At 68.4% G+C, this 57671-nt stretch carries 52 protein-coding genes and 3 pseudogenes (2 of these 55 running past the window's edge); 34 read left to right on the forward strand and 21 right to left on the reverse strand.

Features of this window, described 5'->3' with window-relative positions:
• The 3 genes from IEY95_RS31950 to IEY95_RS31960 all read right to left on the reverse strand — a co-directional run.
• A protein-coding gene (locus IEY95_RS31950) for a glycoside hydrolase family 32 protein (protein ID WP_189189648.1) crosses the window boundary here: on the reverse strand, positions 1-307 show its beginning. It extends 1142 nt beyond the left edge of the window; the window shows 307 of its 1449 coding nt (coding positions 1-307); the start codon lies at positions 305-307; the stop codon falls past the left edge of the window.
• Entirely contained in the window at positions 300-1676 is a 1377-nt protein-coding gene (locus IEY95_RS31955; protein ID WP_189189649.1) for a glycoside hydrolase family 172 protein, read from the reverse strand. The genes IEY95_RS31950 and IEY95_RS31955 overlap by 8 nt, the downstream gene beginning before the upstream one ends.
• Positions 1677-1777: 101 nt before the next feature.
• Positions 1778-2785: a LacI family DNA-binding transcriptional regulator gene (locus tag IEY95_RS31960; protein ID WP_189189650.1), complete on the reverse strand. Its 1008-nt coding sequence runs from the start codon at positions 2783-2785 to the stop codon at positions 1778-1780.
• Positions 2786-3242: 457 nt separating this feature from the next.
• Between IEY95_RS31960 and IEY95_RS31965 the strand changes: the two genes are divergently transcribed.
• From IEY95_RS31965 to IEY95_RS31985, 5 genes are read left to right on the forward strand one after another with little or no spacing between them, the layout of a single operon-like run.
• Entirely contained in the window at positions 3243-4583 is a 1341-nt protein-coding gene (locus IEY95_RS31965) for an ABC transporter substrate-binding protein (protein WP_189189651.1), read from the forward strand.
• A 57-nt stretch (positions 4584-4640) separates the two neighbouring features.
• Positions 4641-5516 (forward strand): carbohydrate ABC transporter permease, encoded by an 876-nt coding sequence (locus IEY95_RS31970; protein WP_189189652.1) that lies wholly within the window; start codon positions 4641-4643, stop codon positions 5514-5516.
• Positions 5513-6433, forward strand: coding sequence for a carbohydrate ABC transporter permease (locus tag IEY95_RS31975; RefSeq protein WP_229703500.1), 921 nt, complete (start codon positions 5513-5515; stop codon positions 6431-6433). Before IEY95_RS31970 ends, IEY95_RS31975 begins: the two co-directional genes overlap by 4 nt.
• A 59-nt stretch (positions 6434-6492) precedes the next feature.
• Positions 6493-6681: a hypothetical protein gene (locus tag IEY95_RS31980; protein WP_189189653.1), complete on the forward strand. Its 189-nt coding sequence runs from the start codon at positions 6493-6495 to the stop codon at positions 6679-6681.
• 28 nt (positions 6682-6709) lie between these two features.
• A complete protein-coding gene (locus IEY95_RS31985; RefSeq protein ID WP_189189654.1) occupies positions 6710-7891 on the forward strand; it encodes a NosD domain-containing protein in 1182 nt (393 codons plus the stop codon).
• Positions 7892-8093: 202 nt separating this feature from the next.
• On the opposite strand, the gene IEY95_RS31995 is transcribed toward IEY95_RS31985, so the two are convergent.
• Entirely contained in the window at positions 8094-8957 is an 864-nt protein-coding gene (locus tag IEY95_RS31995; RefSeq protein WP_189189655.1) for a LysR family transcriptional regulator, read from the reverse strand.
• A 69-nt stretch (positions 8958-9026) separates the two neighbouring features.
• Here IEY95_RS31995 and IEY95_RS32000 point away from each other — a divergent pair, with 69 nt between their 5' ends.
• The gene (locus IEY95_RS32000; protein ID WP_189189656.1) at positions 9027-9971 is read left to right on the forward strand and encodes an EamA family transporter; all 945 of its coding nucleotides are present in this window, start codon (positions 9027-9029) and stop codon (positions 9969-9971) included.
• Positions 9961-10173 (forward strand): hypothetical protein, encoded by a 213-nt coding sequence (locus tag IEY95_RS32005; RefSeq protein ID WP_189189657.1) that lies wholly within the window; start codon positions 9961-9963, stop codon positions 10171-10173. Before IEY95_RS32000 ends, IEY95_RS32005 begins: the two co-directional genes overlap by 11 nt.
• Positions 10174-10225: 52 nt before the next feature.
• Here the strand turns inward: IEY95_RS32005 and IEY95_RS32010 are convergent, their stop codons facing one another.
• Positions 10226-10846: a LysE family translocator gene (locus IEY95_RS32010; RefSeq protein ID WP_189189658.1), complete on the reverse strand. Its 621-nt coding sequence runs from the start codon at positions 10844-10846 to the stop codon at positions 10226-10228.
• An 89-nt stretch (positions 10847-10935) separates the two neighbouring features.
• Positions 10936-12057: a diaminopropionate ammonia-lyase gene (locus IEY95_RS32015; RefSeq protein ID WP_189189659.1), complete on the reverse strand. Its 1122-nt coding sequence runs from the start codon at positions 12055-12057 to the stop codon at positions 10936-10938.
• A gap of 116 nt (positions 12058-12173) precedes the next feature.
• Here IEY95_RS32015 and IEY95_RS32020 point away from each other — a divergent pair, with 116 nt between their 5' ends.
• The 5 genes from IEY95_RS32020 (at position 12174) to IEY95_RS32040 (ending at position 16448) form a co-directional block, all read left to right on the forward strand.
• Positions 12174-13100, forward strand: coding sequence for a LysR family transcriptional regulator (locus IEY95_RS32020; protein ID WP_189189660.1), 927 nt, complete (start codon positions 12174-12176; stop codon positions 13098-13100).
• Positions 13101-13429: 329 nt separating this feature from the next.
• Positions 13430-13624 carry a hypothetical protein gene (locus IEY95_RS32025; protein WP_229703501.1) on the forward strand — a complete coding sequence of 65 codons (195 nt, stop codon included), beginning with the start codon at positions 13430-13432 and terminating at the stop codon, positions 13622-13624.
• Positions 13621-14304 (forward strand): restriction endonuclease, encoded by a 684-nt coding sequence (locus tag IEY95_RS32030; RefSeq protein WP_373294579.1) that lies wholly within the window; start codon positions 13621-13623, stop codon positions 14302-14304. Before IEY95_RS32025 ends, IEY95_RS32030 begins: the two co-directional genes overlap by 4 nt.
• Positions 14305-14760: 456 nt before the next feature.
• Entirely contained in the window at positions 14761-15387 is a 627-nt protein-coding gene (locus IEY95_RS32035) for a VOC family protein (RefSeq protein WP_189189662.1), read from the forward strand.
• A gap of 422 nt (positions 15388-15809) precedes the next feature.
• The gene (locus IEY95_RS32040; RefSeq protein WP_189189663.1) at positions 15810-16448 is read left to right on the forward strand and encodes a cysteine hydrolase family protein; all 639 of its coding nucleotides are present in this window, start codon (positions 15810-15812) and stop codon (positions 16446-16448) included.
• 203 nt (positions 16449-16651) lie between these two features.
• Here the strand turns inward: IEY95_RS32040 and IEY95_RS32045 are convergent, their stop codons facing one another.
• The 3 genes from IEY95_RS32045 to IEY95_RS32055 form a co-directional block, all read right to left on the reverse strand.
• The gene (locus tag IEY95_RS32045; RefSeq protein WP_308429361.1) at positions 16652-19696 is read right to left on the reverse strand and encodes a SpoIIE family protein phosphatase; all 3045 of its coding nucleotides are present in this window, start codon (positions 19694-19696) and stop codon (positions 16652-16654) included.
• Positions 19693-20163 carry a cupin domain-containing protein gene (locus tag IEY95_RS50810; protein ID WP_373294581.1) on the reverse strand — a complete coding sequence of 157 codons (471 nt, stop codon included), beginning with the start codon at positions 20161-20163 and terminating at the stop codon, positions 19693-19695. Before IEY95_RS50810 ends, IEY95_RS32045 begins: the two co-directional genes overlap by 4 nt.
• A 187-nt stretch (positions 20164-20350) precedes the next feature.
• Positions 20351-21016 (reverse strand): nitroreductase, encoded by a 666-nt coding sequence (locus IEY95_RS32055; RefSeq protein WP_189189664.1) that lies wholly within the window; start codon positions 21014-21016, stop codon positions 20351-20353.
• Positions 21017-21190: 174 nt separating this feature from the next.
• Between IEY95_RS32055 and IEY95_RS32060 the strand changes: the two genes are divergently transcribed.
• The 5 genes from IEY95_RS32060 to IEY95_RS32080 all read left to right on the forward strand — a co-directional run bounded on the left by IEY95_RS32060 (position 21191) and on the right by IEY95_RS32080 (position 26506).
• Positions 21191-21337: a hypothetical protein gene (locus IEY95_RS32060; protein ID WP_189189665.1), complete on the forward strand. Its 147-nt coding sequence runs from the start codon at positions 21191-21193 to the stop codon at positions 21335-21337.
• Positions 21338-21591: 254 nt separating this feature from the next.
• On the forward strand, positions 21592-22323 hold the full coding sequence (locus IEY95_RS32065) for an SDR family oxidoreductase (RefSeq protein WP_189189738.1): 732 nt from the start codon (positions 21592-21594) through the stop codon (positions 22321-22323).
• A 107-nt stretch (positions 22324-22430) separates the two neighbouring features.
• Positions 22431-23327 carry an RNA polymerase sigma-70 factor gene (locus IEY95_RS32070; protein ID WP_189189666.1) on the forward strand — a complete coding sequence of 299 codons (897 nt, stop codon included), beginning with the start codon at positions 22431-22433 and terminating at the stop codon, positions 23325-23327.
• A gap of 833 nt (positions 23328-24160) precedes the next feature.
• On the forward strand, positions 24161-25348 hold the full coding sequence (locus tag IEY95_RS32075; RefSeq protein WP_189189739.1) for an NAD(P)/FAD-dependent oxidoreductase: 1188 nt from the start codon (positions 24161-24163) through the stop codon (positions 25346-25348).
• Positions 25349-25609: 261 nt separating this feature from the next.
• Positions 25610-26506: an RNA polymerase sigma-70 factor gene (locus IEY95_RS32080; RefSeq protein WP_189189667.1), complete on the forward strand. Its 897-nt coding sequence runs from the start codon at positions 25610-25612 to the stop codon at positions 26504-26506.
• A gap of 237 nt (positions 26507-26743) precedes the next feature.
• Here the strand turns inward: IEY95_RS32080 and IEY95_RS50815 are convergent.
• Positions 26744-26911: pseudogene (locus IEY95_RS50815) on the reverse strand (transposase); the annotation flags it as partial.
• Between the two features lie 89 nt (positions 26912-27000).
• On the opposite strand from IEY95_RS50815, the gene IEY95_RS32090 reads away from it, so the two are divergent.
• From IEY95_RS32090 to IEY95_RS32110, 5 genes are all read left to right on the forward strand, one after another.
• Positions 27001-27183, forward strand: a complete 183-nt coding sequence (locus IEY95_RS32090; RefSeq protein ID WP_189189668.1) for a hypothetical protein — start codon at positions 27001-27003, stop codon at positions 27181-27183.
• A 613-nt stretch (positions 27184-27796) separates the two neighbouring features.
• Positions 27797-28711 carry a patatin-like phospholipase family protein gene (locus tag IEY95_RS32095; protein ID WP_189189669.1) on the forward strand — a complete coding sequence of 305 codons (915 nt, stop codon included), beginning with the start codon at positions 27797-27799 and terminating at the stop codon, positions 28709-28711.
• A gap of 9 nt (positions 28712-28720) precedes the next feature.
• Positions 28721-29608, forward strand: coding sequence for a phosphatase PAP2 family protein (locus IEY95_RS32100; protein ID WP_189189670.1), 888 nt, complete (start codon positions 28721-28723; stop codon positions 29606-29608).
• Positions 29605-30204 (forward strand): hypothetical protein, encoded by a 600-nt coding sequence (locus IEY95_RS32105; RefSeq protein ID WP_189189671.1) that lies wholly within the window; start codon positions 29605-29607, stop codon positions 30202-30204. The genes IEY95_RS32100 and IEY95_RS32105 overlap by 4 nt, the downstream gene beginning before the upstream one ends.
• Positions 30205-30344: 140 nt before the next feature.
• On the forward strand, positions 30345-31385 hold the full coding sequence (locus IEY95_RS32110) for a lysylphosphatidylglycerol synthase transmembrane domain-containing protein (RefSeq protein ID WP_189189672.1): 1041 nt from the start codon (positions 30345-30347) through the stop codon (positions 31383-31385).
• Here the strand turns inward: IEY95_RS32110 and IEY95_RS32115 are convergent.
• Positions 31284-31886 (reverse strand): TetR/AcrR family transcriptional regulator, encoded by a 603-nt coding sequence (locus IEY95_RS32115; protein ID WP_189189673.1) that lies wholly within the window; start codon positions 31884-31886, stop codon positions 31284-31286. The genes IEY95_RS32110 and IEY95_RS32115 overlap by 102 nt on opposite strands.
• A gap of 111 nt (positions 31887-31997) precedes the next feature.
• Between IEY95_RS32115 and IEY95_RS32120 the strand changes: the two genes are divergently transcribed.
• The 3 genes from IEY95_RS32120 (at position 31998) to IEY95_RS49410 (ending at position 33834) form a co-directional block, all read left to right on the forward strand.
• The gene (locus IEY95_RS32120; RefSeq protein WP_189189674.1) at positions 31998-33221 is read left to right on the forward strand and encodes an ABC transporter permease; all 1224 of its coding nucleotides are present in this window, start codon (positions 31998-32000) and stop codon (positions 33219-33221) included.
• Between the two features lie 225 nt (positions 33222-33446).
• Positions 33447-33644, forward strand: coding sequence for a sensor histidine kinase (locus IEY95_RS49405; protein ID WP_229703502.1), 198 nt, complete (start codon positions 33447-33449; stop codon positions 33642-33644).
• The gene (locus IEY95_RS49410; protein ID WP_229703503.1) at positions 33622-33834 is read left to right on the forward strand and encodes a sensor histidine kinase; all 213 of its coding nucleotides are present in this window, start codon (positions 33622-33624) and stop codon (positions 33832-33834) included. Before IEY95_RS49405 ends, IEY95_RS49410 begins: the two co-directional genes overlap by 23 nt.
• A gap of 36 nt (positions 33835-33870) precedes the next feature.
• Here the strand turns inward: IEY95_RS49410 and IEY95_RS32130 are convergent, their stop codons facing one another.
• The 3 genes from IEY95_RS32130 to IEY95_RS32140 form a co-directional block, all read right to left on the reverse strand.
• On the reverse strand, positions 33871-34842 hold the full coding sequence (locus IEY95_RS32130; protein ID WP_189189675.1) for an Acg family FMN-binding oxidoreductase: 972 nt from the start codon (positions 34840-34842) through the stop codon (positions 33871-33873).
• A 267-nt stretch (positions 34843-35109) separates the two neighbouring features.
• On the reverse strand, positions 35110-35814 hold the full coding sequence (locus IEY95_RS32135) for a CBS domain-containing protein (RefSeq protein ID WP_189189676.1): 705 nt from the start codon (positions 35812-35814) through the stop codon (positions 35110-35112).
• A 40-nt stretch (positions 35815-35854) separates the two neighbouring features.
• The gene (locus IEY95_RS32140) at positions 35855-36319 is read right to left on the reverse strand and encodes a Crp/Fnr family transcriptional regulator (protein ID WP_189189677.1); all 465 of its coding nucleotides are present in this window, start codon (positions 36317-36319) and stop codon (positions 35855-35857) included.
• A gap of 383 nt (positions 36320-36702) precedes the next feature.
• On the opposite strand from IEY95_RS32140, the gene IEY95_RS32145 reads away from it, so the two are divergent.
• Together IEY95_RS32145 and IEY95_RS32150 are read left to right on the forward strand one after the other, a co-directional pair.
• Positions 36703-37611: a universal stress protein gene (locus IEY95_RS32145; RefSeq protein ID WP_189189678.1), complete on the forward strand. Its 909-nt coding sequence runs from the start codon at positions 36703-36705 to the stop codon at positions 37609-37611.
• A gap of 104 nt (positions 37612-37715) precedes the next feature.
• A pseudogene (locus IEY95_RS32150) lies at positions 37716-38375 on the forward strand (amino acid kinase family protein); the annotation flags it as partial.
• Positions 38376-38491: 116 nt separating this feature from the next.
• Here IEY95_RS32150 and IEY95_RS32155 read toward each other — a convergent pair.
• Positions 38492-40210 (reverse strand): SulP family inorganic anion transporter, encoded by a 1719-nt coding sequence (locus tag IEY95_RS32155; protein ID WP_189189679.1) that lies wholly within the window; start codon positions 40208-40210, stop codon positions 38492-38494.
• Between the two features lie 56 nt (positions 40211-40266).
• On the opposite strand from IEY95_RS32155, the pseudogene IEY95_RS32160 reads away from it, so the two are divergent.
• Positions 40267-40554, forward strand: a pseudogene (locus IEY95_RS32160) (universal stress protein); the annotation flags it as partial.
• 69 nt (positions 40555-40623) lie between these two features.
• Here IEY95_RS32160 and ppk2 read toward each other — a convergent pair.
• Together ppk2 and IEY95_RS32170 are read right to left on the reverse strand one after the other, a co-directional pair.
• Positions 40624-41427 carry a polyphosphate kinase 2 gene (ppk2, locus tag IEY95_RS32165; RefSeq protein ID WP_189189680.1) on the reverse strand — a complete coding sequence of 268 codons (804 nt, stop codon included), beginning with the start codon at positions 41425-41427 and terminating at the stop codon, positions 40624-40626.
• Positions 41428-41914: 487 nt separating this feature from the next.
• On the reverse strand, positions 41915-42454 hold the full coding sequence (locus IEY95_RS32170) for a GNAT family N-acetyltransferase (protein WP_189189681.1): 540 nt from the start codon (positions 42452-42454) through the stop codon (positions 41915-41917).
• A 924-nt stretch (positions 42455-43378) separates the two neighbouring features.
• On the opposite strand from IEY95_RS32170, the gene IEY95_RS32175 reads away from it, so the two are divergent.
• From IEY95_RS32175 to IEY95_RS32190, 4 genes are all read left to right on the forward strand, one after another.
• A complete protein-coding gene (locus IEY95_RS32175) occupies positions 43379-46600 on the forward strand; it encodes an alpha-L-rhamnosidase (protein ID WP_189189682.1) in 3222 nt (1073 codons plus the stop codon).
• 443 nt (positions 46601-47043) lie between these two features.
• Positions 47044-49242, forward strand: a complete 2199-nt coding sequence (locus tag IEY95_RS32180; protein WP_189189683.1) for an MMPL family transporter — start codon at positions 47044-47046, stop codon at positions 49240-49242.
• 5 nt (positions 49243-49247) lie between these two features.
• On the forward strand, positions 49248-50459 hold the full coding sequence (locus IEY95_RS32185; protein ID WP_189189684.1) for a sensor histidine kinase: 1212 nt from the start codon (positions 49248-49250) through the stop codon (positions 50457-50459).
• Complete coding sequence (locus tag IEY95_RS32190; protein WP_189189685.1) at positions 50456-51124, forward strand: response regulator; 669 nt, start codon at positions 50456-50458, stop codon at positions 51122-51124. Before IEY95_RS32185 ends, IEY95_RS32190 begins: the two co-directional genes overlap by 4 nt.
• 262 nt (positions 51125-51386) lie before the next feature.
• On the opposite strand, the gene IEY95_RS32195 is transcribed toward IEY95_RS32190, so the two are convergent.
• The gene (locus tag IEY95_RS32195; protein ID WP_229703504.1) at positions 51387-52736 is read right to left on the reverse strand and encodes a phosphatase PAP2 family protein; all 1350 of its coding nucleotides are present in this window, start codon (positions 52734-52736) and stop codon (positions 51387-51389) included.
• A gap of 1367 nt (positions 52737-54103) precedes the next feature.
• Between IEY95_RS32195 and IEY95_RS32200 the strand changes: the two genes are divergently transcribed.
• Entirely contained in the window at positions 54104-55537 is a 1434-nt protein-coding gene (locus tag IEY95_RS32200; RefSeq protein ID WP_189189687.1) for a gluzincin family metallopeptidase, read from the forward strand.
• Here IEY95_RS32200 and IEY95_RS32205 read toward each other — a convergent pair whose 3' ends face one another.
• The 3 genes from IEY95_RS32205 to IEY95_RS32215 all read right to left on the reverse strand — a co-directional run bounded on the left by IEY95_RS32205 (position 55538) and on the right by IEY95_RS32215 (position 57271).
• Positions 55538-55765, reverse strand: a complete 228-nt coding sequence (locus IEY95_RS32205; protein ID WP_189189743.1) for a hypothetical protein — start codon at positions 55763-55765, stop codon at positions 55538-55540.
• Positions 55766-55847: 82 nt separating this feature from the next.
• On the reverse strand, positions 55848-56534 hold the full coding sequence (locus IEY95_RS32210) for an HAD family hydrolase (protein WP_229703505.1): 687 nt from the start codon (positions 56532-56534) through the stop codon (positions 55848-55850).
• A gap of 137 nt (positions 56535-56671) precedes the next feature.
• On the reverse strand, positions 56672-57271 hold the full coding sequence (locus IEY95_RS32215) for a TetR/AcrR family transcriptional regulator (protein ID WP_229703506.1): 600 nt from the start codon (positions 57269-57271) through the stop codon (positions 56672-56674).
• 354 nt (positions 57272-57625) lie between these two features.
• Between IEY95_RS32215 and IEY95_RS32220 the strand changes: the two genes are divergently transcribed.
• Positions 57626-57671, forward strand: partial view of an SDR family NAD(P)-dependent oxidoreductase gene (locus tag IEY95_RS32220; protein ID WP_189189689.1) — the 5' portion only. 746 nt of this gene lie beyond the right edge of the window; only the first 46 of its 792 coding nucleotides appear in the window; its start codon is at positions 57626-57628; the stop codon falls past the right edge of the window.

Raw genomic sequence — 57671 nt, forward strand, 5'->3', positions numbered from 1 at the left:
CGGTGATACGGCCCTTGTACGACACCGCGTTGCCCGACCACACTCCGCCCCGGTCCTCGCCGTCGGGCGTGGGGGCGAGGGCCACCGGCATCGGCTCCCAGCGGATCAGATCGCGGCTGCGGAAGTGGCCCCAGTGCATGTCGGCGTGGCGGGCGCCATGCGGGTTGTACTGGAAATAGACGTGGTAGTGGCCTTCGTGGAAGACCAGGCCGTTCGGGTCGTTGAGCCAGTTCGCCGGGGGGCGCAGGTGGATTGCGGGGAAATGCGGGTCAAGCGTGACCGGGGCTGCGATGCGGGTCTCAGCCATGGGCGCGCTCGTCGTAGCGGCGCCGGACGACGGCGGCCTGCTTGACGTTCGCCTCGGATTCCTGAAGGGAGCGCTCGCCGCGCTGCCGGGTGCGCTCGGCGAGGTGCTCCATGTGGTGTTCGAAACGCTCCCGGTACCTCTCGCGCATCACTGCGATCTCCTCGGCGACCGCACCGGTGCGTGCCGCGGCGATGGGCATCGGCTGTCCGGCGGGGCGGACCGGTAGACGCTGTTCCAGCGGGAGGACGGTCGCCTTCGGTGAGGGCAGGGTTTGGTACCAGTACGCGGTCGACGCCCAGTCGTCGGCGAGGTGATTGCCGTGGCCGTGCTCCACGGTCACGCGGATGCGCTCCTCGAAGCGGACCGGATCGGCCACGTGGAAGCGGTAGTTGACCGAATAGCCGGGGACGTCCGCCTCGTGGACGATCGCACCGTGGTAGAGGTAGGCGTTCTTCTGCATCCCCCAGGCGTGGTTGAAGTAGTCCTCGGTGCCGGTGCCGTGCAGCGAGGGCGGCCAGCTGGTGGAGCCGTCGGGCAGGAAGTCGTCGTCGATCCAGATCATGTCGTTGCCCTCGCCCCACCAACTGCCCTGCCGGTGGTGGACGGAGAGGTTGCAGCCGACATAGTGGCCGCGGCCGGCGGTGTCGAGGATGACGTAGTTGTCCTCGCCCGTGAGGTCGGCGATGTTGACCTCGGGGCTGTTGGTCTGGATGTCGGGGGCCCAGCCGTTGCAGGGGTTGCTGCGGTTCCAACGGGCGTGGAAGTAAAGAGTGTCCTCGGGCAGCGGGTCCGCGTACAGCTCGTAGTCGATGTAGAAGTACTGCTGGATCGGCAGGTCGTTCTCGTTGACCAGCTCGATGCGGGCGCGCTTGTTGAAGGGCATCGGCGTCCAGCAGTTCAGGGCCGCGCTGCCACCGGGGATCAGGGACTCCTCGGGCTTGGCGGAGACGGTGAACAGGGCCGACTGGTAGCTGTTGGGCAGGCAGTGGCCGATGCCGAAGAAGTCGCCGAGCGGGACGAGGACGGCGGGCTCCTCCTCGTCGTCCCAGGTGATCCGGATGAGGACCTTGCGGTAGTAATCGGGGTCCGGTTCCTCCCAGTTGACGCCGAGCGCGTTGTGGATCTCCATGACCGGGGCGACGGTGTCTGCTTCCAGTGGATCGATCAGGCCGGGGCCGAGAGTGCGGCGGCAGAACTGGGTCATCCAGATGTGGGAGATCCGGCCGGGTCCCTCGAGGTCGGCGAGGACCCGGGTGGAGTGGGCCGGTGTGGTCCAGTAGTCCTGGTTGCGGCCGCGTTGGTCCCAACTGGAGACGCGGGCCGTGCGCGCCGCCGTGGGCCGGGTGAGGTGGTCGAGGGACGAGGGCATGAGAAGGTGTTCCCTTCGGTGATCGTGCGTGATGGTGCGTCGCTGAACTCGGGCGGCGGGAGACTGGACCTCTCCCGCCGCCCTCCTCGTGGAAGTGAGGCTCAGTCGGGGCAGCCGCAGGATTCGCGGTAGGTGATCTCGGGCTCGAGGCGGATGGAGCGGTGCCGGGAGGTGAGCGTGCCGTCGATGCGGCTGATCAGCAGTTGCATCGCCGTGGCGCCGATCTCGTGGGCGGGTTGGGTCACCGTGGTGATGCCGGGGCGAAACAGGTCGGAGTGGGGGAAGCCGTCGAACGTGGCGAAGGCGAAGGTCTCCGGCACGGCCAGACCCAGCTGCTTCGCCGCCTCGAGCACGCCCACGGCGGTCTCGGTGCTGGCCGCGACCACCGCCGACGGCGGCTGCGGCTGCCGCAGGACGCCCAGCATCCGCTCGCGGGTGTCGTCCGCGCGGCCGCTGCCGGTGACGACGAGTGTGTCGTCGACCTCGATGCCTGCCGCGGCGAGCGCCTCCAGGTAGCCGCGCCGGCGCTCGGCGATGGTGGACACGTCGGCGTCGCCCGCGGCGAGTGCGATACGGCGGTGGCCGTGCCGTTGCGCCAGGTGCAGTACCAGTTCCCGCATGGGAGCGGTGTTCTCGACCCCGACCTGGTCGGCCTTGACACCGCCCAGACGGTCCATGAGGACGACGGGGGTGCCCTGGTCGATGACGCCGGTGATCTCCTCGCTCCGGGACCGGGCGACAGGGGCGATCAGAACGCCGTCGACACGGCGTTCGGTGAGCACCTCCAGCGCGCGGGCTTCCAGCGCGGGGTCCTCGCCGGAGTTGGCCAGCAGCAGGGTGTAGCCGGCGGCCATGGCCTCCCGCTCGACGCCGCGGGCCATCGCGGCGAAGGCGGGCTCGGCCACGTCCGTGACGATCAGACCGATGGAGTCGGTGCGGGAGCGGCGCAGTGCGCGGGCGAGGCTGTCGCGCCGATAGCCCGTGGCCCTGACCGCCTCCTCGACCCGGGTGCGGGTTTCGTCGCGGACCGGCCGCGTGCCGTTGATGACGTGCGACACGGTGGACGTGGACACGCCCGCGATCCGTGCGACGTCGGAGATCGTCGCCACTGCTGATTCGCCGCCTCCTTGGGCCATCGGATCGGATCCGCTGGTTCGGTCCGTCCGTTCCATGAGTTCCATCAGTTGCGTGGGCCCGTCGGTCCACGCTCTGTCAGCGCGTCCGGTCTATCAGGCCGTAGGTCCATCCCGCTCCGACGACCTCACGAACTCATCGAAACGATTGCGCAGACCTTGGCACGCCCTCACGGTGCCAGTCAATGCGTATGACCAGTGCGAGCTCTCTTTCACCCGGAAACAACACCGACACACGGTATTGACAGCCCGCGACTCCCGAGTACCTTTCATCGAAACGTTTGCGCGCCGCGCCGTACACCGGTCCCCACGCCGAATGCCCAGGCGCATCGGACATCAGAACCCTCACGGCCCGCGCCGATCACCGCACCGGTGTCCCGTCCCCCCCCCGCCCCGGTTCCGCCTCACCCAGCTCCCGGAAGGCAACAGCACCATGGCGACCTCCCCTCAGCCCGCGCCCCTCCCGTCGAGAAAGCGCCCCGGCATCTCACGCAGGCTCCTGATATGCGCCACCGCGAGCGCCCTGCTCGCAACCGCGGCCGGATGCGGCTCGGCGACCAACAGCCAGGGCGGCGCGGCGTCGGACGGCCTGATCACGCTGTCCATGCACAACCCGGACAGCAAGACCCAGGACCCGGCCACGTATGAGCTGGTCCAGGAGTTCAACGCCGCCCACCCCGATATGAAGATCAAACTGGAGGGCCAACCGGTCGAGCAGCATGAGCAGCGGATGACCATCGCGGCGCAGAGCGACACGCTGCCGGAGATCTTCTGGGTGTACGACTCACTGGCGAAGACCATGGTCAAGGACGGCGACCTGCTGGACCTCACCCCGATCCTCGACGAGGACAACCTCAAGACGAAGTTCGCCCCCAGCATGCTCGCCGGATTCCAGGCGGACGGGACCCAGTACGGGGTGCCCTACCAGGCGCTGATCACGGGCTTCTACGTCAACAAGGACATCCTCGGCGAGCACGGGATCGCCCTGCCCAAGACGTTCGACGAGCTGCTCGCCGCGGTGAAGAAGTTGAAGGCGGCGGGAGTCGTGCCGATCGCCCAGGGCGCGAACAACTCGTCGTTCAGCGTGTGGGCCTTCCTCACCATGCTCGACCGCTTCGGGTACGAGGAGAAGTACCCGGCGATCCTGTCCGGCAGGGTCCGCTACGACAACGCCGACTTCCTGCGCCTCTACCGGCACGTGCGCGAACTCGCCGAGGCCGGCGCCTTCCCGGCCAACATGTCCACCCAGACCTACGCCCAGGCCGTGGCCTCCTACATGGCGGGCAAGGCGGCCTTCCTCGACGCGGGCGTCTGGGAGGCGGCGAAGATCCAGAAGAGCAAGGTGGGCAGGAGCACCGACTTCTGGGCCGGGCCGACCTTCTCCGACGGCGTCGGAGAGCAGAAGATCGTCATGAACGTTCCCTCGGCGCCGTTCGTCGTGAGCGCAAAGGTGAAGAAGGACAAGAAGAAGTACGCCGCGGTCAAGGCGTTCATCCAGTTCTACTACAGCGACGCGGGCCAGAAGATCCTCGTTGACAACGCCCAGCCGCCGGTCACCACGTACAAGCCGGACGTCGACACCGCCTCGGACCCGGTCTTCGCCGCCGTCCTCGCCGCAGCGGCGAAGCCCGGCTGGAAGAGTCCCGAGGCCCAGCCCGACCTGGTCGTCTCGGCGGCCACCGCCAGCGCCATGTACGACAGCTTCTACGGCGTGATGGGCGGCAGCCTCAGCCCCGAAGAGGCCGTACGCAGTGTTGAGAAGACCATCAAGTAGCTGTCGGCGCCACGGCGCCGCTCATGCGGCGCCCGGGCACCGGACGACGGGAACGGCATGAACTGGCTCACCACCCGCCGGCATTTCGCCCTCATGATCGCGCCGGCTCTCCTCATCTACAGCCTGTACATGATCTATCCGATCCTGTACTCGCTCTACTACAGTTTCACCGACTACGACGGCGTCTCCGCCACCACCTTCTCCGGTCTCGACAACTACCGTCACATGGCCGCCGATCCGGTCTTCTGGACGTCGCTGCGCAACACCGGAGTCATCCTCGGCATCGCCCTGCTCCTGCTGATTCCCCTGGGCTTCCTGCTCGCGGTCCTGCTCAGCGGCCGAGTGCGGGGCAGCGGGGCACTACGGGCGCTGGTGTTCGCCCCGGCCATCGTCGCGCCGATCCTCGTCGGACTGATCTGGATCTTCATCCTGGACCCGCAGATCGGCCTGGTGAACGCATTCCTCCTGGCGATCGGCGTTCCCGCACACCCGCAGTGGATCGGCGGCCCCACACTCAGCCCGTACTCGATCGCGTTCGTCTATCTCTGGCAGCAGATCGGCTTCGTCCTCACCATCTTCTACGCGGGCATCCGCATGCTGCCGCGCGACGTACTGGAAGCCGCCGGCCTGGACGGCGCGACGCGCCTGCAGCAGCTGCGATACATCCAGATCCCCATGCTGCGCGAGACGTTCGGCATCGTCACCGCACTGGTCGTCACCGGCGTCTTCAAGGTCTTCGAACTCGTCTTCGCGCTCACCGGCGGCGGCCCCGTCCACCTCTCCGAGGTGATGGTCAGCTACATGTACCACATCACCTTCACCACCCAGCAGTACGGCTACGGCATGGCCCTGGCGGTGGTGGTGTTCGTGGTCGGCGCGCTCGCCTCGGGAGCCACGTTCCTCGGCAACCGCCGAAGGGAGAAGCAGAGTTGAGCACGGACACCAGCCCACGCCCCGCCACGACCGGCCCCCTGCCGACGCCCGACCGGGTCGGTGGCGCCACGCCCCGCACTTCCCGGCGCCGCAGCCGCGGCGTGATCGTCGCCTCGGCGGTCGCCTATCTGATCACCTTCGTGATCCTGTTCCCGCTGCTGTGGATCGTGCTGTTGTCGTTCCAGACCAATGACAACATCCTGGCGCACCCGTTCTCCCTCTCCGACCTCACTCTGGCCAACTATCAACAGGCCCTGGAGACCCTCAACCTGCTGGTGATGTACAAGAACACGCTGATCCTGGCCGTCATCTCGGTCACGGTCGGCTTGGTCATCTCGTACCTGGCGGCGTTCGCGCTCACCCGCATGGTCTTCCGCAAGGGCGGTCGCCGTACCCAGAACGCGCTGCGCTACTACTTCCTGGCCGGACTCGCCATCCCGGTCTACATCCTGCTGTTCCCGGTGTACCGGATCGACATCGCACTCGGCCTGTTCGGCACCTACTTCGCGCTGATCCTGCCATACATCGCCATCACGATCCCCTTCAACATCCTGCTGCTGACCGGCTTCCTGAGGGACTTCCCGGACGAGATCGAACAAGCGGCAGTGATGGACGGGGTCGGCCTGTGGCGCATGGCCTGGCAGGTCACCTTCCCGCTGATGCGGCCGGTCGTCGCCACCCTCGCAATCCTCAACGTCATCTATGTCTGGAACGAGTTCCCCTTCGCGGTCACGCTCATCAACGACCCGACGCTCACCACCGTGTCCCTGGGAATTTCCCAGTTCCAAGGCGTCTACAGCGTCGATTACGGCGCGATGATGGCGTCCGCCACCCTCGTCCTGCTGCCGCAGCTGGTGATCTACGCGGCCTTCCAGAAGCAAGTCATCGCGGGCATGACGGCAGGCGCCGTCCGCTGATCGATCCCGCACCCACACCTGTGAACCCATTGAAGTCACAGCACTCATGAGGAGCCGTCATGGACTCTGAACCACAACTCGCCCTGCCTCGACGCACGTTACTGAAAGGAGCCGCCCTCACGGCGCTGACCACGCTGGCCTTCCTGCCCCCGGCACAGGCGCACGCCGCCGTCCCGGACCTCACCGAGCCCGACAAGCCCGTGGCCGAGCCGCATCCGTCGTACGCGGTGATCGTCGGACTCCTCTGACCTCAAACCGGAACTGGAAGGACATCCCGTGGCAGACACCGTCTACGACGTCACCACCTGGACCGGCGCCAGCGTCTCGCCGTACACCGACATCGGCAAGGTGATCAACGAGATCATCGCGGACATCAAGTCCAAGCAAACCACCCAGACCACCAGACCCGGCGCCGTCATCTACATCCCGCCGGGTCACTACGACCTCCTCACCCGCGCCGTCATCGACATCAGCTTCCTGCAGATCAAGGGCTCGGGCCACGGCTTCCTGTCGGAGGCCATCCGCGACGAGTCCTCCACCGGCTCGTGGGCCGAGGTCCAGCCCGGCGCCAGCCACATCCGGGTGAAGAACACCGACGGCAACAACGAGGCGTTCCTGGTCCAGCGCTCCGGAGCGCCGGGCACGGTCGGCCGGCTCAATGCCATCGTCTTCCAGGACTTCTGCATCGACGGTGTGTCGTCCTCCAAGCCCTACACACCGGGCAATGGCAAGATCGGCATATCGGTGCAGTCGGACAACGACTCGCTGCGCTTCGAGGGGATGGGCTTCGTCTACCTCGCACACGCGTTGATCGTGAAGGGCGCGGATGCCCCGAACATCACCAACAACTTCATGGCCGAATGCGGCAGTTGCATCGAACTGACCGGTGCCTCACAGGTAGCCAAGATCACCAACAACTTCCTGATCAGCGCCTGGGCGGGCTACTCGATCTTCGCGGAGAACGCCGAGGGCATCCTCATCTCGGGCAACAGCATCCTGTGGGCCTGCAACATCACCCTCACCAACTCCCACCGCACGACCATCTCCGCCAACAAGCTGCTCAGCAACTTCCCGAGCATGATCGCGCTGCTGAACGGCAGCTCGGGCAGCCTGATTTCCGGCAATCACTTCCGCCGGGTGTACGGCGACGGCACCAGCACGCGATTCGACGACCTCTACGGCCTGGTCCACATCGACGGCAGCGACAACGCGGTGACCGCCAACCAGTTCTCCTTCTCCGTACCGGCTGAGAACATCAGCCCGTCGGGGGCCAGCCCGACGATCATTCTGGTCACCGGCGGCGCCCGTAACTACCTGGCCACCAACAACATCACCAGCAACGTCGACGTCAAGGTCGTCCTCGACGCCTCCTCCACCGCCACGAAGATCCTCTACAGCGCCCAGAGCTCGCAGCTGCAGGCGTACACCGTGAACTACTCGCTCGTGGCCACACCCTGAGCGGATCGCCTTGCGCGGGCACGGGATTGCCGGATCTCCCTGCCCGCGCAGGCGTGTGCGCGCTGCCCATGGGTGCAGACAAGACGATCCATGTCGAGGGCGACGACCTGCACAGCACGAACGCGATCGGCACTCCCGCGGTGCCGGCGAAGGTCCGCGAGGGGCCGAACCGGGAGGGGATCTGCAGGGTGGGCCGCTGGGTTCACACTGCTCCGGCCGCGAGGACCTGGTGTGCGAGTGCCACCAGGTCAGGGATGGCCGGATGGCCCAGCCCCTCGCGCCAGGCGAGGACGACGGGAACGGGCGGCGCGTCCGCGAGCCGGCGGTAGACCAGCGAGGGGTGGGTGTGGTGGCTCGGGGTGGCCGTCGTGGAGATCCCGACGGCGCGGCCCGCGGCGATCACGACGAGCCACTCGTCGGTATTGGACACCTCGATGGTCGCGACGGGTCGGGCCGCTGGCGGCCACAGATCCATCGTCGTGGTGCCGGAGACGGTGTTGAGGGCGATCGGATGGGCGGTGAGGTCAGCCAGGGTGACCTGGGGGAGAGCCGCCAGGGGGCTGTCCGCCGGCATGACCACCACCCGCTCCTCCGACAACAGCAGCTCCGTGCGCAGCCCCGCCAAGGGGACCGTGCCGCGTAGCAGGGCCGCATCGACCTTGCCCTGCGTGAGGCCCGCCGTGCGGTCGTCAATACGGAGCAGCTCCAGCGGAATGCCGGGGTGTATTTCGTCCCAGCGTCGTAGCAACGGGATGGTGTAGTCGCCGAGTGCCGCCCAGGGGTGGCCCAGGCGCAGCGGCCAGCGGCTCAGCCCCCCGGGTTCGAGGGCGGTCTCGACGGCGGCGACGGCGGCAGCGGCCTTGTCGCGGAATGTGTGACCCTCGGCGGTGAGTTCGAGGTGGTGAGTGGAGCGGTCGACGAGGCGGGCGCCCAGGTACTGCTCGAGTTGGCGCAGGGTGCGGGAGAGTGCGGGCTGGCTCAGATGGAGGCGGGCGGCGGCGCGGGTGATGTTGCCTTCCTCGGCGATGACGAGGAAGGCACGCAGGTGCCGCAGCTCGATGGTCATGCCTCAGGAGCATAACCGCAGCGGAATCGGCATTTCACGCGACGCAGCCGGATTCCTAGCGTGAGGGGCATGACATCGACGGCGCACACCTCATCCGCGGCGACGGCCGCGCCCGTTCTCGTACGTCACGTCGCCGGACGCGCCGGCGTCGGCGGCGTTGGCCTGGTGCTGGCCGGAGCGGTGTCCGTTCAGTTCGGGTCGGCCTTCGCCGCGCTGCTGTTCCCGCAGGCCGGGGCGCTCGGTGTGGTCGCGCTGCGGGTGACGTTCGCCGCGGTGCTGCTGTTCGTCGTCACCCGGCCCCGGCTGCGCGGTTACTCGCGCGCCGACTGGGCGGTGGCCATAGGGTTCGGCCTCGCTCTTGGCGGCATGAACATCCTCTTCTACCAGGCGATCGACCGTATCCCGCTGGGGCCGGCGGTCACCCTTGAGGTGCTCGGCCCACTGCTGCTGTCCGTCGTCGCCGCGCGTCGCGCGGCGAGCCTGCTGTGGGCCGCTCTCGCGCTGGGCGGGGTCTCTCTGCTGGGCCGCGACGGCTTCGGCCAGCTCAACGTTGCGGGCGTGGCCTTCGCGCTGAGTGCCGGAGGGATGTGGGCGGCGTACATCGTGCTCAACGCCCGTGCGGGCGCCCGCTTCCCGCGGCTGGACGGCCTGACGATCGCCATGGCCGTCGCCGCGTTGGTCAGCCTGCCGCTGGGCATCACGGCAGCGGGCGGGGCACTGCTCAAGCCGGGGGTACTCGGCCTGGGACTGGCGATCGCGGTGCTGGGCTCGGGTGTGCCCTACACCCTCGAACTGCTGGCCCTGCGACGACTGTCCGCAGCGACGTTCGCGGTGCTGACGAGTCTGGCGCCGGCTCTTGCCGCGATGGCGGGCTATCTGGTGCTGGACCAAGGGCTGTCGCTGCCGCAATGCGCCGCGATCGCGCTGGTGGTCACGGCGAGCGTAGGCGCGGTACGCATGGGCAACCGACAAGTCCTGACCCCGCCCGCCGCGGACAGTCCTGGTGACCGCTGACACCGAGGGGGATGCGGTCTTCCTGGAGTCGATCATGTCCCTGAGGTGGACGATGATCTGGGCGGCGGCGAGGCGGGCGGTTGACGCCGTGCGGGCCGGTGCGCTCGTCGTCGTAGGCGCCGATCTCGGCGAGGTCCATCAGCGACTGCCGCAGGCGGTGGCCGTTGACGGTGATCGTGTCGGCAGCCTCATCATGGCCTGATCGCCAAGAGGTTGTTGGATGCGGTGGGTGATGGGTGGGGGGCGCATACGGGTCAGCCGGAGGTGGTGGCGATCGCGAGACCGAAGCCGATCAGCACGACGCCTGTGGTCCGCCCGAGCGCACGACGGGTCCGCGGTCTTTCGAGGACGTGCCTGACCTTGGACAGCAGGAGCACGTAGCTGCCGAGCCAGGTGAGGGTGAGGGTGGCGTGGAGGAGGACGAGGAGCGTCATGGCCCAGGCGGCGGGCAGTTGCGGTGGGGCCAGTGTGGGGAGCAGTCCGGTGTAGAAGACGGCGATCTTCGGGTTGAGGACGTTGCTGACCAGGCCGGTCCCCCACGGGTTCCCGGCGGTGGTGCCGGTACCGGTCTCCGGCGTGGCATGGGCGACCCGGCGGCTGTTTCGCAGTGCCTGTGCGCCCAGGAACAGCAGGTAGCCGGCGCCCAGGAGCTTGACGGCCAGGTAGCCCGTGGGTGAGGCGGCGAGCACGGCCGCGAGTCCGGCCACGGTCAGCGCGCCCCAGATCAGCAATCCGATCGCGATTCCGCCCACGGTCCGCAACGCGTCCGTGGGGCCGGAGGCGACGGCGCGGCGGGTCACCACCGCCATGTCCGGGCCGGGCACGACGGTCAACAGGCCCAGCACACCGAGGGCGCCTGCGAGGTGGGTCAGCATGCCGCCGCCCTCCTGTCGATCGAATCGGTCGACATCGGGGTTGTGAACGTGCAGCGGTTCAACTCAGGGGTCTTTCGGAGATCCGGGCTTCAGTGATCGGCGGTGGAGTGCGGGTTGGCGGCCGGGCCCTCGGTGCTCAGAAGGACGACCACTGAGGACGGGCCGAGCCCCAGCGCCGTACGGCGTTCGTCGGCACCCACGTTCGTGAGCGCCGCACGCAGACCGGCGAGCGCCGCGGCCCCGCAGGGACCCGAGGACACACCGAGGGCCGCAAGGTGAGCGGCCGCGCGAGCACTGTCGACGTCGGGGATCGCGACCGCGGCGTCCAGCCCGCTGCGCAGGACGGGCCAGGCGATGCTTGACAGGGTGCCGCAGTTCAGCCCGGCCATCGTGGTGTCGCCGGTGGTGATGCTGACCGGTTCGCCGAGAGTGAGACTGCCGAGGACGCAGGCCGCGGCCTCCGGTTCCACCGACAACAGTGTCGGAGCAAACCCGGACGGGCGGCTGCGGTAGTGGGTGACCACGGCTTGGGCCAGAGACCCCACCCCTACCGGTATGGAGACGAGGTCAGGTCCCTCGACGACCCCTTCGGCGGCCAGCTGCTCATCGATCTCGGCGCAGAGGGTGGAGTAGCCCTCGACGATCCACCCCGGGATCCGTTCATAGCCCGACCAGGCGGTGTCCTGGACCAGGACCGCGTCCGGCCCGTCAGCCGCCTCGGCCGCAAGGCGCACCGCCTCGTCGTAGGGCCTTGAGACCTCCGTGACCTTCGCCTGTTCGGCGGCGATGGCCGCCACGGCCAGCGGATGCACGCCCTGCGGAACGAAAACGTGGGCGTGCTGCCCGAGCCGCCGTGCCATGCGGGCCACGGCCCGGCCGTGGTTGCCGTCGGTGGCAGTGACCAGCGTGATCGGGTCGGGCTCGGTGCCGTTCCCGGCCCGCTCGGCAAGGGTGCGGTGGACTGCCCAGGACGCACCCAGTGCCTTGAACGCGGGCAGGCCCAGACGGCACGACTCGTCCTTGACGAAGACCCGTCCAACCCCCAACTCGGCTGCCAGCGAGGGGAGTTCGGTCAGTGGGGTGGGTGAGTAGTCGGGCAGCGCGGCGTGGAAGCCCCGTACCTCGGCGGGTGGGGGTTCACACCGCCAGGTACGCGCGCTGGGCCGCACAAACCACGGCAGCGTACGGGAAGGGGAGGCGTTCTCAGTCACACGCTCAGGGTCCGATGCGCTCCTATGAACGGTCCAGCGAATGTTTCCAACCTATACTCATCGAGAAAACCGACTCATAAGGCCCCGCCCCGCGACGCGAGGAGAGCGGTCTGGCGATGTTCGACCTGCACCGACTGCGCCTGCTGCGCGAACTCAAGCACCGCGGCACGCTCGCGGCCGTCGCCGCCGCCCTGTCCTACGCCCCCTCTTCCGTGTCCCAGCAGCTCTCCCAGCTGGAAGCCGAAGTCGGCGTCCCGCTGCTGGAACCGGTCGGGCGGCGGGTACGGCTGACCGAGCAGGCCGAGATCCTCGTCGCCCACACCGAAGCCGTCCTCGAACGCCTGGAGCGCGCGGAGGCGGAGATCGCCGGCTCCCTGACCGACCTGACCGGCACGCTGCGCATCGCCTCGTTCCAGACCGCCGCCCTGGCCCTGGTCCCGACCGCACTCGGCCTGCTGCGCGACCTGCACCCGCACTTGCGCGTCCACGTCACGCACATGGAACCGGAAAAGGCCCTTCCCGCCCTGCAAGCCCGGGACTTCGACCTGGTCCTCGCCGAGGAGTACCCCGGCAACCCCAACCCGAGGCCCGCCGAACTCGAACAGGAAGTCCTGCTCGACGACCCCCTCCACCTCGCAGTGCCGGAGCCGACCGCCGGATCGGACACCACGAGCCCGATGGCAGCGCTGCGCTCACTCGCCGACCAGCCCTGGGTGATGGAACCCGAGGGCACGACCGCCCGGCACTGGGCCATGACCATGTGCCGCAACGCCGGCTTCGAACCCGACGTACGGTTCGAGACCACCGACCTCCTGCTCCACCTCCGCCTCGTCGAGCAGAAACACGCCGCCGCCTTTCTTCCCGACCTCGTCTGGAGCGGCCAACTTCCGACCGTCACACTGCGGCAGCTGCCCCGCGGCCAGCGCACCCGCCGCCTCTTCACCGTTGTACGCCGCGGCCGCAGCCGACACCCCGCCGTCCTGGCCTGCCGGGACGCCCTCCACCGGGCGGTCACCCTGAGCTCCCGTCAGACTTCGAATTGAGGTTCAGCTGCCATGACTCCGCCTCTGATCAGCCGCAGTTGTCTTCCCGTTCGAATCGCACTCCTTGGGGCGGGGAGGGGGCAGGCGCCGGGCAGGTGTCCCGGCAAGTCCTATCTGGCCTGTTCGCGCCTGGCTCGTCCCTGTTGGGTGGTGATGTTCTGATCCGTTGTCAGTGCCTGTGGTGAGCATTCGCGGTTGTGCGGGGATGCTGTAACGAGGGGGAGGCAGCCATGCCTTGGGGCAGGCCATACGCGTGTTCTGACGGGACACCGGTGCAGGGGTATTCGCGCTGGGCTCCGGGCGCACGCCGGGAGATGACGGTCTTAGCCGTGGCGGCGCCGGCGGCCGTCGGCACAGGGAACGGCAACGTCACCGTAGGTACGGGCAGGGGCGGGAGTCCGCGTCCGCAGCCGACCGTGCCCTACCCGATCACGGTCCCGGACACCAGCAGGGTGACGGTGCGGCGCTCGCAGCCCACGGTGTCCTACCCGATCCGTTTCGACGCGCCGGGCGGTGACCAGTGACACGCCGACGCTCCCGTCGGCGCACCAGGCGGCAACAGCTGGCGGACACACAGCTGTTCGTGGCCCTGGTGACGGCGGCCGCGGCCATCACTCTGTTCGTGATGGTGGTCAACTGGCTGACTGCTCACTGGTGGGTGCTCATCGGCGCCGTACTGCTCGCCGGAATGACGGTGGTGGGTTGGGCGTACCGGCGTCAGCACCAGGCGAAGTGGGAGGCGGTCCGCACGCGCACGCTGCGGTACGCGCTGGGGCAGCTGGACACACTGCACCACACCCAGTTCGAGCACGCGGTGGGGGAGTTGCTGCGGCGCGACGGATGCCGCGATGCGGCCCGGGTCGGCGGCGGCGGTGACCTCGGCGCTGACGTGAAGGCCACGGATCCGTACGGCCGGCGCTGGGTGATCCAGTGCAAGCACCGCCGCAACGGCGACCGAGGCTCCGCCGTGGGCACCCCCGACCTGCAGGTGCTCAACGGAACCGCCCGACCGGTCCATGGTGCGGACGTCGCGGTGCTGGTCACCAACGGCCGCATCACCGCGCCGGCTGTGGCCTTCGCGAAACAGCAGCGCTTGCACCTGGTGGACCGGCGACTGCTGGGGGCGTGGGCAGCCGGCTCACAGCCCCTGTGGGAGCTGCTGAGGGCGCTTCCACCTCCACGCAAGCCGTCCGCACTGTCCTGACAAGCAGCGCGCCAGATGTGTCAGGCCGGTCCGCGGGTCTCGATCACTGCGGGGTAGCGGACTGGCCCTCGTCGGATGGTGTGCGTGCCGAGGGAAGTATCGCTCGGCGCTGCAAGCGCTGCGGGAGCGAAAACGTCGGCAAGGGGCCGGCCGTTCCGCAAGGCGGTCACGTGACAACCTGACCCTGACCACATGGACGGTCCCCGCGAACCGCATCCAGCACGTCCTGCAACCGCCCAGGCTTGCAGAAGACACGAGCAATGACATGAGTCATGTCCGGTGCCTCTTCTACGCAGGACCGGAATCACGTTTGACAATCCGGCACGTCGGTCGCCTTTGGTACCTCCGCGTGTCGCCGATGTTCGGGTGGAGCGGACTATCACCCGTGTGTCCTCCTGGTGCGGCGTCGCGGTGACGGCGGTAGCGTCGTCCGTGATGCACCCCAGGGAGGCCGCGATGACTACGACCGGGAACCTCGGCAGCGGAGCGAGTGGGACGGCGGGTGTCGACACGAAGCTCGAGGTGATCACCATCCCCGTCTCGGACGTCGACCGGGCGAAGGAGTTCTACGGGAGGCTCGGGTGGAGGCTGGACGAAACGCCGCCCGGCGTGGTCCAGTTCACGCCGCATGGCTCGGGGTGCTCGGTCCAATTCGGCCCGGACCGCACATCGGCCGCGCCGGGGTCGTCCCAGCGCCAGTTCCTGATCGTCTCCGACCTCGAGGCCGCTCGGGACCAGCTGGTTGCCGCCGGCATCGAAGTGAGCGAGGTCTTCCACCCCGGCAAGGACGGCCAGGTCAACGGTCCGGATCCGGAGCATCGCAGTTACTTCTCGTACGCCTCGTTCAGCGATCCGGACGGCAACAGTTGGCTGCTCCAGGAAGTCACCACGCGCCTGCCCGGTCGCATCGACCCCGGTCCAACGACGTTCGCGTCGGCGAGTGATCTGGCGAGCGCGCTTCGGCGTGCGTCGGCCGCCCACGGCGAGCACGAGAAGCGTATCGGCGAGGAAGACGCGAACTGGCCCGACTGGTACGCCGAGTACATGGTGCGCGAGCAGGCCGGCACGGAACTGCCCTTGTAAGCGACGATGTGATCGTTCTCGTCGGCCCCGGCGGGGCGCCGGGGCAAGTTCTGCGCTGCGCCGCGGGCTGAGCGGCGCCCTCGGCGAGTGGGAGCTCATCGGCGTCGACGAGTCCTTCTGGGCCTGTATTCCGTCGAGGTGCTCGCTTCGTCCGGGCGGCGGGCAGTGCGGCGCAAGGCGGGCACGAACGCGCGGCTCGACGTGCCTCAGGACGCGCCGGCCGGGCCGGACCTCACGGTGTCGGGCTGGTGAGCGCAGGCCGGCGGATCGGGGCATCGGTCTGTTGGCCGACCGGGGCATCGACCTGTTGCGAGGCGCGGGCCGGCCGGCCGGCATCGGCGGGGCACCAGTTGCTTCTGCCGGGGCTGAGTGTGCCGACCCGGCAGCGGGGACGGTCGCCCTTCAGATCCTGAGGAGAAACCGTGGCAGAGACCTACAACCCCCGCCGCACGGCGGTTCTGCTGGTCGATCCCTACAACGACTTCATCTCCGAGGGTGGCAAGGCCTGGCCGCGACTGGAGCCCGTGGCGAAGGAGGTCGGCCTGCTGGACAACCTGCGTTCCGTGGTGACCTCCGCCCGGCAGGGCGGGGTACGGGTGATGTTCGTTCCGCACCGTCGATGGGAGCCGGGGGACTACGAGACCTGGGCCTACCCGAACCCGACCCAGCAGAGCATCCGGACGCGGCACAGCTTCGCCCGCGGTACCTGGGGCGGGGAATTCCACCCCGACTTCCAGCCGCAGGCCGAGGATATCGTCATCCACGAGCACTGGGCGCAGAGCGGGTTCACCAACACCGACCTGGACCTCCAGCTCAAGCAGCACGGTATCTCCCACGTAGTGGCGGTTGGCGTGCTGGCGAACACCTGCGTCGAGTCCACCAGCCGTATCGCCATGGAGCTCGGCTACCACGTGACGCTGGTCCGCGACGCCACCGCGGCCTATCTCCCCGAGATGATGCATGCCGCACATGAGCTGAACGGCCCCACCTTCGCCCACTCCATCGTCACCACGGCAGAGGTCGTCGCCGCGTTCGAAGAAGCGAGGTCCGGGGCCGCATAGCGGGGCGACGCAGCATTGCCCACTGGGCGTCGGGTGCACCTGCACAGTCACGGGGCCGGGGTTGGCCCGGGTCGACCGAGACGGTCTGCGGCGTCCCTGACCTCACTGCCCAGCAGGCCGACGCGGCCGAGCTCGCGGCGTGGTCCCGCGGGTACGACTCTCCCTGGGGCCCTGTGTCGCCCCCTCCGGGAATACATGCGCAGTCATGTTGTCAACGCGCCGCCACCGAACTCGTACTCCTGCTGCGCAGCGGCGTCGGCCGGTCGATCACCGACAGCGCCTGGACCGGCTATCAACACCAATTCGGCGGCAACGCCACCCGCGCCGAACGCAGCGCTGCCGACGTCGACTTCACCACCGACCTCATGCACTCGCCGCCGGCGGAAGCCAGTGAGAGCGCGCATACATAGGCGGGACGGCGACCCGACATGACCCACTCCTCCCGCGCGATCCACGGCCAACTGCGCAAGCGTTGCATCCGGGCGGTGATCCCCCCTCGGGGCAGACCAGCACCCTTGTTGCCGCGACGCAGCCGGTAGCCGTACAGATCGACACTTCGACGTGTTTGCGCTTGGGCCTGCGGCCTCGCCGCCCGTCATCAGAAGTGCGGGGCAGTAGGCGATCAGGCGGAGCCTGTCAACATGGCAGGTCGTTCGGTCATTCACTGGGCCGTCCCAGGAGGTGCCGGGGCGGCGCGCCCTGTCATTCTTGTTGGTTGACACGCATGCCGAATGCTCGCGACGGGCAGCCGTTGCCCGGTCGCTCATCGAGGGCAGGCGGCGTGCTGAAGGCCCGTGTATGCGAGGTGGGGCAAGGTCTTGTTCAGACCAGACGACCTTGCCGCCCGATACCGAGCGGGAGCCCCATCTGCGCGACAGTTGGGAGACGAGGAAGAGGCCGCGGCCGTTCTCATCGGTGGTGCGTGCGCGACGCACACACGGGGAGCACTCGTTGGTGTCGAACACCTCGCAGCTCAGGACTTGGTGCTGGATCAGTCGCAGACCGATCGAGCCGGTGCCGTGGCGGACGGCGTTGGTGACCAGTTCACTGACGATCAGCTTCGTGGAGTCCTCGAGATCTTCCAGGCCCCATTCGGCCAGCTGGCCGGCTGCCATGTGGCGGGCGCCGCGGACAGCGGTCTGTTCACACGGCAGCGTCCAGGTGGCGACCTGGGTTGGGCTGAGTGAGCGGGTCCGAACGAGGAGCAGGGTGACGTCGTCGGACGGTGCCTGGCCCGGGACGCTCTCCATGGCCCGGGTGCAGAGGTCTTCCAGGGAGCGACCCGGTTGTGTCAGAGCGGTGCCCAGGCGGTGCATTCCCGCGTTGATGTCCTGGTCGCGGGTCTCGATCAGGCCGTCGGTGTACAGGGCGAGGAGACTTCCCTCGGGCAGTTCCAACTCCACGGCCTCGAAAGGGACCCCCAGCCCGATGCCGAGTGGGGTTCCGGCGGGAAGGTCGGGGAAGGTGACCCGGCCCTGCGGGTCGACGATCGCAGGCGGGGGGTGCCCGGCCCGTGCCATGGTGCACTTCCGGGTGACCGGGTCATAGACGGCGTACAGACAGGTGGCGCCCACCACCGCGGGCGTCTGGCCCGGGGTGTCGGCGGTTTCCTCGGCCAGTCGCTGGATCGCGTCATCGAGGCGGGCCAGCAGTTCGTCGGGGGGCAGCTCCATGTCGGCGAGCACGTGTACGGCGGTGCGGAGTCGACCCATGGCCGCGGTGGCGTTGATGCCGTGGCCAACCACATCGCCGATGACGAGGGCCACCCGGGCGCCGGACAGCGGGATCACATCGAACCAGTCGCCCCCGACGCCGATGTCCATGTCGGCGGGCAGATAGCGCGAGGCCGCCTCGACCGCCGTGCCGCCCCTCAAACGGTGAGGGAGCAGGTTGCATTGGAGCGCGAGGGCCGCGGCGTGTTCGCGGGCGTACAGGCGAGCGTTGTCCAACGACAGCGCGGCGCGACTGACGAGTTCTTCGGCGAGGAGCAGATCGTCCTCCTGGAACGGCACCGGATCCTCGGTGCGGATGAAGAACGCCACCCCCAGCAGGACTCGCCTCGCGCGAATGGGTACGACCATCAGGGAGTGCATGCCGTTCTCATGGATCTTCTGCGCCCGTGCCGGGTCCTGGTCGATCCATGTGCCCGGAGCGGCGTCCAGGATCGGCTCCAGGTGGGACCTCCCGGTGCGCAGAACGTCGGTGAAGGGTGAGGCGGGCGGCACGGTGACCGACTCACCGCGACCCCACGGGGATTCTGGGACCCCTTCGCGGATTGAGGCCAGACCGGCTCGCCGGAAGATGGGGAGGCGCTCGCCCATCGGGCCGATGTGGACCGGGGGCCCTTCGCCGAACGGGACCGAATGCTCCAGGTCGACGACGGCGTAGTCGGCGAACAGAGGCACGGCGAGGTCGGCCAGTTCCTGGCTGGTCTGCATCACGTCCAGGGTGCTGCCAAGGCGCGTACTGGCCTCGCTGAGGATCGCGAGGCGCTCGTGCGCCCGTCGGCTCTCAGTGACATCAAGGGTGATGGCGCACACCGCCAGCGCTTGGCCTTCGGCGTCCTGGAGGCAGTAGAACGAAGCCGCGAAGATGTGCTCTTGGCGCGGACTCGTCGGCAGCCACCTCCGGAACTCGTGGACCCTGGTGGTGCCGCTGTGGAGTGCCTGCCGCATCAGTGCCTCGAGTGCTTCGACCTTGACGCCGGGCAGCGCATCGGTGGATCGACGTCCGAGTCGTCGGTCACGGGATACGCCGTCTTGGCTCTCCATCGTGTCGTTCACCCAGGTGCAACGCAGCTGCAGGTCACGAACGACGATGCCGATCGGTGCGCGGGTAAGAAGCGACTCCCGCACCGATCCGTTCAACGCTTCCTGGGAGAGCTTGCCGATGTCAGTCACGCACACGAGCCACCGGACTGTTCCGTCCTCCCCCCACAACATCGAGATCCGCAGGCTGACGGTGAGTATGCGGCCGTCTCGGTGGCGCACTGCCGTAGTGCCCGACCAGCCATTCTGGGCGCGGCACTGCTCGACGAACGCCGATTTCGTCGGCGCCTCCTCGGAGGATGGCAGTACGAGTGCGGCGGACTGGCCCACCACGTCCCCGGCGGCGTATCCGACGAGCCGCTCTGCGGCCTGCGTCCATCCGAGCACCGTCCCCTGCTCGTCGAGCATCGCGATCGCCGAGTCGGATATGTCGCGCGTGTTCAGCTGCTTACCGAGTGTCGCCTTGTCAGTGCTGGTCATCGAGCTTTTGTCCTCAGGTATGTGGGGGAGGGGCGGTATAGGGCGCGGGAAGTCGATCCGCGGACGGCTACGGTGACCAGGACCACGGCGGGGTGGACAGCTGGAGCAACCCGTGTCTCATCTCCGTTCTCGAATCCAGACGCAGATGTAGACATCGGTCTGACTTGATTTGCGCCGTTTGGGTGATTGACCGGACGATGCTCCGATTTGTGACAGCCGCAGCTGTGCTCAGCTTGTTGGTCGGCCTCAATGCGAGCCCGCCGGTCCTTGCGCTGGGCCAGCTCCTCGTCGTCGACCAGGGTCAGCATGGGCTGACCCGGCGTGCACATCATCGTCACGAGGAAACGGCTCCAGGACTCCGTTCGGTTGTTCCCGTCCTGGTAGTGGATGACGTCGCCGCCCGGCTCCCAGAACGCCTCGCCGGCCTTGATCACGCGCTCCGGCTCACCTTCGAGCTCGAAGAGCATCTCCCCCTCCAGCATGAACGCCTGGACCGGACAGCGCGGATCGGTCCCCTCCGGCGGATGTGCCGGCTCTTGCGGCGGGGAGGAGGTGAGCACCTTTCCCGTTCGGCACGTACGACCGACGGGGCGGAGCCCCTGGTGGTCCCTGGGACTCCAACCGCGGAGCTTGTCGAGGGCGACCACTGACCAGCTAACCCTGGACGAAGGTGACCGTCTCGTCGAGCGGCGCCCGGCCCGTACGGGCGTAACCCACCGTGCCGTCCTCGTACCCGATCGACATGCCGCAGTAGAGGATGAGCCCGTCCGGGGGCGACAGGACCTCCGCGACGGTCGTGCGATACACCGACCACGCCATTTGCGTGCAACTATGCAGCCCTTCGGCGCGGAGCAGCAGCATGACGGTCTGCAGATACATCCCGACGTCGGCCCATTGGGGTGGGCCCATGTCGCGGTCGATGTAGCAGAACAGGGCGGCGGGCGCGCCGAAACAGTCCCAGTTCGCGGAAGCGGCCCTCTGGCGCGCCTCCCCGTCCTCGCGTGAAATACCGAGTGCGCCGTAGCGCTGCTCGGCGAAGGCGGTTCGGCGCTCGCGGTAGGGGGACTTGAGTGTGGGTGGGTACATCTCGTACTCCCGCTCGTCCCAGGGGTCGCCTGCGGCCACGCGCTCGCCGGCGAGCTTCTTGAGCTCGGCCAGCGGCCCGCCGGTCAGCGCATATGCGTGCCACGGCTGGAGGTTCGACCCGGACGGCGCCCAAGCTGCGGCGGACAGCACGCGCTCCAGCACCTCCCTCGGGACATGCCGGTCGGTGAATCCGCGCACCGCCCGTCGGCTCCTGACCGCCTCATAGACGTCCAAGATCGCTCACCTTCCTATATGTCCGCATCCTACCCAATTGACAGTTGGGGTCCGGAAAATGTGACAGGACGCCACCGCCGCACGAGTGACAGCCGCACCGGGACGCGCCCCGCGCGGGTGACCATGCGGTGGGCACCGTGCTTGGAAAACCCGTGCGCCCAGTCGCCTTCACCGGTGCTGGAAGGGAATCACCCAGCCGGCAGCCGGCTGGTGCGGCCCAACTTCCCCGGTGCGCAGAATGTGTTCGACATCGACATCGACATCGACGCGCTGCCTGCCGCGGTCGCGTTCGATCACCATCTCCAGCCTCTGGCAGCGTGAGCGCCGGCGTATCGCGCTCCCTGGTCCCGCCGGGGGCATCGCCGACGGCGCGTAGGAAGGGCATGGCCGACCGGTACCGCACTCACGTGGCGTGTGCGGTACCTGTCGTCTCCTCTCTTGCGGTGCGACCCGGTGCCACGGCGCTCTGACCGCACCGCAACCGAATGCCGGCCGGGCGCATCGACTCCTTGCGAAGGTAGGTTTGGCGCATAAGGTTACGTACTGCACATAGCCATCGAGAGATGGGCGATACCATGAAATTCGCGGTCATCGGTGGAACCGGGCTGATCGGGTCACGGGTCGTGGAGAACCTCGACGCGGCCGGCCATCAGGCCGTCCCGCACTCCCCGGCCACAGGCGTGGACCTCGTGACCGGCCGGGGCGTCGAGGAAGCCGTGGCGGGCGCCGATGTCGTCATCAACCTGACGAATTCCCCGGCCTTCGACGAAACCTCGCCTGCCTTCTTCCGGTCGTCGATGGACAACCTCCTCGCCGCGAGCGGGAAGGGCGGCGTCGGACACTTCGTCATCCTCTCGATCGTCGGCGTGGACCAGGTGCCCGAGCTGGAGTACTACCGGGCCAAGGTGCTTCAGGAAGACATCCTCAAGGCCGGCCCGATTCCGTATTCCATCGTCCGAGCCACGCAGTTCATGGAGTTCATCGACGCGATCTTGTCCTGGACGACCGACGGCGAGACCGTCCGTCTGCCGCGTACGCCGCTTCAGCCGATCGCCGCCGAGGACGTCTCCCGCATCGTCGCCGAAGTGGCCGCCGGCACCCCGCTCAACGGCGTTCTCAACATCGCCGGACCTGACGTCTACCCCCTCGACGAAATCGGCCGGCTGACCCTCACGGCCAAAGGCGACGGGCGCTCCGTCGTCACCGATGACACCGCCGGGATGTACGCCGCCGTCCACGGTGACGTCCTCACCGCAGGGAAAGGCGCCCGCATCGCCCCCACCCACTACACGGACTGGCTCTCCTGAACCAGCCGCGACCCCCGACGTTCCATCAGAGCCTCGAGGTACATCCTCGCGCTCATGCGTGTGGTCACGGTTGCGGTCGAACTTGCCGAGCAGCAAGGATTGTGCACGTGCCTTCGAAGAACAATCCAGCGGATGACGCCGAGGACCTCCGGGAAGCGGAGGCAGCGTTCCAGGACGCCCGCGGCTACATGTTCGGGATCGCCTACCGGATGCTCGGCAGCGTCGGCGAAGCGGAGGACATCCTCCAAGAGGCCTGGATCCGATGGCAGACCTACGACCGGTCCAAGGTGGAGAACCCACGGGCGTTTCTCACGACGACTGTGACGAGGCTCGCGATCAATGTGCTGCAGTCAGCGAAGGTCCGCCGTGAGACCTATGTCGGCCCGTGGCTTCCGGAGCCGGTCGACACCAGCAGTGACCCGGCGCTGGGCGCCGAGAACGCGGCATCACTGGAAGTCGCGGTGCTGATGCTGTTGGAGAAGCTCACCCCCACGGAACGGGCGGCGTACGTGCTCCGGGAGGCATTCGACTACCCGTACGAGCAGATCGCGGAGATCATCGGCCAGACGAACGCCAATGCACGCCAACTGGTGAGCCGGGCGCGGAAGCACCTGGCCGCGGAGAAACGGGCCAGCGTCGCGGCCGCTGACCACCAGAGGCTCCTGACAGCGTTCGTGGCGGCCGCCCAGGAAGGGAATGTGGCCGTACTGGAGAAGCTGTTCACGGAAGACGTCGTCTCGTATTCCGACGGCGGAGGCGTCGTGCGGGCGTCGAAGTTCCCCGTCGTGGGCCGTCACCGCGTGGCGAAGTACTACCACGCGTTCGCCGACCGCTTCTGGGTCGGCGTCACGGTGGAGCCGGCCGAGGCCAATGGCAGGCCGGCGGTGAGCCTGTCCCGCGACGGCACCGTGTTCGCCGTCCTCACTGTGAGCGTCACCCCGGACGGCATCGACCGAGTGTTCGTCATGATGAACCCGTCCAAACTCGCTGCCATGACCGTCTGAGCAATTGGCGGACCGGCCCCGTGTCGCGCCCCGAAGTCCGACGACCCCGGACGAGGCAGGACCGCCTCGGCGGGGCAACGCGTGCCCGCCCCGCCGAAACCGCCACGACCTCACGGCGACCAGACCAAAGGAGGCATCCACCGGTCAGTCGACACAGCACGAGTCGTGCTGGTCGAAGAAGCCGGCTGATCCGTTCGGTAACCAGGCGCAGCAGCTCCCGCCGAGGGCAGCTGCTCGACGTGGGATGACCGCCGCCCCAGCCCCACGGGCACAGCGCAGAGCGCCGGCCCGCCATCGCGGACGTCGACACCCACAGTGGACATAGCCCGAGCGCAACGAAGCCTCAGCGCAAAGCTGTTGGCCCGGCCGGGGCCGCTCCCGCCCGCGAACTCCCCGTGTCCTGCGGACAGTAGGTGCCGACGACGGCCAGGGCGCGCGGTTCCGGCAAACCGGCCCACGGCAGACGATCACCTGCTACCGATCACACCACCGACCAGCACGAGCAGCCCATACCTCACCCATACCAGCCCCGTGACCAGCAACTTCAAGAGGAATCAGCTCAATGCTCGTCAGCCGCCCACCTGTCGTCCGGAGATGCTCTGCCACCTGGCGAATGTCCAGTTGCTCCAGTGCCCGGGCGTGCAGCCCGCTCGCCCGCTACCGCGAGACTGCCCGGCCCCTGCCCGACCACGTCAGGGCCGCGTTTGGCCACTCGCGGCGGAAGGGGAGGCGTTTCCGCCGCGTCCGATGTGCGCTACGTCTCATCCGCGGGCCGTTACGCCGGATGCGCAGCTGGTGTCTCCATGCCGAGTCCATAACGCGAGGGAGACATGATGAACGGGAACGTCGAGGTGGTCGTGGTCGGCGGCGGGTACGGGGGCGTGACGGCGGCCAATCGCCTGGCTCGGCGCGATGGTGTGTCGGTGACCCTGGTCAATCCGCGTCCCGACTTCGTCTCGCGGATCCGCCTGCACCAGCTCGTGACCGGCTCCGATGACGCGGTCGAGGGCTTCGGTGAGGTTCTGGGCGGGAACGTCCGGCTGGTGGTCGACACCGCGACCCGGATCGACGCTGCCGAGCGCCGGGTGTCGCTGGCGGGCGGTGGCACGGTCTCATACGACTACCTCGTCTACGCGGTGGGCAGCGGCGCCGCAGATCCCGGCGTGCCCGGAGCGGCAGAGTTCGCTCATTCGGTGTCGGACCTCGAGGGAGCGGAACGACTGCGGTCTGCGCTGGCCGCGACGCCCGCGACGGATCCGGTGACCGTGGTCGGGGCCGGCCCGACCGGCCTGGAGACCGCCGCCGAGCTGGCGGAAGGGGGCCGCCAGGTCACCCTGGTCTGCGGCGACGTGCTCGGCGCCTCCCTGCATGCCCGGGTCCGCCGCCCGGTCGACCGCCGGCTCGCCAAGCTGGGTGTGACCATCGTCGAAGGTACCCGCGCGCGGGTGACAGAAGTGACTCGCGACGCCGTACAGCTCGACGACGGCCGCGAGCTGCCCAGCGCGGTGACGATCTGGACCGCGGGATTCCGTGTCCCAGACCTGGCTGCCCGCAGCGGGCTGCGCACCGACACCGAAGGCCGCCTGCTCACCGACGCGACGCTGACCAGTGTGGACGACGTACGCATCGTCGCTGCCGGGGACGCGGCGGCGATGACGGACCGGCCATTCCGGATGAGCTGCCAGGCCGCCGTGCAGCTGGGCCCGGGGGCCGCCACCACGGTCCTGCGCCGGATCGCGGGGAAAACACCCGCTCCCGTCCGGTTGATGTTCGGCGGGCAGTGCCTCAGCCTCGGCCGAAACGAAGGCGTCACCCAGTTCTCCTACCTGGACGACAGGGTGAACGCGCTCCACATCAGTGGGCGGTTCGGTGCCAACGTCAAGGAGTTTGCCTGCCGGTTCACCCTCCATCAGTTGGTGTCCGGGGCACGCAGGGCCAGTTCCCGCGCATCCCATGGCGACAGCATCGATCGCCTGGAAACGCCTCAGCCTGAACACCGCACGACGCCGTCCGGCACCTGACGCGCGGCCTGGCCGCCAAGGCCCCTCCTTCGGCCGGACCGACCGGTCCGGCCGAAGGAGGACCGAGCCGCAGTGACAAGCACACAATGTTGCGGCCTCGTGTGCCGTGGCCGGGCGCCGGGAAGCCATTCCCACCGGCCCACCCACGCGGCCTGATCAGTGGGGAGGCTGCCGCCGACACCCCCGTCATCGGACCGGGTACTTGTTCCACGGCCTGCTTCCGGCGCATGGGTCCGACCACGAGAGAGTGAAGCGCACGACATGAACGACCGCGTCACCGACCCCGCGACCGAGGCCTTCGTCGCCCACCGCGACCTGCTGTTCACCGTCGCCTACGAGATGCTCGGATCGGCGGCGGACGCCGAGGACGTCCTCCAGGAGGCCTGGCTGCGGTGGGTCAAGGTCGACCTGGCGCAGGTGCGGGACCAGCGCGCCTACCTGGTACGGATCACGACCCGGCAAGCACTCAACCGGCTACGCACCCTCAAACGGCGCAAGGAGGCCTACGTCGGCCCCTGGCTGCCCGAGCCCCTGCTCACCGCGCCGGACGTGGCCGAGGACGTCGAACTGTCCGAGAACCTGTCGCTGGCACTCATGTTCATCCTCGAAACCCTCTCACCGACCGAACGCGCCGTCTTCGTGCTGCGCGAGGTCTTCGACATCGGCTACGACGACATCGCGGCCGCGATCGACAAGAGCCCCGCCGCCGCACGCCAGATCGCCTACCGCGCACGCCGGCACGTCGACGCCCGCCGGCCGCGCACACCGGTTTCACCGGAAGAAGCCCGGGCAGCGCTGAATTCGTTCCAGCGCGCGCTCATGACCGGGGACCTGCAGGGGCTGCTCGACGTACTGGCCCCGGACGTTGTTTTCGTCAGCGACGGCGGCGGCCTCAAGCTGGCGGCCCTGCGGCCGGTCGTCGGCGCCGACAAGGCGCTCCGTTACATGGCCGGCAGTGTCGACAAGGCCGGCGGCATCTTGACCAGTGAGACCACGACGGTCAACGGTAACCCCGGACTCATCCTGCGCCTGGACGGCGTGATCGACGGCGTACTGGCGTTCCGCGTGGAGAACGCCCGCGTCACCGGCCTCTACTACGTCCGCAACCCCGAAAAGCTCACCCGCGTCGAGTCCGAAACCCCCCTCACCTCGCGCTGACCGTCCCCCCGGGACACGGCCGACCGAGGTGCGCAGTGGCGCAGGCGTCGCGGAACAAGCCGCTGACCGCCGCCGAGAAGCAAGCGAACCGGCTGGCAGCCGAGAACGCGCGGCGAACGAGCACGGCTTCGCCGACGTGAAGAACTGGCGCGCCCCCGCGCGGACGCTGCATACCCAAACAGGCTGTCGCTGGATGCGTCGCATACCGCTTCGGACGGCTTGGATGAGGTGGTCGCGGTGGATGAAAACCGTGTTGGCGGCAGCGGTGCGACGTAGTAGCCACCAGATGCCCTCGACCGGGTTCAGGTCGGGCGTGTAGGTGGGCAGTTGGACGATGGTGAGCCAGTCATACTCGGCCGCGTGCCGGCGAACGGACTGCTGCGGTGGACGTGCAAATTGTCCCAGATGGCCAACACGGGGCCACCCAGTTGGAGGTGCGCCCGCACGAGCGGGTCGCGATAGTCCTGTCGGGTGAACTCCCGATGATTCCCGCCTTGTCCGACCCCGTCGCCGCCGTGAAGTCCCGCTGCACCGTGGGCCCGCGGTCGACCAGCACGATCAGCACGGCCAAGTGCCGCAACTCGATGCCGAGCGGCCGAAGCGCCTTCTCCATCACCGCGGCCGCGCGCCAGTGCGCCCGGCGCAGCAGCAAGCCGAGGGCGAGAGGCGAGGCCTAGGGGGGTCGGTCACACGGAAGGCGGTGGTTCTGTGAGGATCGTCGGCGATCATGAGGCCACACACTCCAATTGGGGTTGCAGTGCTAAGACTCCAGTGGACGTGACCCCCTCCCGCGGTGCCTCCAGGCCTGCATGACGGGACTATTTCGACGCTGGCACATCCCCGCCGAGTGGTCCCTGTGTTTCTACCGCTCTGGGGGTCGCACCAGTGTGAAAGGGCCCCGCCCTGCGGTGTCCGCTACAGCTCTCGCAGGGACGGGGCCGCCCGCCCCCGTTGCTCGGTTGGGCGGGCCGCGGGCGGCTGTCCCCTGACGCCCGCCTCCTGAAAGTAAAACGAACGATTATTTTTTGCAAGCCCGGGACGCTGCGCCGTCGGCGTCGGGGCGCTGCGGGTCGCAGGGGTGTCGGCGGGGAACTCTCTGCCTCCTGGTGTGCGCGCACGACGTCGGTGAGCTCAGCCCTGGCCGGTGTCGGCCTGCACCTTGGTGCTGCTCCGTGACTTTGGGTTAGCTGCAGTGCAAGAAAAACGAATGTTCGTCTTGACCTAGCCTCACCGAAACCCGCAGGATGGGGGATGAAAAAAGAACGATCATTCCGGGAAGGGGGTGGTGGCATGAGCACGGTGCAGGCCGGAGGACTGGCGGTGTCCCCGCGACAGCAGCCTCAGAGTGCCATCGGGACGCCACGGGCGCCTGCGGAGGCCGAGTCCGCACCGAGCGGCACCGTGGCGTTCGTGCTGCAAGGTGGCGGCAGCCTGTGTGCGCCACAGGTCGGCATGCTGCGGGCACTGACCCAGGCAGGGATCAGACCGGACCTTGTGGTGGGTTCCTCGGCTGGGGCGCTGAACGGTGCGGCCTTCGCTGCCGACCCAAGCATCGGCGGTATCGATCGGCTGGAAGCGCTCTGGATACGCCTGAAGCGTCGGCACGTCGCACCGCTTTCACTGCGGACCCTGGCCAGGGCCGCGCTGGGCCGGAGCGACGCCGCGGTCTCCAGCGCAGCGCTGCTGCAGCTGCTGCGGAAGCCCATCACTGTCGGTCGACTTGAGGAGGCTGCTGTCTCGATGCACGCCGTGGCGACCGACTTCGAGACGGGTGCGGCGGTCGCCCTCTCCAGCGGGGAGGCTGTCCCGGCCCTACTCGCCTCGGCAGTCTTCCCGGGCCTGTATGCCCCCGTGCGCAGAGGAAGGCACCTGCTCATCGACGGGGGAGTGTCGGCGGACGTGCCTGTTCTCCAGGCAGTGGGGCTCGGCGCCACCACTATGTACGTGCTTCCCGCCGCGGTCACGAAACAGGCGGGGCGCCCGGTGCACGCGGCACTGGTCGTTGCCTCCCGGGCCCTTGGCCAGATCTTGGATGAACGGGAAAGACGGGACATCGCGGCGGTCCGCGGATCGGTCCATCGACTGCCCACCGTCACTACTTCCGTGGCCAATCTCATCGACTTCCGTGACACTCAGCGGCTGGTCCAGGCCGGCCATGGGCTCACCGCGGCCTGGCCGGCCGGGCAGACCGCGGCCAGAGAATGAGGACGGCCGATGGCCAACTGCGCCTCTTCCGTACGCCGCCGGATTCAGGGCCTCGCGCGTACACCGGACGGCAGTACACATCCCCGATGGTGGGCGGAGTGGCTGTTGGTGGGATTGCTGTACGCCGTCTACGAGACCACCCGAGGTCTGCAGCGGGGATGGACTGCCATTGCGGACCACAACGGCCGGAGCATCTTCCGCTGGGAGCACACCGTCCACTTCGCACCGGAGCGGCCACTCAATCAAGTACTCCACCAGCTTCCAGTCCTGGCTGTTCTCGCCGCGTACTTCTACGCCACTCTGCACTTCGTTGTCACGCCCGCCGTGCTGATCTGGCTCTACCGGATGCACCCCGAGCGCTACCGCGGTGCTCGTACCTGGCTCGCCATGGCGACCATGAGCGCCCTCCTCGGGTTCTGGCTCTTCCCCGCCACTCCGCCGCGGCTGCTTCCCCACGCAGGAATCCATGACAGCGTGGCCGACGTCCAGCGGTGGGGCTGGTGGAGTGGAGAGACCAGCGCTCCGCACGGGCTCGGCGGACTCGTCAACGAGTACGCGGCCATGCCATCACTGCATGTCGGCTGGGCTTTGTGGTCTGGCTGGCTTCTCTACCGGCACGCACGGCGAAGGACCGTCAGAATCCTCGGCCTTGCCTATCCCGCTCTGACAACCCTGGACGTCGTCGCAACCGGCAACCACTATCTGGCCGACGCCATTGCAGGCGCCGCGCTCATCGTCTTCTTCGGCGTCCTGCAGCACCGCATTCGTATCGTCGGCGGACGCGCCGCAGCCATGCGATGGAGCCCGTTGACCGCTGTCGGGCTCGTCACCGCAGTTGCCCGGTCGGACATCCCCGGGGCCCCCTCACACAGACTCCCTCCAGGTGACTCACCATGATCTACTCTTTCGGGCTGCCCCCACGCGCTGATGAAGACCCCCCGTATCCCGATTTCCATCTGCAGGACACGGAACACGGCAACGACCGCAGCGGGTCCAGCAGTTGGCTGTACAGCAGGCGTCGAGGGAAGGCCGACTCGTATCTGCCACTGCACCTCGACGACGCCTTTATGGTCAGCCCGGACACTGAGGAGCTGATCGGGGGGCGGGCACGCTTCCGGATATCCGACTGCGACACATCCGGCCATCGCCGACGGGCCTGGCGGCATCCGGCAGCTCTGACGCACCAACTGGCAGGGACCGGCGGGGAGCTGCGGCTGGTTCGGAACTATGACGGCGACCAGGGCACCGCCTGGGAAGAGGTCACCGCCATGCTTACGCTCAACGGCATTACTGACGCCGTCCCTCTTGGCCGGTTGAATGTTGTCGGTCCTCTGCCGTCGATCGCAGACGGCGGGGGCCACGTTGCGGCCGTAAGTGTTGACGTGCCGTTTCGTGCGAGCGTATGGGGCCTGGCCCTCCCCAAGCACGCATGGTGCCACGTGCACCTGGAGGGCCTGGGGCACCTGCTGCCCCAGTGGCCGGTGCAGCGATGAGCTGCTCGCACCAGACCGAGGCGGGCGACCACGGATGCATCCACGTTGCGACTCCGAGGTCGGAAGCCCGGGCGGGACAGGCGGACGAGGACGACGGGGGCACATCCCCGTCACGCTCTCGACCACGCGTCGCGCTCGCCATGGGCGCCGTCGTGATGTTGCTGAGTGTCGAGCTGGCGCTTGTTGCGCCCTACGTGCGGGGTGCGGCAGACCAGCTGGCCCACGCTCAACCCGCCTGGTTTCTGCTGGCTGTCGCGGCAGAGATGGTGTCGATGGCGGCCTTCGCCCGGCTGCAGCGCCTGGCACTGAGCACGGGCGGGCTGCGAGTGAAACTGCGCCCTGCGGTTTCCGCCGTGTTTGCCGGGAACGCTCTCAGTGCGACTCTGCCTGGCGGCAGCCTGGTATCAATCGCCTACCGGACAAGGCGTATGCGTACCTGGGGTGCCAGTGTGCCTTTGATCGGCTTCACCCATGCTGTGACCGGTGTTCTGAGTACGGTCGCACTCGTCATGCTTGCTGGAATTGGCAGGACTCTGGCTGGGGACAGTGCCCAGCTTGTAAGGGCCGCCGTTCAAGTCTCAGCGGTTTTGGCCGTCACCGTCGCCGCGCTCGCGCTCGTCCAGCACACCGACGTGTTGCGCCGGCCGGTGAGCGCTGTTCTTCGTGTGTGGCAGAGACTGCGGCGCGGCCAGGACGGGCAGACGTCAGCCGATGGCCTGCTGGAGGAGTTGGCTGCCATGCGGCCTCCAGCTCGCTTCTGGGTCCTGGGGCTTGGCGCTGCCCTGATCAACTGGGTCGGCGATCTCGTGTGTGTGCTCGCTGTGTGCCATGCGGTGGGCTCGGCCCCGGCCTTGGGCAAGGTGCTGCTCGCCTACGTCGCTGCGATGACGGCCGCATCGGCTCTCCCTCTGCTGCCCGCGGGACTTGGCCCTCTCGACGCGGCTCTGGTCCTGACCCTGCATCACGGCGGAATGCCGATGGCGGCCGCCACGGCCGCTGATCTTCTCTACCGGACCCTCAACCCAGGACTGATCGGTGTCGTCGGGTGGTCGGTCTTGCTCGTCCAGCGACGGAGCCGGTCAGGGCGTGGCCGGATCCGGCCACAGAGCCCGTACCGCGTCGCCGACCCCATCCACGAGCGTGGGGTCGAGCATGGCCACCTGGAGGATGTAGCCGGGTAGGAAGCAGACCAGCGCGCCGGCGATCGACTCGGCAGTCACCTCCTTGGGCAGAGCACCACTTTCTTGGTGCTCTCGCACGACCTCTGAGAGGTCGGAGCGCATCTGGGTCAGCAGGGTGCTGAACTGTCTGGCCAACGTGGGGTTTCGCAGGGCCTCGGACCAGGCAAGCACAGCCAGTCTTGCGATGTCGTGTTCCGCGGATCTGGCTGATACGAGGTCGAAGACATCAGCGATGACGGCCCCTACGGAACCTCTGGGCCGAGTGGTGGCGACGGTGTGGACCAGCGTCAGGACCTCACGCATGTTCTCTTCGGCAATGGCCAGGATCATCTCGTCTTTGCTCGCGAAATGCCGGTAAACCGCGCCCGCCGAGAGCCCGGACTCTGCGAACAGATCCTGCATCGACGTTGAGTGAAATCCGTCGCGCAGGAAGCATCGTCGTGCTGCGTCCAGGATTTGGGTACGGCGAGCGTCCATGTACTGCTGGGATACCTTCGGCATGGGGGCATCCTATCCAAATAAGAAAAACGAATGTTCGTCTTGACTCTCCGACGGCGAGCCTAGCAGACTGGGTTCCAAGAGAATGATCATTCGCCTTTGGGAGGCAAGACCGTGAAGACCCCGTTGGTGGGACACCAGTCATGGCGTCATGTGGCCATCATGGCAGTGGCGTTGCCGCTGGTGATCTCACTGGCAGTGATGGCCTATGCGTGGCCTGCGGCGCGCATAGCGCCGCGTGACCTGCCAGTGGGGATCGTGGGTACGAGTACGGCAAGCCAGGGCGCGGTCGAGGGCCTGGCGCACAGCAAGCCGGGCGGCTTTGACTTCCATCTTTACCCCGACGAGGCGTCGGCGCGGTCCGCCATCAGGGAGCGGGACGTCTACGGTGCCTTCGTGGTCGCCCCCAGCAGCCTCACCGTCCTGGAGTCCACTGCCGCGAGCCCGACTGTCGCCCAATTGCTGGGCAAGACCGGCCAGCAACTGGCCGCCCATGCATCCAAGGCTGCCGCGGACCGCGCTGCCTCATCTGTCCACGGCACGTCCGCTCGCTCCAAGAAAGGTGAGGCCGGTCCCAAAAGGCCGGCGCAGATCCGGGTGAGGACGGTGGATGTCGTTCAGACCTCGGTGGATGACCCCCGGGGCGTGGTCTTCAGCTCGGCGCTTCTGCCGCTGACGATCTGCAGCATCATGATTGCCTTGGTCATTGCGATGTCACGGAGGCTGCGACCTGGGTCGCGTCTCATGGCCTTGATCGTCGTGAGCGGAGCGGCAGCCCTCGGGGTCTACGTGGTTGCCCAGGGCTTTCTCGGTGCACTACCGCACGAACCTCTGGCAACCTGGGCTTCCTTGTCACTCACCATTCTCGCTATCAGCGCCACCACTGCCGGGGTACTCACGCTTGTGGGTTCGGCGGGGCTTGGGCTGAGCGCGGCGCTCATGGTCTTTGTCGGCAATCCGTTTTCCGGCAGCACATCCGCACCAGAACTGCTGCCCAAGGCGGTTGAGGACATCGGCCAGTGGCTGCCGCCGGGCGCCGGCGCGAGCCTCGTGCGCGGCACGGCCTACTTCAACGGCAATGACAGCGCAGGCCACATCGCTGTCCTTACCCTGTGGAGCGTGCTGGGACTGGCAGCCGTCCTGTTCGGCCACCGTGCGTCCCGCGTTGGGAACGGCCCCGTCGCTCACGAGAGCGCGACTCCGGGTACGGAGCGTCCGGCGAACGACGTCGCGACGCCCCAGTTGCCGTTGGCCCCCGAGGAGTCCGCAGACTCGTCTTCGCCTGCACGAATCGGGATGCACGCACACTCGCACGCCCGACACGCTGCGGGCACGTGATCCAGCCCTTGAAGAGAAGGCGGCGCTGCGGGGGCGCGCCATCTTGCAAGGGGTCGTCCGCCAACGACTGGGCCGGCGGGTGGAGCAGCCCAGCGTTTCGTCGACCACCCCGAGGCGGTCGAGCGACTCGCGCGGACTGTCGATGACCTCGACGACACCATCAAGATCATCCGGTCGACCATCTTCGGCCTGCGAAGGGGCGGCGGTGCCAAGGACGTCAGCGGATTGCGTGGCCGGGTCTCCGAGGCGGTGAGGGCCTCGGCCACCTCGTTCGGCTTTGCGCCCGCGTTGCGGATCGAGGGGCTCGTCGACACCGAGGTCGACGACGACGTCGCCGACCATGCGCTCGCCGTGCTGGGCGAGGCGCTCAGTAATGCGGCCCACCACTCCGGGCCGGTCCGTGGACGTTCATCTGCGTTGTAGCGGTGACGAGTTGACGCTGATGGTGGCGGACAACGGTTGCGGGGTGCCGCACGGCGTCGCGCGCAGCGGGCTGAAGAACCTGGAGGAGCGGGCCCACGCACTCGGCGGCGTGCTCACGCTGGGCGAGCGGCCGGAGGGCGGTCGTACGCGGCTGGTGTGGCGCGTGCCGACGTGGTCAGCGAAGGACTGAGGCCCCCGCGGGTTGGAAAGGGGCCGGCGGCGGATCTCAGGCGAGAGTCTGCCGCGCTGTGCGACGAGGGGAAGAGGCACCCTCCGGCCCGTATCCCAGGCGGATCACCATATGGGCGTGATCGCGCCGATGGTCTGCCCGCGGCACGAGCTGTTCGCGCAGGTCGAACCACTCCAGCGCTTGGTGCATCAGCGAAGCCCGTACGCCGTGAGCGGTGGCGACCAGCAGGACGCGTTCGAGCGCCTGCCCCGCGCGCAGCCAGTCGGTCCTTCGGTCGTGCGCGGTGGACAACACAGCGATCGAGGGCCGCTTCTCGAAGGTGCGTGCGGGCAGGAGGGCGGAGTGCCGGGGGGCGCCGAAGTCCCGCATGGGGATCCGGTTCCGGAAGTCCTGTGGTCCCAGTGCCTCCGGCGGAATCCCCAGAGCCGAGTAGTTCGGCTCGTGCACCCAGAGGCGGCTCTCCGCTGCCCGCTCGGAATTGACGGCGTTGCGATGTTCTGCCTCTCCCGTGAGCCGTAACAGGCGGTCGGTCTCCCGAGGGGAGGGAAGACTCAGCAGAGCACCTTCCGCGTGCGCGGCTTCGATGAGTTCGGTGAGTACGGCTGGGGGCAGTCGCCGGTCGGAGAACGGGAGGCGACTGCTATGTCGGTGCCACAGAGCGTCGTACAGGTGCGGATCCCGGAAGGCCCTGGTGGTGCCGCCGAGCCGTACCGTGGCGAGCAGGTCGGGTTCGGCCGGCCGAGGCAGGAGCCGGGGCACCGGTTCCCACCCGAAGTGGGCCACCGCCACCCGCAGATTGAGCAGTGCGCAGCCGACGGAAATGTGCAGTGCGCGCCCGGTCGGATCGCTGTGCCGCAGGCCGCGGTCGATGGCCGCGCGGATTTCCAGCGTGACGGTGTCCGCGTCGAGGCGGAACAGCCAGGGCTGGGTGTTGTGGATGGACGGCGCCGCCACGGCAGCGCCGACGAGCGCCTCCAGGGTGGCGACGTCGAGAGTCGAGGAACGCATGTGAACTCCTCTTCGCCGTGAACCGAGTGTCGGCGGGGCGCTGATCCTCGCGTGCGGAGGCGTGGTGCGCCTGCGGATCGAACGTCGAGCCACCGAGCGGTGGGGCGAGGAGTGGGACCAGGTCGGCCCGCGGCGGGGGCACAAAGCCGGCTGAGGGCCGGGGCACGCTGTGCCCTTTTCCGCCCCGGCCACGGCACCGCGAGGTGGTGGCCCACGGCGAGGTGGCCAGGGTGCTGCCACCGGAAGCCAGGGGGCCTTCGACAACCGTCACGCCGGGAGAACGCTCGCGTCCCCTTCCGTCGTGACCGCGGTTGCCCCTGAGGTCCGGACAGGCTCGTCGAGGTCGAACTCCACGTCCACGACACCCTCGACGGCCCGGATGAGACGTGCGGCCACGGGGACCAGGGACGTGTCCCGGATGCGGCCGATGAGTTCTACGACGCCATCCCGTGCCTCTACCCGTACGGCTGACACGGGACTGGGGAAGAGGTACGCCACTACTTCGCGCCGGACCTCCTCGGCGATGTCCTCGTCCTCGCGCAGGAACACCTTCAGCAGGTCTGTGCGGCTGACGATGCCCTCCAGCATGCCCAGGTCGTCGACGACGGGAAGCCGCTTGACCCTGGCACGCGCCATGATGCGCGCGGCCTGCGCGAGCGTCGCGTTCGCGTGGACGGTCAGAGGTGGAGAGGTCATCAGGTCGCCGGCGGTCACCGCGCCGGCCTTGGCGAGGTCGGACAGACGGCGCAGCTGGGTGTACCGGTCGGGGTCGCTGTCGCGGAACTCCTCCTTGGGCAGCAGGTCGGCCTCGGAGACGACGCCGACCACGCGGCCCTCGCCCTCCAGGACGGGCAGTGCGCTGACCCGCCACTCCTGCATCATCCGCACGATCTCTTTGAAGTTCGCTCCACGTCCGATGGCGGCGACCGTGTGGGTCATCACATCGCTCACGATGTGTGGGGTGCCGTGCATGACGTCTCCTCGATCGGTCCGCTCACTCCTGTCGAGGCGGTCAGCGAATGCTGCCGCTGCCGTACGGGGCGTACAGATCCAGCAGCCGGGTTCGGGCCGCCTGCAGTCGGTGCGCGAGGATCTTGCCCACCCAATTCGCGACCGCCATACCCAGGGCCGGATCGTCCTGGCACATGGCCCGAACCGCCGCTGCGTCGAACTCGTAGGCCCGCACCGGCGTCGTCGTCTCGGCGCCCAGATGCCAGGAGTGCGGGGCGAACAGCCAAGACCAGCCGACGAGGTCGTTGTGATGGAGGGTCTCGATGACGGCAGCCTTGCGGCCGGGCACGTGCATGTCGAGGTCGACCGAGCCGGTGCGGATGATCCAGAACCGGTCGGCGCGCCCGCCCTCCTCGAAGAGGCGCGTTCCCTCACGGAAGGACACCTCCCGGGCGATCCGCATGAGCCGCTGCTGATGCTCGGTGGGCAGGGCTCGGAGCATGCTGGATGTGGGGGGAGCGCTCATGACGGGCCTCCAAGGCGTGTGTACGGACCTGCCGCTTACAGCGTGTTCCCTTGCTCCGGCCCAGGCCATGGGCCGCCTGGCCCCATCGCCGGGCCACCCGGCACCGCGCGACAACCTTTCGGCGCGCTGCCGGGAGGCCTGGCTTCGACGTGCGATGAAGGCTTGAGGGAAGCAGCGGTCACCGTCCCGATCGACGGGCTGGAGATTCCCGATGGCGCCCGGAGATTGCTGGAGTCGACGCCGGGCCGGCGGTGCCCGTGAACTCCTGGTGCTGTTGGGCCGAAAGACCCCGGAAAGAGGCTGTGCGGCCCCTGCGCACCGGCCCGCTCGTGCACAAGGCTCGACACAATAGCGGGCAGGCCTGGATATGGGAGGCGCGCATCATGGTTCAGCACGTCGTCACGGGAGTTGACGGATCCCCCCAGGGCCTCGCCGCGGCGCACTGGGCGGCTCGCGAAGCGCTGCGCCGCGGGGCCTCGCTGAGCATCGTGCACGCGTGGAAGTGGCATCCGCGCGCCGCCCCCTACGTGCCTGCGGGCAGCACGGCGCGCAACTGGGCCGAGCAAAGACTGGACCAGGCGGCGAACAGCGTCCGCGCTGCGCACCCCGGGCTGCGGATCGTTGAGCACCTGGTGCCCGACTCCGCCGTCACCGCTCTCCTCAGGGCGGCCGAAGAAGCCGACCTGGTGGTGCTCGGGTCCCGCGGCCTCGGCGGCGTCGCAGGATTCATGCTCGGCTCGGTGTCCCAGCGCGTCATCGCCAGATCCTCGGGCCCCGTGGTGCTCGTGCGTGCAGGCGAGACCGTGGCCGACGAGCACCTCCCCGCCCCGGACGGCATCTCACCGGACGAGATTCCGGAGATCCCGCATCGCGATGTCGTCCTCGGGCTGGACACCCGGCACCCCTGCGACGAACTGATCGAGTTCGCCTTCGAGTCCGCCCGGCGCTGCCGCGCCGCGCTGCGCGTGATCCACGCCTTCGGCCCTGCTCCGGCCCGCGTCGGCGACGACCAGCCAGTCCCGGAGCCCGGAGCCGAACTGTTCGCCGGACACGAGCGCACCGTGCTCGCGACGGTACGCCCATGGTGCGAGAAGTTCCCCGAAGTGCCGGTGAGCGAGACCGTTTGCGCGGGGCACGCCGCCACCGAACTGGTACGGGCGTCCACCGGAGCCTCCCTCGTCGTCGTGGGGCGCCGTAAGCGGGACACCCACATGGGCACGCACATCGGCCCCGTCACGCACGCCGTGCTCCATCACGTCGGCTGTCCCGTCGCCGTGATCCCGCATGCCTGAGTCGCACGACGTCCGTGACCGCGTCGAGGGCGCCGACGAGCCAGGGGCGAGAAGCCGTCCACACCATCAAAGGGCGTGCTCGTCGAACCATGGAGGACTGACCCATGCCCATCGTCGTCGCCCTGGGCGGCAACGCCCTCCTGCACCAGGGTGAACGCCCTGACGTGGCTGGCCAGGAAGCCAATGCCGACCGGGTGACCACCGCGCTCGCGGCCCTTGCCCACGAACACGAGATCGTTCACGCACGGCAACGGGCCCCAGATCGGCCTGCTCGCCGTTGAGAGCGCCGCCGAGCCGGCGCTGACCTCTCCCTACCCACTGGACCTGCTTGGCGCCCAGCCCCAGGGCGTGATCGGCTCCCTCCTCGCCCGTACCCTGCACAACGCGCTGCCCGGCCGTCACATCGCGGCGCTCGTCACGCACACGCTCGTACGGGCCGGGGATCCCGCCTTCGACCGTCCTGCCGAGTTCGTCGGCCCGGTGTTGCCTCGGGAAGTGGCGCCTTCACTCGCCCGAAAGCGCGGTTGGCGCATCGCCGAGGACACCACCGGCCGGCGTCGCGTCGTCGCGTCCCCGGCCCCGAGCGGGTTCTTGAGACGGGCACCGTCCACGAGCTGCTGGGCAGTGGCACGCTGGTCATCTGCAGCGGGACAGGGGGTGTCCCCGTCACCGCCGACAGCGACACGGGCGCGCTGACCGGCACGGAGGCAGTGATCGACAAGGACCTCACGGCGGCCCTCTTCGCCGAGGACCTGAAGGCCGACTCAACTCGGCGCCGCGAAGTACGAAGCCCTCAGTGGCGCGCGCGGCTCGTCGAGTGGGAAGCAGGCGCACGCCCGCATTTTTCCAGCGCGTTGCACGCCTTGTCGTGCCAGTCGAGTCAGTGAGGTTGGGACTCGGTCCACCGGTGGTATGCCTCCACGGCTGTCGGCAGGGTGGGGTAGATCAGGTCGGTGCCGACGGAGTCCGTCAGGCCGTATGCCTCGAGGTCGTCCCGCAGGTCCTGTTTGACGCGGGCGAGGGCGAAGACGATGCCGCGGCGGGCGAGTTCGCGGCGCAGATCGTCGACGGCGTCCAGCGCCGTGATGTCCACTTCCACGTTCGCCTCGGTGTTCAGGACGAACCAGCGGACCGGGTCTTGCTGCTCGTCGACGGCGGACAGAGCCCGGTTCCGGAAGTTCTCCGCGTTGGCGAAGAAGAGCGGGGAGTCGTAGCGGTAGATCAGCAGGCCGGGGATGGTGCGTGCCTGGGGATAGTCGTCGATGTCGTGCATGCCGGCGAGTCCGGGCACCAGACCTTGCACGGCGTCGTGCGGGCGGGCAACCCGGGTCAGCAGTTCGGCCACCGAGAGGCCGACGGCGACCAGGACGCCGTAGAGGATGTCCAGGGCCAGCACTCCGCCCAAGCAGCCGAGGGCCAGTAGGAGTTCTCTGCGTCGGAAGGACGCCAGCCGGCGGAAGCCGGACAGGTCGATCATGCGGACGGCGGCGTAGACGACGAGCGCGCCGAGCACGGCCGAGGGTGTGCGGGTCAGAAGCGGGCTGAGGAAGAGCAGGACGGCGAGGACTGCCGCGCCGGCGACCAGCGAGTACACCTGGCTGCGGGCGCCGGTGGAGGAGGCGAGCGCCGTGCGGCTGGCGCTGCTGCTCACCGGGAAGCCGTGCAGGACGCTCGCGCCGAGGTTGGCCGAGCCGAGGGACAGCAGCTCTTGGTTGGAATCGAGTCCAGGGCCTTCGTCGTCAGGGCGGTGGAAGGCCCGTGCGGTAAGGATGAAGTCGGTGTAACCGACGAGGAGGACGCCGAGGGCGGGCAGTACCAGGTGCGGCAGCTCGGTGAGATCCGGCAGGGCCACGCCGGGCAAGCCCGCCGGAACTTCCCCGATCACCTTGATGCCGTGCCGGCCGTCGAGGTCGAAGGCGGTCACGGCCGCTGTGCCGAGGACTACGGCGAGAAGCGGTCCGGGCACCTTGGGGAAGAACCGCGCCACCGTGAAGAGGAACGCGAGCGCGACGGCGGCGAACAGCACGGTGGCCGGATGGATCTGCGACAGGTGGCTTACGAAGGACCACAGTTGGGAGAAGAAGGCCGAACCCGTCGTCTGCACGCCGGTGAGCTTCGGGAATTGGTCCACCGTCATGATGCAGGCGACGCCGGCCAGATAGCCGATCAGCACCGGCCGGGACAGCAGGTCCGCGACGAAGCCGAGCCGTGCCGCCCATGCCACCAGGCACAGCAGACCGATCGTGGCCGCGAGGGCGGCCGCCAGCACGGCATACCGACCCGGATCCCCCGCGGCGAGCGGGCCGACCACTGTGGCCGTCATCAGCGCCGTGGTCGACTCGGGGCCGACCGACAACAGGCGTGAGGACCCGAGGAACGCGTAGAGGGCGAGGGCGGGCAGGATTGCCCAGAGTCCGGCGACCGGAGGCAGACCGGCCACGCCCGCGTATGCCATGACCTGCGGAACGAGATACGCGGCCACGGTCACCCCGGCCAACAGGTCACCCCTCAGCCAAGCCCGCTGGTACCCGAGGAGGGTGCTGAGTCCGGGCGTCAGGCGGCGCCACATCGGGATACGGCCACCCGAAGGCTGGGACATGGGGCTCCTTCCGCCGCGTGCTCTCAGGATTCCACCGAAGATCAGGGAGGCGCGAGATCAGTGTCACCGTGGGCCTCGACGGCTCGCCGGAGAGCCGGGCCGCCGCCGAATGGGCCGCCCGCGAAGCGAAGCTGCGCGGCCTGCCCATAAAGCTGGTCCATGTCTGGGAGCCGGTACCGGAGCCCATGGCGCACGTGCCGCTCCTCGGAGCCGAGACCTTGCGGCACTGGACCGAACGGATTCCCCGTGAGACTGCCGAAGGCATCCGCCTGCGCCACCCCGGGGTGGAGATCACGTCCGAGCAGATCGCCGGCCAACCTGCGGAGACCCTCGGCCGGGTCGCCAACGGCGTGCTGCACCACGCGGCCCGCCCGGTCGCCGTCGTACCGCACCGGGCATGAGGCCGGGGCAGCTCAGAGGGTCGCCACGTGGTCGGGGACGAAGGTCTGCAGATCGCGCGGCGGGCGCTCGTAGCCGGTGGACGGCGGGCGCGGCGGCAGTTCTAGGACAGGCGGCGGCACCTCGTAGTACGGCACGGAGCCGAGCAGATGGGCCATCATGTTGAGCCTCGCTCGCCGCTTGTCGTCGCTTTCCACGACGAACCACGGGGCCTCCGAGATGTCCGTGTGCACGAGCATCTCGTCCTTCGCCCGGGAGTAGGCCTCCCATCGGGTGATCGACTCCAGGTCCATGGGGGAGAGCTTCCAGCGGCGCGTCGGGTCCGTGAGCCGACGCCGGAACCGTTCCTGCTGCACGGCGTCGCTCACCGAGAACCAGTACTTGCGCAGCAGGATCCCCTCTTCGACCAGCATGCGCTCGAAGATCGGGCACTGGCGTAGGAAGAGCTGGTGCTCCTCCTTGGTGCAGAAGCCCATGACGTGCTCGACGCCGGCGCGGTTGTACCAACTCCGGTCGAACAGCACGATCTCCCCGGCCGCAGGGAGATGCTCGACATACCGCTGGAAGTACCATTGGGTGCGCTCGCGCTCGGTCGGCTTCGGCAGGGCCACGGTCCGCGCCACGCGCGGGTTGAGGAGCTCCGTGACCCGCTTGATCGTGCCGCCCTTGCCGGCCGCGTCCCGTCCCTCGAACACGACGACCAGGCGGGCGCCCTCCGCGCGGACCCATTCCTGCAGCTTCACCAATTCCGTCTGCAGGCGCAGGAGTTCTCGATCGTACGTCGTGCGCGGCACCCTCGCCGTCTTCTTGTCGGCCATGCCGCCTCCTCCGTCCGATGAGTTACGGAGTCACCTCGATGACTGACAGAGTCATCATGCCCAAGATCGAGTACCAGGACAGCAGCCTACTGGCACGACGGCCACAGGGCACTCGGCGTGCTGCAGAAGCGCCTGCACGGTGGGCCCGAGCGACACGCCGCTGCGGCCCACCACCAGAAGCCCGGGAACGTGAGGCATGCACCAGGGCGGCGGGCGGGGTCATGAGCCGGACGTCTTCCTGAACGTGCACGTGCGGGTGTTTCTCCCGCCACGGCCTCAGCGCGTCCCGCAGCATCTGCACCTCCTGGTCCTCCCAGGCACCCCGGTCCTCCTCGGGTGCCGCGAACGGCATCCACCTATCCGCGGGGGAGGGGAGCCGCGTGCCGGACGCGGAGCGGGAAGCGGAGCCGCAAACGTCCGTAGAAGTCGCGGTTGCAGGTTGCTCGCGCGTGGATGGGCGGGTACCCCCGGTGGTTCCGTCGCAAACTCAACTGGAGGGCGTGAGCGGGGACCGCATGCCGAGCCACTGCTCGGCGCCCCAGGCCTCGAACCGCTCTACCTCAGTGAACCCCAGCTTCGCCGCGAGACGCATCGAGCCGACGTTGGCGGTCTGGGTGGTGAGCACCACCGGCTCGCCGGGAAGCGCGCCGGCGAGCCAGCCGAGTGCCGCCGCGCACGCCTCGGCGGCGTACCCGAATCCCCACGCCCGCGGCAGGAACAGGTAGCCGAGATCGGCCTTTTCCGCGGCAGCCGGGCGACGGTGCCCCGTTGCTCTCCTGAGCAGGATCTGGCCGATCATCGACCCGTCGAGATCAACGGCGAAGCTCCCGGGCCACCGCTCGGGCGCCCCGGACATCTCGCGCTCAAGCTCGTCACGCGGTCGGGGGCCGCCGAGGTAGGTGTGCACCTCTGGCGAGGCGAGCAGCTCGATGAACGCCGCACGGTCCCGGGTCTCGGGCTCACGGAGCACGAGCCTCTCGGTCCTGATCGGCTCAGGCGGCCAAGCCACGGGTCCCAGATCTTCCATCCGCGCACGCTAACAGGTGGTCAAACCATAGGTCAGCCCGTAGCGACACATGCGCGCAGCGTACGAGGCGGCGTCTGCTGGTACCACCGCTTTGTAAGGGTGGTCGTGTCGTGCGGCGAGAGTCCGCAGCTCACTCCTGCTGTAGGCGCAGCCCACAGCGATGGCACATCTCGACTGCCACGAGCCGTTGTTGACCGTGGCTGACCGCACGATGTGGCACGGCTGTGGCACGCCAGGTCCTGGCCTTGTCGAACTACGTTGCCGTCCATGGCTTCGTACGCTGTCCGAGCTCGTGCGATGCGCCCGGCCCCTCTCGAGGCCACCTTCGTCCAGTCCGAGCGGGTGCTGGGCGACACGCACCCCGACGCATTGATTACCCGCAACAACCTCGAAAGCGCTCGCCGGGCCGGCCAAGTTGTACGGCAGCCAAATGCTGTACGGCAGCCACATACGGCAACCCCAGAAACCGCACCTACCCGGCAAGGATACTCAGAGTCCCCGGAGCGACCGCTATGACTCTGACCGACCGTTCCAACAAGAGCTGCGGATATGGAAGGTTGTGAGGGGGGTGGGTGTGGAGCCATTGGCCGCCGTGTTTCCTCAGAGCAAGCGGCTTCCCGGGACTTCAGTACCGGGTCGTTGACATCTCCGTGGCGGATGTGCGACCGCCGCCCGCCCCGGGGCCGCCCCCTCCTGGGGCGGCCGCCCAGCCTTGTGGAGCACGAGGATTCCGGGGTTCTCATTGAAACCGTTCAATGCCCTCGCGCCCGCCTCGCGCACCCGCACCGCTCGGAGTGATCGCCAGGTTTGGGGCGTCAGGAAATCATCTGCACGACAGTTGACCCTCGCCTCACGCGGCTTTACGTTACCCACGCCTCTCAAATCTGAATCGATTCACCCATTCTGTGTGAGTGAGGAGTCGTAGTGATCAGCAGGAGGAACATTCTCGCGGGCGCGGCCGCCACGGTCGTGGCGGCGACCGTCGACGGCGTACCGGCGACAGCCGCACCGGCATCCAGACAGGTACAGGCGCAGGCTCAGGCGCACACGCAGCGCGACGGGCTGCGCGTCACGGCGCCGACCGTGGAATACGTCCAGCACCCCCTGGGACTCGATGCCCAACGACCCCGGCTGAGCTGGCCGTTGGTATCCGACAAGGCCGGCATGCGCCAGAGCGCCTATCAGATCCGCGTGGCCACCACCGCGTCGGGCTTGCCCCGCCCGGATGTCTGGGACAGCGGGAAGGTCACGTCCGGCGAGTCCGTTCTCGTGCCGTACGGGGGTCCCGTGCTCAAGCCCCGGACGCGCTACCACTGGTCCGTACGCGTGTGGGACGGCGACGGTCAGGTCTCGGGCTGGAGCGCGCCCTCGTGGTGGGAGACCGGCCTCATGGATGGCGGGGAATGGACCGCCGAGTGGATCTCTGCGCCGGCGAGCCTCGTGGATGCGCCGTCCTTCGAGGGCAGTTTCTGGATCTGGTTCCCCGAGGGCGATCAGACGAACAGCGTTCCGGCGGCCACCCGTTGGTTCCGCGGCACCGCCGAACTGCCCGACGGGATCACGGCGGCGACGCTCGCCATCACCGCGGACAACGTCTACACCGTCTCCCTCAACGGAGTCGAGGTGGCCCACACCGACCTCGACACCGACAACGAGGACTGGCGCCGGCCGGCCGTGATCGACGTACTGGACCGGGTGCGCAGCGGTGACAACGTTATTGCCGTCTCCGCCACCAACGCGACCGTGGGCCCGGCGGGGCTCGTCGCCGTCCTCGTGGTCCGTACCGCCTCCGGTGAGCAGAGGGTGGTCACCGACGCCTCCTGGAAGGCCACAGACCAGGAACCTCCCGCGGACTGGCGCGAGTTGGGCTTCGACGACGGGGGCTGGCCGGCGGCCAGGGTGGCGGCCGCGTGGGGTGGCGGACCCTGGGGGAAGGTCGTCCCGGTGTCGTACGCCGTCACCCAGCTGCGGCACGAATTCCGGCTGCCGCGCCGGAAGGTGGCACGCGCGCGCCTGTACGCCACGGCGCTCGGCCTGTACGAGGCCCACCTCAACGGCAGCCGGGTGGGCCGCGACCACCTCGCTCCAGGTTGGACGGACTACCGCACCCGCGTCCAGTACCAGACGTACGACGTCACCGAGCTGCTGCGGCCCGGCGCCAACTCCATCGGGGCGTACCTGGCACCAGGCTGGTACGCGGGCAACGTGGGCATGTTCGGGCCCGGCCAGTACGGCCGGCACCCGGCGCTGCTCGCGCAGCTGGAGGTGGAGTACGCGGACGGGACGAGCGAGCGCATCGCGTCGGGCACCGACTGGCTGGCCGCCTCCGGGCCGATCGTCGCCGCCGATCTGCTGAACGGCGAGACGTACGACGCGCGCAAGGAGACTCCCGGCTGGACCTCGCCCGGCTTCGACGACGGGGGCTGGCTCGGCGTACGGGGCGCCGGAGATGTCGCTCCCGGCCTGATCGTCGCGCAGGTGGACGGTCCGGTGCGCGTGGAGCGGGAGCTCACGCCGGAGAAGGTGACCCAACCCAAGCCCGGCGTCTACGTGTTCGACCTGGGGCAGAACATGGTCGGATCGGTGCGGCTGCGTGTGTCGGGCGACGCGGGGGCGACCGTCCGGATCCGGCACGCCGAGGTGCTCAACCCCGACGGCACCGTCTACACCGCGAACCTGCGGAGCGCGGCGGCGACCGACACGTACACCCTCAAGGGCGAGGGGGAGGAGGTCTACGAGCCCCGTTTTACCTTCCACGGGTTCCGCTACGTCGAGGTGACCGGATTTCCCGGCACTCCCTCGGCGAGGGCTGTCACGGGCCGCGTCATGCATACGTCCGCCCCCTTCACCCTCGACTTCGAGACCGACGTACCGATGCTCAACCAGCTGCACCACAACATCACTTGGGGGCAGCGCGGCAACTTCCTCTCCGTACCGACCGATACGCCCGCGCGCGACGAGCGACTGGGCTGGACGGGAGACATCAACGTCTTCGCACCCACGGCCGCGTACACGATGGAGTCGGCCCGTTTCCTCAGCAAGTGGCTCGTCGACCTTCGGGACTCCCGGACCGCGGAGGGCTCGTTCACAGACGTCGCGCCGGTGATCGGCACGCTCGGCAACGGCACTGCCGGCTGGGGCGACGCGGGCGTCACGGTCCCCTGGTCCCTCTACCAGGCATACGGCGACCGTCAGGTCATCCAGGACGCCTGGCCGTCCGTCCAGGCCTGGCTGACGTACCTGGAGAAGAACAGCGACCAACTGCTGCGCCCGGCCCAGGGATACGGCGACTGGCTGAACGTCGACGACGAGACCCCCAAGGACGTCATCGCCACCGCGTACTTCGCGCACAGCGCCGACCTCGCGGCCCGGATGGCTGACGCACTCGGCAAGGACGCCACCCCGTATCGCGACCTCTTCGGACGGATACGAGGGGCCTTCCAGAAGGCCTACGTCACCTCCGACGGCAGGATCAAGGGTGATACGCAGACGGCTTACGTCCTGGCGCTGTCGATGGACCTGCTGTCGGACGCGTCGCGGAAAGCCGCGGCCGACCGGCTCGTCGCTCTCGTCGAGGCCAAGGACTGGCACCTGTCGACAGGATTCCTCGGCACGCCCCGACTGCTGCCCGTCCTGACCGACACGGGGCACACCGACATCGCCTACCGCCTGCTGCAGCAGCGCTCCTTCCCGAGTTGGGGCTACCAGATCGACAGGGGTTCCACGACGATGTGGGAACGCTGGGACTCCATCCGGCCCGACGGCAGCTTCCAGGACCCTGCCATGAACTCCTTCAACCACTACGCCTACGGCTCGGTGGGCGAGTGGATGTACACGAACATCGCCGGCATCTCGGCGGGCCGGCCCGGCTACCGCGAGATCGTCATCCGTCCCCGTCCGGGCGGAGACGTCACCTCCGCCCGAGCTGACTTCACCTCGGTCTACGGCCCTGTCTCCACACGGTGGCGGCAGCGGGCCGGCCACTTCACCCTGATCTGCGCGGTGCCGGCCAACACGACCGCCGAGGTATGGATCCCCGCGTCGACGCCGAAGGCGGTCACCCACACCCACGGGACGTTCCTGCGCCAGGAGGAGGGCTGCGCCGTCTACCAGGTCGGCTCCGGCACACACCACTTCACGGCCTGACGATGCTCCGGGCCCATAGGCGGACACAGCGCATGTGTCCGCCTCGCGGCAGACCTCAGGGCCGGCCTTTTCGTACAAGCTCGGCACGCATCGCGCATGCGCCGTCGGCAGCAGCTGCTTTCCCGTTGATCCGCCGCGCTTTTGTAGCCGCCACGCCCCAGGAGATGGGGCACGCGGAGGGCACGCGGTCTGGCCGAGGCCACGCGCTTACCGCTCCCGGTGCCGTGGCGCACGGCTGACCTGTGGTTTCACGCCGAGCCCCGTGAGATTCACGGAGGGAAGCCCTCAACCCGCGGTTCCCCGGAGAACTCCACCGGGCGGTGCGCCGTGCGAGGAACCGGCCCGCGGGAGGCTCGTGCGGTCCGTGTCCACCGATCGGTGGACACGAAGTTCAACCTGGTACCTCTGTCCGCCAACTGCCCTGGCCAGCAAGGATTTTGGGCATGAACTCATTCACTGTGCGCATGGCGCGTTGGAGTGCTCGGCACCCCTGGCGGGCCATCGTCGGCTGGCTCGTGTTCGTGGTGCTGTGCCTGGGGATCGGCAGCGCCATCGGCACACACGGCGCGACGACGGCCGACTACCGGGTCGGCGAGGCCGGCCGGGCGGAGGCGATGGCCGCCGAGGGGCACCTGGAGCGCAGGTCCACCGAGCAGGTGCTGATCTCTTCCCGGTCGGGCCCTGTCGACCGGACCGCGGCCGAAGCCGCCGCGAGGGACCTGACCGCCCGGATGCAGCGGCTGCCCGAGGTCGCGGGCGTGGCCGACCCGCTGCTGTCCGAGGATCGCCGGATCCTCATGGTCGAGGTGGCCCTGAACGGCGAGGAGCGGGACGCGAAGGACAAGGTCGACGCGCTGGTCGAACAGACCGAGGTCGTGGGGAAGGCGTATCCAGGGCTGTTGCTGGAGGAGACCGGGAGTCCCTCCATCAGCAAGGGAGTCGACCAGCAGCGCAGCGACGATCTGGCACTCTCGGAGAAGATCACGCTTCCCATCACCCTGATCACCCTGTTGGTCGTCTTCGGGTCCGTGACCATGGCGGGAGTGCCGCTGCTGCTCGCACTGTCGTCGATCGCGGCGGCCATCGGACTTTCGATGGTGGCGTCACACCTCTCACCTGACGCCGGGGTCGGCACGAACGTCATCCTGATGATCGGCCTCGCGGTCGGCGTCGACTACACGCTCTTCTACCTCAAGCGTGAGCGGGAGGAGCGTGCCCGCTCGGGCGGCCGGCTGAGTTCCGAGGCGCTGGTGGAGCTGGCCGCGGCGACCTCGGGCCGGGCGGTCGTGGTCTCCGGACTCGCGGTCGTGGCCTCCACCGCGACGTTGTATCTCGCCGCCGACGTCATCTTCTCCTCGCTGGCCACCGGCACCATCGTGGTCGTCCTGGTCGCGGTGGCCAGTTCCCTGACGGCGCTGCCCGCGCTCTTGGTCAAGCTCGGGAAACGAGAGGAGCGCAGGGCGCGGCGTCGCGTCGAGCGCGGAAAGCCGGCGCGCCGGGCGCGGGACAACGACGCCGGCCGCGTGTGGGCCGCGCTGCTGCGGCCGGCGAACAGGCACCCCGTGGCCACTCTGTGCGTCTCCGTTCTCGCCCTGCTGGCGCTCGTCACCCCGCTGGCCGGGTTGAAGATCACGGAGATGAGCCGGGACACGCACTCCCGCGACATCCCCGCCATGCGTGTGTACGACAGGCTCAACGAGGCGTTCCCGGAGCAACGGGTCACGCACCAGGTCGTCGTACGGGCCGACGCCGCGCGCTCCGGCGAGGTCACCGGGGCTCTGCGCGAGCTGGCCCGGCGCGCCGACGCCGACCCTCTGTTCGCCGGCGCCTCGCGCATCCGGACATCCGCCGACCAGCGGATCAGCACGCTCGAACTGAAGGTGCCGTACCTGGGTAACTCCGACCAGGCGTACAACTCCCTCGACCACCTGCGGAGGGACTACCTGCCCGCGACCGTGGGCCGGGTCGCCGGGGCGGAGTTCGGAGTGAGCGGGGACGTCGCCCGGTATACCGACTATCCCGCTCACCAGAACAGCAAACTCCCGCTGGTTCTCGGGGCGTTGCTGCTCGTGACCTTCGCGATCACCGCGTACGCGTTCCGCTCGGTGGTGCTGGGACTGATCGGTGTCGTACTGAACCTTCTGTCCGCTGCGGCGGCGCTCGGGCTGCTCGTCCTGGTCTTCCAAGGGTCCTGGGCCGAGGGGCTGTTGGACTTCCACTCCACGGGTTCGATCGGATCGCGCGTACCGTTGTTCCTCTTCGTGATCCTCTTCGGGCTCTCGATGGACTACCAGGTGTTCGTGGTGAGCCGGATCCGGGAGGCCGTGCTCGCGGGCGTGCCGACGAGGCAGGCCGTACTCGATGGAATCCGCCGGTCGGCGAGCGTGGTGACGAGTGCGGCGGTGGTGATGACGACCGTCTTCGTGAGTTTCGTCTTCCTTCACATCATCGAGATGAAGCAGATCGGCTTCGTCCTCGCGGTGGCCGTGCTGCTCGACGCCTTCATCGTCCGGATCATGATCCTGCCGTCGGCGATGCTGCTGCTCGGGGAAGCGAGCTGGTGGCCCTCGCGGGCATCGGGGCGCACGGCAGCAGCCTCAGCCCGAACGGCCGACGGGCGACAGGTGGTCGACGTACGTTGATGGGTATGACTGCTCTGGCCGCACCCTTGGCCGCCCCCTTGGCCGATGCCTTCTGGGCCACGTCGCTGCGCCGGTGGAACACGGTGTGCTGGGTACTGTTCGGTGCGATGGCCGTCGGGCTGGTGACGACGGCTCCGCCCGGCGGGAGCAAGTACAAGGCGCTCGCTCTGCTCAGCTGCGTGGTGCTGTGCTACGCGGTTCTCGACCGCTTCCCGGGGAATCCTGTCGTACGTCCACAGGTCTACCTCTCGGTGCTTGTGCTCGCACTCGCCGGGCTGGCGTATCTGGGCAGCAGTTATGCGGCGCTGTTCATGGTGACGCTGCCGCACTACTGGATGTTCGGGCGCACTCCAAGGGCCTCGATGGGATTCCTCGGGCTCGCCACCGGTGCCACACTGACCGGGAGCCTGGTCCGGCAGGGCTGGTCGGCGGAGTTCTTCGGCGAGACGCTGGTGTCCACCCTGATCGTGGTCGCGGTGGGCGTACTGATCGGCCTGTGGGCGCACTCGGTTGTCGCGCAGAGCAGCGAACGGGCGCAGCTGATCGAGGAGTTGGAGCGGACACAGGCGCGACTTTCCGAGGCGCACCAGCGCCAGGGAGCGGCGGACGAACGGGAACGCATCGCACGGGACATCCACGACACCCTCGCGCAGGGCTTCGCGTCGATCATCGTGCTTGCGGAGGCGGCACGGGCGGGAATGTCCGATGATCCAGCGCGCAGTGCCCAGCAACTGCGGTCGATCGAGTCCACCGCCCGGGAAAACCTCGCCGAGGCCCGGGAGTTGGTCGCCTCGGCAAGGCCGCCGGGGCCGGGCCGGGTGGTGTCCGGTTCGGTGGCGCAGACGCTGCGCCGCACGCTGGACCGCTTCGCGGAGGACACCGAGCTCGCCGTGGACGCCGACCTGGCAGACCTCGACTGCGACCAGCAGACGCGGATCGCGCTGCTGCGCTGCACCCAGGAGTCCCTGGCCAATGTGCGCAAGCACGCGTGCGCGTCCACGGTCGGTGTGGTGCTGGTGCGGCGGCCGCATGGAGTGGAGCTGGAGATCACCGACGACGGAACCGGATTCGTGGTGGAGGAGTCGACGGGCTTCGGGCTCGACGGCATGCGCAAACGACTGGCGGGACTGGGCGGGAGGCTCACGGTGACGAGTTCGGTGGGCGACGGGACGCGGATCCTGGCGATGATCCCCACGGCAGACGAGGTGGAGGCATGAGCGGGGGAGGTCTGCGCATCGTCGTGGTGGACGATCACACCGTGATGCGCGCCGGAGTCCTCGCTCTGCTCGCGGACGAGGACAGTATCGAGATCGTCGGTGAGGCGGGAGACGGACGTGCGGCGCTCGCACTCGTAGAGCGGTTCGACCCCGACGTGGCCCTGGTCGATCTGCGGATGCCCGTTCTGGACGGGGTGGCGACGACGACCGAGATCGTCGCCAGGTATCCGCGCACCCGGGTCCTGATCCTGACGACGTACGACACGGACGCGGAGATCGAACGCGGGGTGGAGGCCGGTGCCATCGGCTACCTGCTCAAGGACACCACTCGCGAACAGCTCGTCGACGCCATCCACGCGGCGGCACGCGGAGAGACGGTGCTCGCTCCCCGGGTCGCCGCGAAGCTGGTGGCGCGGATGCGCCGACCGGCCCAGGAACCGCTGACCGACCGCGAGACCGACGTCCTGGGCGCGGTGGCCGACGGCCTTACCAACGCCGAGATCGGCAGACGCCTCGTCATCGCCGAGGCCACGGTGAAGACACATCTGCTGCGTCTGTTCGCCAAGCTCGACGTGAACGACCGTACAAGGGCAGTGGTGGTGGCGATGGAAAGAGGGCTCCTGCCGCGGCCTCAGCCTCGATTCCCGGTGCGGAAATCCGATTGAGGCCGACGCTGCCAGTGGTCCGGCTGCGGGAGGGGCGCCGCGGTAAAGCCGGTCCACCGGCACGCCCTCGACCCCGGCCTCTTGGCATGCGATGTCGATGACAGCCGGCGGACCTGGTACCGCTCCGGCTCGGCGTGCGCGGTGCGAGCGTCCGCCGCAGAGCTGCGGCTGTCCGTCATGGGCTGACATGCCGCCTCCGCTGCGCACCAGCATCCCGTCCTCATTCGGGCAGCGCTCAACCCACAACCTGGTGCAACACGATTCAAATCAGTTCGGGTTGCGGTTCCGGTTGCCGCGCTGGTGCGGCCCTCGGTTCCCAGAGTTCGGTGGTTCGGACGTAGCCGTAGACCACCGAGGTCAGCGCCAGCATGAGGAGTGGTCCGGCCACCCACGGATGCATGGCCATCTCCAATGGCAGAAAGCGATACGACACCAAGAGCGCAGCGAAGACCGTTGCGCCGTATGCGACCAGCTGGATCCCCGATCGGTCCCAGCCGCGGTCGAGCGAGCGCAGAGCTGCCTCGATCGTGAGCACAAACACCACGCCGGCAATGAGATCCGCGCCGTAGTGCCAGCCGAATCCCAGCGTCGCGGTGAGCGTGGCAATCAGCCAGAACATTCCTGCGAATCGCAGAATCCGTGGGCCCTTCCGGGAATGAATGAAGATCGCGGTGGCCCACGCTGTGTGCAGGCTGGGCATGCAGTTCCGTGGGGTGATCTCGTCGAACGCCATGTGGTGCGGGGTACTGATCGGCGGCGGCGTTCCCGGCCACAGGTTGGCCACCGCCCAGTGCTGGGTGGGCGGTATTTCCGACCACAGGCCGACCGCCCTCCAGTGCTCGGCTCCGGTGCCGTAGGCGAAGATCGGTCCGACCACCGGGAAGATCATGTAGAAGGCCGGCCCGAGGAGGCCTATCACCAGGAAGGTGCGCACCAGATGATGGCTCGGGAAGCGGCGCTCGACCGCCACATTGCGCAGTTGATACAGCGCGACGATGACCGCGGCCACCGCGAGTTGACCGTAGACGATGTCGAGCACATGGAGGCCGATCGGGCCCGTCGCCGTGACGATCCGGCCTACCAGCCACGACGGGTTGCCGAGCGCGTGATCGGCGGTTGCCACGTACTGGTCGAGCACCGCTGGGCGGGTCTTCGAGGTGATGAACAGCCAGGTGTCGCCGGTCTTGCGGCCGGCCACCAGTAGCAGGCTCAGCCCGACGCCCTTCAGCAGCAGGACCCGTTCCCGGCCGGTGCGGCGAGTGACAGCGATGACCGCACAGCCCAGAATCACCCACAACGCGCCGTTTCCGAAGGGGTGGCCGTCGGGCACCTTGGCATCGACCGCCCACCGGACCACCAAGAAGGCGACGTCGATACCGATCGCGGCACCAACCGCGATGAACCGTTGCCGCCAGGTGAGCACCACCATCATCAACGCCATACTGGCGTACAACAAGAAGCCCGATTTGGGAGGGAATATCACCTCTCGCACCTGGTTGGTGATCGGCCCGGGCAGGCCGTAGCGACGCGCGGCGAACTCCAGCGCAATGAGGAATCCAAGGGCCGCGACACCCGCCACGGCCCAGAGTCTCGCCCGTCGTTGGCGCCACACGGAGAACGTGATTCTGCTGTTTATTCGCGAAAAGACCTGCGGTGGTGTATTTCTCAATTTTTGGCCGATTTGTTAGATGTTGGTAAAGGTCAAAGGAGAGGGTGGGTTTCGCCGTCACCTTACGGTCGAGGCCGCTTTCTCCCTCACGAAGAGCAGCCCGCCTGACGGGGGGAAGACGGAAAGACCACAGTCCGGGTTCCGGCCTCGTTCTTGGTGTGGCACGGGACGCGTCGCCCGTTCGTTCGCTCCGGCTCTGCGAGGCGCACACGGATGCTGAGTTGTCGAGGTCGACGTCCCGCCGCCGGCGTATCCCCACAGCCTCAGCGAGCGTGTCGACCTGGATGACCGTGGCGATACGACGCCGGGCCGCCCGCTCCCTGCCGTTCCACTCGATGCGGCATGGGCTGCGCTGGATCCGGGTTCGTGGTGGACGGCGAGTCTGGCGTCGCCCCGCGCGTCACCCGCCGGCTCAGGTGCGGGACGTCCTCTTCGCGACCCCACCTACGACTCGGGCCTCGTCGGCCTCGCGAGCCGATCACTCGGCCGGCGACTGCGGTCGTAGGCAACCCTCTGTCTCCGGTTGCGTACGAGCGGCGCGAAGATCAGTTTCTGAGCCGAGTGCCGTGCCAATTCATCGCGCACCCTTGATCCGCCTCTGCATGCCACCCGTCCCCTTGGCGTCCCCTTCAGAGCGGACAACCACAGTCAATAGCGGTGCCGCTGAGCCCTCACGCCGAGCGAAGCACAGCGAATCTGTGCAGGTCAATAGTCATGTGGGCGCGCAAGCACCGTCTCTGAGCTGAGAGCCTGCCCTCTGTCCTCTCCTCAACGGCATTCCGGTGCGGTTGACGTACGGGGGCCGACCTCGGCCGTCATGTTCGACAGCTGCATCCGGGGCCGTTCCGTCCAATTGGCCGCGCAGTTCCTCGTCGAGCTGATCGACCGCCTGGTGTCCGGCCCGGCCGGAGGGGCGTGGCACCTTGTCGCCGCAGAGGTCGCCGGATGTCCCGCCCTGGTACGGCATTCGGTCCCGATGCGCGCGGCCCCCGTGTGCTCTGGTGGCCAAAGGGCCGTCGTATATGTCTCTGCCTCACCGCACCGGCCGTACCGCGGCTGACGCTTTCACCGTCACCCGTCTGGGCTCTCATCCTGTCGCCGGGACTGGTGGCAGGTGCGCTCCGGCCACGGGTCAAGAGCGACTGCCCAATCGTCTGCTGCCAAGCCGGCCGGAGGCGGCCCCATCCACTTCTGTTCGGATTGACACCGGGCTACCGGGGCCTCGTACTGAACATGAGGGACTTTTGATCAAAAAGTTTCCCTGTGGTGGGGGCCATCATCCGCAATCTCTCCCCTCTCAGTGAGGCGCCATGACGGTGCAACAACAGCAAGCCACGATCCCGACGGTTCTGGTGTACGAAGACGACCCTGGGCTTCCTGCGCAGGTCACCATGCCCGTACCGCATCCCGTTCCACAGCTCGACATACAACCCTTCCCGACGGCCATCGCGGAAGCCGCGCCGCAGCCGGACGGTGCCGGGCCGGGCACCGAGGCATTCCGCTACTGGGTGGCGGCCGATGCGCTCAGCAGGGCCAGCCGGACCTGGGGTCCACTGGTTCCGACCGGAACGCAGTGGCATCCGAAGGTCGGCCGCGCCCTCACCGCACACCTCAACGCGGGCAATGACCTCAACGCCTTCTACGACCGCAGGGGCGTGTCGTTCTTCCGCCGCACGGTGGCGGGTGTCACCGTCGCCGCGTGCGAGAGCTCCGAGGTCGTCGAGCACGAGACCGGTCACGCGATCCTCGACGCCCTGCGTCCTCAGCTGTTCAACGCGGCGAGCGCAGAGACGGCCGCCCTCCACGAAGCGTTCGGTGACATCAGCGCGTTGCTGACCTCACTCGGGCTGGAATCGCTGCGGATCATGGTCATGGCCGAGACGCAGGGCAACCTCGAACAGTCCTCGCGGGTGTCGAGGATGGCTGAGCAACTGGGCTGGGCGATCCGCCAGGGCAACCCGAGCGCGGTCGACCCGGACTGCCTGCGCAACCTGTCGAACAGCTTCTTCTACCGCGACCCGGTGCAGCTGCCACCGAACGGACCCGCGAACACGCTCTCCAGCGAGCCGCACTCGTTCTCCCGGGTGTTCAGCGGTGCGTTCTTGAAGGTCATCGCCGGGATCTTCCGGCAGCAGGACCTGCAGGACCAGGCCGGTCTGGCCAAGGCGGCCGAGATCGCGGGACAGCTGCTGGTGGACGCAGCCGTGGCCGCGCCCGTGGTGTCCGCCTACTACGCACAGGTCGCGGGTCACATGATCGCCGCGGACCAGCGTCGGAACGGTGGTAAGTACGGTCAGTCCCTGCGCTCGGCGTTCATCCGTCACGGCATCCTCTCTCTGGAGGCCGCCGCGTCGATCACCGAGCCGGAGGTGGCACGCCGAGGCGCCGGAATCACCGAGGCGACGCCGGGCGGTGGTGACGACGAGGGTCTCATGGCCGTCACGGTCCACGGGGCGCCGTACGGCGTCACTCAGCCCCTCACCCTCTCCGCCCCTGCGGAGGAGCGACGGTTCGGTATCGCGGGCTCTGACCCCGCCGGCGGCTCGGTGCGGCCCGCCGACCCCGAGCGGGTCGCCACGTCGTACCTGGAGGACCTCTTCCGCCGCGGCCGCGTCCACGTTCCCGAGGAGCACCGCTCCATTGCGGCGTTCGCCGACGACAGCCCCTCCCGGCTGAAGACGCACGAAATCACACGGAGCACGACCGGCGAAGGTCTCGCTCTGGTTCGGCTGTGCTTCGACTGATCAGTCGGCGGAATCACCGGAAAAGCGGAGACGGCGGACGGTGAGTCGTCCGTCGTCCTCGCGCTTGATGACGTGCGTTGTACTCGGCGTCGGCTCCTGACCCTCGAACACCGCCTCGCCCCGCGCCAGTAGGTCGCTGATGAATTTCTCGGTCGCTCGGCGCTCGGCGTCGTCGCCCAGTCCGCCTTCGCCGGTGTTCTGCCGGCCTTCACCACGGTTTGCGCTCATGCGTTGCCCTTTATTCCGTTGGTGTCTGGACGCCTGCAGGGGCGGACCATGCGGCCGTCCGGTGCCGCGCCGCCCCGGTCGCCTACGGAGATTTGTGAGGCCCGTCCGCAAGCGATTCGGCCGCCGAGACCGGCTGGTCGTCCCGGATCGGGAACACCGCCGTGTCATCCACCGGTCCCCGCAGGTCCACCGTGAAACCCGCGCGCTCGAGCGTTTCGGCGCCCTGCGTGGTCACCATGGCGAGCGCGAGCCGCTCGGAGACGAGCTGCACCACAACGGCCTCGGTCTCATCCGCTGCCGTGGTCAACTCGGGCAGGCCCAGGCCGTCCGTCAGTTCGATCCGCGACCGGAGCACGGGACGGTTTTCCGTCGCGGCGAGAGCGAACACCGGGTGGGCCGCCGTACGCATGTCCGCCTCCCGTGCGAACGCGCGCTCCTGCGCGTCCTCGCCCACGAAGACACAGTCGCCGGCTGCCGCTCCCGCTGTGCTCGCGACCGCCTGGTCGAAGATCCTGCGGCTGTCCTTCGCACCCCAGTGCACAAGTGCCTCGTCTGTGAAACGGCCGGGGAACGCCTTGTGCAGCGCGGCCGCTGCCCGTGCGGCGGCCCCGTCGCCCGGCCCGGGGTTGGAGATGATCCCCGTGCGCACCTCGCGGAGGGCGTCGAGTACGGCCATGACACGCGGTCGGGGCTGGAGTGTCAGGGAGCCGTCGAGTTCCATGTGGGCGTCCGCCAGGGTCGCCCCGATGTCGAAGAAAATCACAGGCATGTGAAGTGCCTCCCCGCGGTGAACGCATTCGAGTCGCGTCCGCCCGGGTGAAAGGGCCCCACGATGCGAACTGCCGTACGGCGCCCTTCCGCACTCCGCCCGCACTTGGGCACGGACGATCGTCTGGGGTGCCGGCCCTACGCCAGGAGATCTTGTTCGGGCGACTGGCAGGCAGTTCCCCGTGTCAGCAGCAGGAGGGCGTCGACCAGGTCGTCTGCAGGGCTGCCGGTCGCCAGGCGCCGGAGTTGCAGGCCCATCACCACGGCGACCGTCGTGGCCGCGAGGCGTTCCGCGTCCGGGACGCCGAGGGCGGTGAGGATCTGAGTGGCGAGCCGGTCGTAGGCACTGAACGCCTTCGACGCCGCCTCGCGCAGTCGTTCGTCGCGTCCGGCGTGCAGGTACAGTTCGAAGGGCGCGAGGTGCGCGCTGTCGAGCGCCGTGCCGCAGGCTACTTGGCCGGCCAGGGACGCTGCGTCCTCGATGTTGAGGCCTTCGGTCTGGCACTGGTCGGCCAGCTCTGTGAAGTGCCGGGCCTCCGCACGCACGAAGTGCAGCAGGCTCTCACGCAGCAGATCGTGCTGGGTCTCGAAGTGGTACGTGACGGAGCCGAGTGAGACTCCGGCTTCCTTGGCGATCCTTCTGTTGGTGAGGGCCGTGATCCCGCCCTCGCCGATGATCTGCAGGACGGCCGTGATGATGCGCTGACGTGTCGGGGCGGAGAGGGCGACCTTGGGCATGCCGCTCATTGTTCCACCGGCGCCGTCCGGCCTCGGATACGGGCGGGGGAGCGGCTTTCGTATCGGCACCGCACGGTCGCCGCAGGCGGAGTCGACGAGAGGATCCCGGCTCGCTGCGACGTGGTCGGGGAACTGCGATGCGGTCGTTCTCCGGTTCACGCAGGTGCAGTTGAATTCGCGCCCGGCCGACGTCCATGGGGCGCACCTGATGGCATACGACGCCGCGGCACCGTCTGGGGGACTGACGCCATCTCAACTTGCGTGCCGATTCGGCTGCTTCGGTGACGACACCGGTGGACAGGATCACCCTCCCTCCCTATTGTTCGTTCGAACGAACAGAGTCGGAGGACAGTCGTGCACATTGCTGGGGCAACCGTTCTGATCACCGGAGTGACGGGCG

This window comes from Streptomyces albiflavescens, assembly GCF_014645835.1.
Classification (GTDB): domain Bacteria; phylum Actinomycetota; class Actinomycetes; order Streptomycetales; family Streptomycetaceae; genus Streptomyces; species Streptomyces albiflavescens.

Coding starts and splice junctions, on each gene's coding strand:
- IEY95_RS32140 (WP_189189677.1), bottom strand. CDS start 36,319: ATGAGCGCTCCCCCCACATCCAGCATGCTCCGAGCCCTGCCCACCGAG.
- IEY95_RS32035 (WP_189189662.1), top strand. CDS start 14,761: ATGACTACGACCGGGAACCTCGGCAGCGGAGCGAGTGGGACGGCGGGT.
- IEY95_RS32190 (WP_189189685.1), top strand. CDS start 50,456: ATGAGCGGGGGAGGTCTGCGCATCGTCGTGGTGGACGATCACACCGTG.
- IEY95_RS32180 (WP_189189683.1), top strand. CDS start 47,044: ATGAACTCATTCACTGTGCGCATGGCGCGTTGGAGTGCTCGGCACCCC.
- IEY95_RS32115 (WP_189189673.1), bottom strand. CDS start 31,886: ATGCCGAAGGTATCCCAGCAGTACATGGACGCTCGCCGTACCCAAATC.
- IEY95_RS32020 (WP_189189660.1), top strand. CDS start 12,174: ATGTTCGACCTGCACCGACTGCGCCTGCTGCGCGAACTCAAGCACCGC.
- ppk2 (WP_189189680.1), bottom strand. CDS start 41,427: ATGGCCGACAAGAAGACGGCGAGGGTGCCGCGCACGACGTACGATCGA.
- IEY95_RS32185 (WP_189189684.1), top strand. CDS start 49,248: ATGACTGCTCTGGCCGCACCCTTGGCCGCCCCCTTGGCCGATGCCTTC.
- IEY95_RS32205 (WP_189189743.1), bottom strand. CDS start 55,765: ATGAGCGCAAACCGTGGTGAAGGCCGGCAGAACACCGGCGAAGGCGGA.
- IEY95_RS32210 (WP_229703505.1), bottom strand. CDS start 56,534: ATGCCTGTGATTTTCTTCGACATCGGGGCGACCCTGGCGGACGCCCAC.
- IEY95_RS31965 (WP_189189651.1), top strand. CDS start 3,243: ATGGCGACCTCCCCTCAGCCCGCGCCCCTCCCGTCGAGAAAGCGCCCC.
- IEY95_RS32100 (WP_189189670.1), top strand. CDS start 28,721: ATGGCCAACTGCGCCTCTTCCGTACGCCGCCGGATTCAGGGCCTCGCG.
- IEY95_RS32110 (WP_189189672.1), top strand. CDS start 30,345: ATGGGCGCCGTCGTGATGTTGCTGAGTGTCGAGCTGGCGCTTGTTGCG.
- IEY95_RS32010 (WP_189189658.1), bottom strand. CDS start 10,846: ATGCTGACCCACCTCGCAGGCGCCCTCGGTGTGCTGGGCCTGTTGACC.
- IEY95_RS32045 (WP_308429361.1), bottom strand. CDS start 19,696: ATGACCAGCACTGACAAGGCGACACTCGGTAAGCAGCTGAACACGCGC.
- IEY95_RS32095 (WP_189189669.1), top strand. CDS start 27,797: ATGAGCACGGTGCAGGCCGGAGGACTGGCGGTGTCCCCGCGACAGCAG.
- IEY95_RS31955 (WP_189189649.1), bottom strand. CDS start 1,676: ATGCCCTCGTCCCTCGACCACCTCACCCGGCCCACGGCGGCGCGCACG.
- IEY95_RS50810 (WP_373294581.1), bottom strand. CDS start 20,163: ATGCTCTTCGAGCTCGAAGGTGAGCCGGAGCGCGTGATCAAGGCCGGC.
- IEY95_RS32130 (WP_189189675.1), bottom strand. CDS start 34,842: ATGCGTTCCTCGACTCTCGACGTCGCCACCCTGGAGGCGCTCGTCGGC.
- IEY95_RS31970 (WP_189189652.1), top strand. CDS start 4,641: ATGAACTGGCTCACCACCCGCCGGCATTTCGCCCTCATGATCGCGCCG.
- IEY95_RS32170 (WP_189189681.1), bottom strand. CDS start 42,454: ATGGAAGATCTGGGACCCGTGGCTTGGCCGCCTGAGCCGATCAGGACC.
- IEY95_RS31980 (WP_189189653.1), top strand. CDS start 6,493: ATGGACTCTGAACCACAACTCGCCCTGCCTCGACGCACGTTACTGAAA.
- IEY95_RS32155 (WP_189189679.1), bottom strand. CDS start 40,210: ATGTCCCAGCCTTCGGGTGGCCGTATCCCGATGTGGCGCCGCCTGACG.
- IEY95_RS32215 (WP_229703506.1), bottom strand. CDS start 57,271: ATGCCCAAGGTCGCCCTCTCCGCCCCGACACGTCAGCGCATCATCACG.
- IEY95_RS32200 (WP_189189687.1), top strand. CDS start 54,104: ATGACGGTGCAACAACAGCAAGCCACGATCCCGACGGTTCTGGTGTAC.
- IEY95_RS32135 (WP_189189676.1), bottom strand. CDS start 35,814: ATGCACGGCACCCCACACATCGTGAGCGATGTGATGACCCACACGGTC.
- IEY95_RS32080 (WP_189189667.1), top strand. CDS start 25,610: ATGAACGACCGCGTCACCGACCCCGCGACCGAGGCCTTCGTCGCCCAC.
- IEY95_RS31995 (WP_189189655.1), bottom strand. CDS start 8,957: ATGACCATCGAGCTGCGGCACCTGCGTGCCTTCCTCGTCATCGCCGAG.
- IEY95_RS32145 (WP_189189678.1), top strand. CDS start 36,703: ATGGTTCAGCACGTCGTCACGGGAGTTGACGGATCCCCCCAGGGCCTC.
- IEY95_RS32065 (WP_189189738.1), top strand. CDS start 21,592: ATGAAATTCGCGGTCATCGGTGGAACCGGGCTGATCGGGTCACGGGTC.
- IEY95_RS32105 (WP_189189671.1), top strand. CDS start 29,605: ATGATCTACTCTTTCGGGCTGCCCCCACGCGCTGATGAAGACCCCCCG.
- IEY95_RS32000 (WP_189189656.1), top strand. CDS start 9,027: ATGACATCGACGGCGCACACCTCATCCGCGGCGACGGCCGCGCCCGTT.
- IEY95_RS32075 (WP_189189739.1), top strand. CDS start 24,161: ATGAACGGGAACGTCGAGGTGGTCGTGGTCGGCGGCGGGTACGGGGGC.